Source organism: Hymenobacter armeniacus, from assembly GCF_014699055.1.
Lineage (GTDB): Bacteria > Bacteroidota > Bacteroidia > Cytophagales > Hymenobacteraceae > Hymenobacter > Hymenobacter armeniacus.
The window spans coordinates 396,027-453,697 of sequence record NZ_JACXAC010000001.1; the positions used below are offsets into that span (position 1 = coordinate 396,027).

Consider the following 57,671-nt stretch of genomic DNA (forward strand, 5'->3'; position numbering starts at 1 on the left):
CGGCCGAGTCCCTGGGCTTCGATGTTTTCCCCAATCCGGCCACGGATGGGGTGCAGGCGCATTTCCCGGCTGGAAAATTGCCCACTGCCCTGCGGTTATTCGATGCCCAGGGCCGGCTGGTGCGGGCCTTTCCCGACGCGGCGGCGTTGTCGGTGCGCGGGCTGCCGGCGGGGCTGTACGTGCTGCGGGCCACGCTGGCCGGGCAGGGGGTAAGCCGCCGCGTGCTGGTGGAGTAGAGCGGGGTAGCGACGCAACGTTTTGCGTCGCTACCCCACTGCTCACTCCGCCGTGAGGGCCGTCACCACTTCACCGATGGGCAGCACGCGCTCCACGCCGGTTTGCATGATTTTGATTTTCACGACGCCGGCCGCCGCTTCCTCCGGGCCCATGATGATAACCAGCGGAATGCCCTTGGCGTCGGCATACTTGAACTGCTTCTGCAGCTTGCTGGCGTCGGGGTACAGCTCGCTGGGGATGCCGGCGGCGCGCAGCTCGGCCAGCAGGGGCAGGGCGGCCCGGCCGCTGGCCACGTCGAAGTGCGTGATGAGGCACCGCGTGGGGGTTTCGGCCGTCACCGTGAACAAGTCCAGCGCCTCCAGGCAGTCGTAGAGCCGGTCGACGCCGAACGAGAAGCCCACGCCCGACACGCCGGACAGCCCGAAGGAGCCGGTGAGGTTGTCGTAGCGCCCGCCGCCGCTCACGCTGCCCATCTGCACGTTGTTGATTTTGACTTCGAAAATGCAGCCCGTGTAGTAGGAGAGGCCCCGCGCCAGCGTGGGGTCGAACTCCAGCCGGTCGAACTGCTTGAAGCCGGAGGCCCGCAGAATGTCCAGCACCTGGGCCAGCTCGGTGAGGCCGCGGTAGTTGGCCAGCGGCTCGGGCGAGTCGGCTTCCACGTCGGGGGTGGTGGGGCGCACGCCGTCGGGCTCCACGCCGGCCGTCACGAAGCCCGCCAGCAGGCGCTGCAGCTTCTCTTCGTAGCTGCCCTCCACGGTCAGCAGCTCAAACAGCGTCTCAATGGTCGGCGCCGAGAAGCCGCGCTCCAGCAGCTCCTTGCTCACGCCGTCGCGGCCGATTTTATCGAGCTTGTCGATGGCCACGAACAAATCCGTTTCGCGGCCCTCGCCGCCCAGCGCCTGGTAAATGTTGCGCAGCACCCCGCGGTGGTTGATTTTGATGGCGAAGTCGTGCAGGCCGAGGCCGCTCAGCACTTGTGCCATCATCAGCACGATTTCGGCTTCGCAGAGCAGCGAGTCGGTGCCCACCACGTCGGCGTCGCACTGGTAAAACTCGCGGTAGCGGCCGCGCTGGGGCCGGTCGGCGCGCCACACGGGCTGCATCTGGTAGCGCTTGAAGGGGAAGGTGAGGGTGCCACGGTTCATGGCCACGTAGCGGGCGAAGGGCACGGTGAGGTCGTAGCGCAGGCCTTTTTCGGCCACTTTGGGCAGCAGGGCTTTGCTGCCGGCGGCCAGGTCTTCGGCCGTCACGTCTTTGGCAAAGTCGCCGGAGTTCAGCACTTTAAACAGCAGTTGGTCGCCTTCGTCGCCGTACTTGCCGGTGAGCACGGAGAGGTTTTCCAGCGTCGGCGTTTCGAGCGGCGCGTAGCCAAACGACTCGAACGTGCGGCGGATGACATTGAAAATGTGCTGGCGGCGCGCCACTTGGGCGGGGCCAAAATCGCGGGTGCCCTTGGGAATACTCGGTTTTTGCATAACGCCGGCAAAGTTAGGTCGTGGCCAATGCGAAGTCATCCTCGCCGCATAAACGAACAATGTCGCATTCGTACAATATTCAAAAAATTTAATATTGTAAATTTGTCTTGAGTTGTCGCAAGGGCCGGGTTTGAGCGGCACATGGTTAGAACTGGGCAAGGCCCCGCAGATAGATATGCACATTACGGCATTTTCACCTTCGCCGGAGCTGAGCGGCTTCGTGGAGTGCTACGGGCTGTGGCACAACGACCCCGAACTCGGGCCGCCGACCGCCGCCACGGCCCACAGCCCCCCCGCCGACCTGCCCCCCTTTTCTGCCCAAGACCCGCTGGGTTTTGCCCGGCGGATGCTCTGGCTGCGGCTGCCGGGCCGAGACGAGGGCCTGAGCATTTTCTTTCGGCCGGCCGGCTTGTATCATCTGTTTGGCCTGTCCTTGGCCGAGGGGCGAACCGCCCGGGCCGGGCCGGGCGAGGCCGCGCTGGCGTTCGTCAATGCCCTGCTGCACCGCATGCAGGAGGCCGGCAGCCACGTGGCGTGGCCGGCGGCGGCCGACGAGCTGCTGCTGGCCCACGCGGCCCACACCACGGCGCTGCCCGACGCCGTTGATGCCGTGGCCGGCAGCATTTTACGGCAAGAGGGCCGGGTCAGCATCGAAGCGCTGGCCCAGGGCGTGGGCCTGAGCCGCCGGCAGCTCGAACGCCGCTTTCTGGCCGAAGTAGGCACGGCGCCCAAGCTGTACGCCAGCTTGGTGCGGTTCAACCACGCGTTTCGGCTACTGGCCGCCAGCCCGGCCCCCAATTGGCAGGACGTGGCCTACGCCTGTGGCTACTACGACCAAGCTCACCTGATTCGCGAGTTCCGGCGGTTTACCGGGCAAGCGCCCAGCGCCTTTTTCAAGGCAAACCCCGAGCAGCCCATTCCCGCCGCCTAAGGCGCGGTGCGGGCATAGCGGGCCGCATCGGCCGCCGCCGAGTCCACGCGCCATCGTTTCTTCTCACTTTTTTTCCTTGCCTAGCTATGAAAAAATCCTTGTTTTCTCAATTCTTTGGGCTGGCGCTGCTCCTGGCAGGCGCAGCGACTGCCAACGCCCAGTCGGCGGCCGTGACCACGGCGGGCTACTGGAACCTCGAAACCAACCTCACCACCCGCGACTTCACCATCGTGCGCTTCTACAACGCGCAAGACCAACTCGTGTACCAGGAGCGCATCGACGGCCTGTGCCTCAACCTGAACAGCGCCCGCCCTTTGTGCCGCAAAACGGCCGCCAAACTCAACCTGGCCCTGCAGCGGGTGCTCGACGACCCAGGCCTGGGCCAGGTGAATACCGCGCTGGTGGCCCAGCAGCTCAGCGCCGACCGCCGCGTGCAGCGCGTGTACGCCGTGCGCTGAAGCACTGCCTACAAACGGATACCCACCAAAAAGCCCCGCCGCCGGACTAAACCGACGACGGGGCTTCGCTTGCAGAAAGGAAGGCGAGAAACTACTCTTTCTTGAATTCAAATTCGCCGCCGCCCTGCTTCAACTTGAAGGTGGGCTGCTCGGGCGAGAACTCTACGCGCAGCTGGGCCGGGTCGAACTTGAACACGCCCGGGCTCACGGCTTCCAGCGTGAAGGCCGGCTGGCCGGTGGCTTGGGCCTTGAGGGCGCTGCCCTCGCGGGTGAAGGTGATTTTGAGCGGAATCTGGGCGCTTCCGTAGGTGCCGGCGTAGCGGTCGAGGTCGGCGGCTGTAGGCGCAAAGTTGGTTTTCACAAACTCGGGCTTTAGGGCCACGCGGGCGTCGCGCTCGGCCAGGGCCCAGGCCGTGTGGAAGATGAGCTGGTCGCGCCGGGCCATGGCCGGGAAGTCGATGAACTCCACATCGTCCGTGGCCTTGTGGTACTGCGGGTGCAGGCCGCTGGTATAGAAGATGATGGGCACGTTGTGCTTGGCGAAGTTGTAGTGGTCGGAGCGGTAGTAAATCTGCTCGGGGTCGGCCGGGTCGTTGTATTTGTAGTCGAGGGCCAGCGGGTTGTACTGCTGGTTGGTGGCCTCGCTCAGGGCGTTGAGCTCGGTGCTGAGGCGGTCGGCGCCCACCAGGTACACGTAGTCGCCCTTGCCCTGGTGCAGGCTGTCCACGCGGCCCACCATGTCGATATTGAGGTCGGTCACGGTCTTTTCGAGTGGGAACACGGGGTGGTCGGTATAGTACTGCGAGCCCAGCAGGCCCTCTTCCTCGCCGGTATTGGCCAGAAACAGGATGCTGCGGCGCGGACCGTGCCCCTCCTTTTTGGCCTGCGAAAAGGCGCGGGCCATGGCCAGCACGCTCACCGTGCCCGAGCCGTCGTCGTCGGCCCCGTTGAACACCACGCCGTCCTTCACGCCGAGGTGGTCGTAGTGGGCCGACACCACGAGGAGTTCGTCCTTTTTGTCGCCGCCTTCGAGGTAGCCCAGCACGTTTTCGGTGGTGAAGGGCTCGGTGTTTAGTTTGGCCTGGGCGGTGGCGGCCGCGGGCTTGAAGGGCGAGGCCACTGGCTTGCCGGCCTTGGCAACGCTCTGGCGGTACTTGTCGAGGGCGGCCGGGGTGGTGCCCAGCAGCTTGGCGCCCATTTCAGGCGACACCATCAAAATGTTGAACCCCGAACTCTTCTTTTCCGCGCCGTCGAAGGTGAGGTCGTCGTGGTCCATGAGCTGGCCAAATGCCTGGGGCACGGCCGAATAAGCCGCTGCCGTGGGCATGACGAGGATGATGGAGCGCGCGCCCAGCGGAAAAATGCCTTTGCGGCGCGCCATCAGGCCGTCAAGCGTCGCCGAAGCATACGCACTGGCTTTGCCATCGAGGCCGAGCAGCGACTTGCCCTGGCCGTTCAACGGCTCACCGGCCAACAGAATCAGGTCCTTGCCTTTGTAGTCGGCGGGCGCGGCAAAGTCTGAGTACTTGTCCTCCTTGATGCCATAGCCCACAAACACCGGCTGTAGCGGCGCGCCCGTGGCAAAAGCATCGGTCATAATGCCATAGAAATCGCGCTTGCCCTGAAACGTCTGGCTGCCCACCTTCACAGTGCTGGCGGCCAGGTCGAGGCTGGTGCGCTTCATGCCGAAGTGCTGAATGTAGGGATTGTCGGAGCCCGCCACGGGACCGGTCAGGCCGTTGGCCGCAAAGGCTTTGGCGATGTAGTCGGCGGCCATTTTCTGGCCTTTCTTGCCGGTTTCGCGGCCTTCGTACGCGTCCGAGGCCAGCACGTCGAGGTCGGCTTTCAGGCCTGCCGGCGTGATGGTTTGGGCGTAGGTCACGGACCAGTCGGTGGGCGCGGCGGCCGGCGCGGGGGTAGTGGTAGCTGCGTTTCGGCCGGGCTTAGTCTTGACTTTAATCTTGCCCGATTGGGCCGAGGCGGTGCCGGCCGCCAGCAAAAGCGCGAGGGCCAGGGGGAGTTGTTTTGACATAGAAACCAGAAAGAATGAAAAAGGTGTGCAGAGAAAGGAATGAGTAAAACCAATTCCGGGGCTGGCTGCCCGAAGCCACGGCCCCGGGAACACCTGCGCAGCCGAGCTGGGCCGGAGACTTCATCGTGCCGGCAGTCCCGGCATTACAGCACGGCGTCCCAATGCATCAGGGGCGCATCATCGCCGCCTTGGCCGACTGCTTAGAGCAGTTCGCGCTACTGCCCGCCAGACCCTGACCGCGAAACCGCTGTAGGTGCGGCAACGGGCTTGGGGAGCTGCTGCTTGAGCAACTCCTCCATTTCAGTGACCCGGCCCTGGTTGAGGTTCTCGTTCACCAGAATCACAAAGCCCACGTCCTGCCCGGGGTAGAAAGCCAGCCGCGTGTTGTAGCCCGGCGACTGCCCGTTGTGGTAGATGCGGGCCCAGCCGTCGGCGTCGGTGTCGAGCATCCAGCCCAGGCCGATGCCCGCGCCGGGGGCGGTGCGGTAGGTGAGCTGGTGGGCGAGGCGCACGGCGGGGTCGCGCTCGGCCAGGTTGGCGCGCAGGTATTTCAGCAGGTCGGCCGGGGTCGAGCTCAGGTTGGGGCCGGCCCAGTAGCCGGTGTAGGTGGGGTGGGGCTGGGGCCGGTTGGGCTGGGCGTAGCCGGTGGCGAAGCGCGCCTGCTCCTTGGCGGTCAGCACGCGCTTGGTGTCCGGCATGTTGAAGTGTTTTTGCACGTAGCCGGTCACGAGCTGTTCGTAGGGCTGCTGGTACACGCGCTCAAGCAGCAGCTGGAGCAGCTTCATGCCCACGCCGTTGTAGCGGTAGGTGGTGCCGGGCCGCGTGTCCAGCCGGAAGGTGCGCAGGTTCAGCAGCAGGCTATCGGCCGAAAACTGGTTGTAGTAGGCCATCTGCTCGGCCAGCGGGAGGCCGTCGATGCGCTTCTTTGTTTCCGGCGTGTAGTTGTGGGCCTTCACGGGCAGGCCCGAAGTGTGGTTGGCCAAATCGACGAAGCGAATGGGCTGGCCCTCCAGCTCCAGGTTGGGGAACGGGCCGGGCAGGTAGGGGCGGATGTCGTCGGTCAGCTTCACCTTGCCATCGAGCACGGCCTGGGCCAGCAGCGTGCCCACAAAGGTTTTGGCCACCGAACCCATGTCGTAGAACGTGGTGGGCGTGGGCCGGCGGCCGGTGCCCTTTTCCACCTCGCCGTAGTTATAAAACCGCTCCTGCCCGCCCTGGTACACCGCAATCGACAGCCCGGCCGCGTCGGGGTGCTGCATGTAGAGCGAGGCCGCGCGGTGCACGGCCTGGTCGAGGGCGGTTTTCTGCGGGTTGTCGGTGAGCACCGGCGCGGTGCGCCGGGCGCCGGCGGGCTGCTCGATAAAATCCGAAATGGTGTAGTCGTCCAGCACGCCCGGCGTCGCCGACACCAGCGTCACGCGTAGGTTCTGCTTTTCCCCTTTCCAGGCAAACGCGTGGCGCGACCCGCGCGCCTCCAAAGCGGCGCTGCTGCCAACGCGGCCGGTTTTGGCCCGCAAGCCGGCTAGCAGCTTAGCCATGGCGCCCAGCGGTTCAAGCTGGCGCAGGGCCGGGCTGCCAAAGGCTTCCACGCCCTGAAAGTCGCCGCGGTTGAAGCGGGCCACCAGCGTGTCGTTGAACTGGGCGTAGGAAGTGAAAGCCGTTTGCGACGCTTGGGCCTGGGCCGTAGTGCTGGCCAGCAGCGTGGCCAGTGCAAGGAATGAGGCGAGTAGGAGCAGCTTGCGCATTGGAAGCAATTGAAAAGGAGGAGACAAATGGGCAGCGAAGCTACGGTGTCAAAACTTCGTAGCCCCACCAAAAAAAAGTCCCGCCGCCTGATTTGCAGACGACGAGACCATTCGCAGAAAGAAGGAGAGAAAAGCGGGGTGGGACAGTGTTCCGAAGCGGTGCTTCGGTTCTTTGAAGATTCGTGGTGTTCGCCTGGGCCGAAGCACCGCTTCGGGGCACTGGTTTTATCAGCCGCCGAAGCCGCCGCCGCCCTGGGGCGCGGCCTCGATGCGGCCCGGCTTGGCCTTGCTGGCGCCGATGTACCAGGTGAAGCCCAGCCAGCCCACGCGGGTTTCGTCTTTGGCGTAGCGGGTGCTGGTGAGGGCGTTGGTTTCGATTTCGGTGCGGTAGGAGCTGGTGTTCAGCACGTCGGATACGCGCAGGGTGAGGGCGGCGCGGTCCGAGAACAGGCGCTGGCGCAGGGCGATGTCCATCTGGCCCCAGGCCAGCTGCCGGCCCTGGGCCGTGAGCGAGGCCGAGCGCACGTTGCCGCTCAGCTGCACGTCGAGGGTGGGGCGCAGGGTGAAGTTGTTGGTGAGGCGGGCGGTGCCCACCAGGGCCGTGCGGTTGTTGCCGATGCCGTTGCCCGCAATCTGGGCGCGGTAGAGGCTGGTGCTGGCGTTCAGGCGCCACCATTTGGCCAGGGGCTGGTTGAGGCTAAACTCGGCGCCGAGGTTGGTGGTGGTGCCCAAGTTGTCGTAGGTTTCGGCCGTCACGAGGCCGGCGCCGGGGCCGGCGAGGCGGGTGGCCATGGTGTCCACGAAGCGCAGGCGCTGGATGGAGTTGGTGGTGATGCGGGCAAACACGGTGCTGGTGATGGTGGCCTGGCCTAGGTTTAGCTGGTGGCCTAGCTCGATGTTGTGGCTGAATTCGGCCCGCAGGCGCGGGTTGCCGAGGCGGTAGCTGCGCGGGTCCTGGTAAATGGCCAGCGGCAGCTGCTGCATGAAATTGGGCCGGTTGAGGCGGCGGGCGTAGCTCAGCTGCAGGCGGTTCTGGCCGGGCTCCTTGCCAAATTCGCGGTTGATGGTGGCCGAGGGGAAGAAGTTGAGGTAGTCTTGGGCCAGGCTGCCGCGCTGCTGGATGCCCACGCCGCCCCGGATGCTGCCGCTCAGGATGGTGTACTCCGAGCGGAGGCCGGCTTGGGCGCTCCACTTGGCGCCGAGGGGCCGCTGGTAGGTAACGTACGCGGCGGGCACCAATTGGTCGGAGGTGTAGTCGAGCGAGCGGTTGGGGTCGTCCACGAAGTCGTTGGGGCGGCTTTCGCTGGCGGCGTAGCCAAACTTGTTGGCGCCGCGGTTGCCCTGGTGCTCCACTTTGGCGCCCATTTCGAGGCGGCCCTTGCCGTCGGCCAGCGGCCGGGTGTAGTCCACCTGTGCAAACTGGATGTTGGCCAGCAACTCGAGCAGCTGGCGGGTGCCGGGCTGCGGAGCGCCGCCCGAGCCGGCTTCCACGTATTGGCGCTGCACCACCGGCACGTTGGCGTCAATCACCACGCCGCCGAAGTTGGCGCTCAGCTCGCGGCCCTTGTGCTCGGCCCAGGTGCGGCGGTAGTTGCTGCCGAAGTTCAGCACTTTCACCTGCACGTCGAGGTCCTGGCGGCCGCGGGCCCGTTGCACGGGGCCGTTGTTGGTTTGCTGGGTCAGCTCCTGGCTTTCGCCTTCGATGTTGCGCTCGGTGCCGGCGTTCACGCTCAGGCTCAGGGTCTGGTCCTTGGGCAGCTGCAGGTCCACGCCGGCTCGCAGCGAGTGGTTGCGGTGGATTTCGTTGCCCGCCGCCACTTGCGTGGTGCGCACGGTTTCGGGGCCCAGCAAGGCCATTTGCTCACTGTGGCCCTTGCTGCCGTAGGTCACGTCGCGGCCGTCATAGCCGGCTTGCCAGGTGGCTTTGCCCTGCTTGCGGCTCAGGTTGAGGTTGCCGCTGTACTTGTCGGCGGTGCCGAGGTTCAGCGCGGCCGTGCCGTTGGTGCCGTTGCGGGTTTCTTTCTTGGTGATGAGGTTGATGACCCCGCCGCCGCCGGCCGCGTCGTACTTGGCCGAGGGGTTGGTGATGACTTCGACCTGCGCAATGCGCGAGGCCGGAATTTGGTCGAGGCGCTGGCCGCCGGCGCCGCCGTTGCTCACGCCGGCCGGCTTGCCGTCGATGAGGATGGTGACGTTGGAGGTGCCGCGCATGCTCACGGTGCCGTTCACGTCCACACTCACCGAGGGCACGTTTTGCAGCACGTTGGCCGCCGTGCCGCCCACGCTGCCTAGGTCTTTTTCTACGTTTATCACGCGTTTGCCCAGCTCTTCCACCACGGTGGCTTTTTGGGCCGTCACCACTACTTCGCTGAGCTTGGTGGCGGTGGCGGCCGTCATTTTCAGGCCTGGAAACTGGGCCGCGGGTGCCGCTTCGGTCAAGGTGAAGCGGCGGCGCAACGCTTTGTAGTTTAGGTCCTGCACCCGCATCAGGTAGGTGCCCAGTGGCAGGCCAGCGGCCCGGAAAGCGCCCTGCTCCGTGGTTTGGGCGGCCGTAACGAACGTGGAATCGGCCGAGCGCAGCAGCACGACGTCGGAGAACGGCACGGGCTTGCCCGAGCCGTCTTCTAGCAGGCTGCCGCTCACGCTGCCCGGGCCGCCCGTCTGGGCTGCCGCCCCCAAGGGCAGCAACAGCGAAACCAGGGCCGCGCCACGCAGCACGCGGCCGGGAAGGGAGAGGGCAGAAGCGGTGAAAAAAGTTTTCATGGTGCAGAAAATGGAAGGTGAGGTGGGTGGGGGAGTTGCCCGGCGCTGGCAGCGGCCGCGGTTCCGCTGGGTGGTGGGCAATTCGGCCGCCCAAACTCCGGTGAGTGGAAGCAACGGGCTAGCGGGTCATCTTGGGTACCCGCTTAGCTCAGCTACTGGGCTAAGAACAGAACAAATGTAAAGCAGGTACTTTGTAACGCAAGGTACTAAAGCAATAATTTTTCGTTAAGCGAAGGCTGCGCTGTGATGAACTTCTGAAAATCAATTAGTAAGCCGCAATAAATTTTTGCTGCTTCTTCCGGCTACCTGCAGGGAGCGGTGCGGAACTGCAGCTACAGATGCAAGTTGCCTCAGTAGGGTTGCCTGATATTTTCACCTTTTTCCGAGTAAAAGCAAAAAGCCCCAACCAGACGGCCGGGGCTTTTTATTGCATGAGTATCCATTTCTTGGCCGTCGCGACGGTCTCAGCGCCGCTTCACCGGAGCCTTGGGCTTGGGTTTGGGCTGGTGCACGGGGTCGGTCACCTGCTGGCCGTTGCGGTAAGTCACGGTGCGGTCCACGGTTTTGCCGTCTTCCTTGTAGTAGGTCCACACGCCGCTCTGCTTGCTGTTGCGGTACAGGCCGTTCACGGCCAGCGTGCCGTCCTCGCGGTATTCCTTAAACGGGCCCTGAATCATGCTGCGCACGTAGGTGGTTTCCTTGCGCACCTTGCCCGAGGGAAAGTATTCCTGCGCCACGCCCGCCATGAAGCCGTTCAGGTAAGGCTGCCGGCTTTGCACCGTGCCGTTTTCGTAGTAAGTGAGGCGTTCGCCCACCAGCTTGCCCTGCGGACCGTAGGTTTCCACTTTGCGGGGCGTCTTGCCATCGGGGTAAAACTCGCGCCAGGTGCCGGCCGGCCGGCCGCTTTTGTACTGCTCTTCAGCTTGTTTCAGCTGCCCGGCCACGTCGTGGTAGCGCGTGATTTTGCGGTCTTTGCCGCCGTTGGCATAGTCGGTTTCCTCGCGCAGGTGGCCGTTCTCGTAGTACTCAATGCCGTGGCCCACCAGCACGCCGTTGCGGTAGGTCATCTTCGATTTCACTTGCCCGCTCTCGTAGTAGCTGGTGGCCGGGCCGTCGAGGTTGGCCGTGCCGCTCACGGGCGCCGCGCGCTTGGTCAGGTCGTCGCCCAGCGGGTTTTTCACCGCACGCTGCACCAGCGGGGCCGGGGCGTAGGTGCTCTCGGTCTGGAGCTTGCCGCTCATGTAGTAGCTCCGGTAGCGCCCGCGGCCGTTCTTGTCGGCCAGCACTTCCACCTCAATCTGGCTGTTGGGGTAATACGTTTTGTAAGGGCCCGACAGCAGGCCTTTCGAGAAGCTGCCCTCGCTCTGCACCACGCCGTTGGGGTAGTAGAATTTCACCGCGCCGTTGGGCTGGCCGTCCACGTAGCTGATTTCGGCCTGGGTCTTGCCGTCGGGGTACAGGGCTTTGAGGGCGCCGTTGGGCTGGCCTTTGGCGAGGGTGGTGCGCAGCTTCACCGAGCCGTCGGGGTGGTAGTAGGTGATTTCGCCGTTGGGCTCGTCGTTTTCAAAGAAGCCGGCCTGGGCCACGTGGCCGTCGTCGTAATACGTTTTGAACGGGCCCTGCCGGATGCCGTCCTTATAAGTAGCCTCCAGCCGCCGGGTGCCGGTGGGGTGAAATTCCACGTAGGCCGAATCGCGCTTGCCCTGCGTGAAGCTGGTTTGTTGCTCCAGCTTGCCGTTGCGATAAAAGCGCTTGTACGTGCCCTGCGGCACGGTATCGGCGGCCACCAGGGCCGTGTACACTTCCCGCTTGTTGGTTTTCAGCGAGTCGTAATAAGAAATAAAACGCTTCAGCCGCTGGCCGTGCGAGGGCAGGGCCAGCAGCAAAAAGAAAAAAGGAACCAGGTATTTCATAGGCGCAAGAACGCAGAAAAGGGATTTTCCGTGCGATGGGAAATTGTCTCTAAAAGTCGGGCCAAAAAAAGCCCCACCGAATTTTCGGTGGGGCTCTTCGATTGTCAAAGACAGAAAAAATTACAGCGCTTCCACCACAATGGCGCTGGCGCCGCCGCCGCCGTTGCAGATGCCCGTCACGCCGATTTTGCCGCCCTCGTTCTTGAGCACGTTCATCAGCGTGGTCACAATGCGCGCGCCCGAGGCGCCCAGCGGATGGCCCAGGCTCACGGCGCCGCCGTATTTGTTCACCTTGGTGCCTTCCAGGTTCAGCAGCTTGTTGTTGGCCAGGCTCACCACCGAGAAGGCTTCGTTGATTTCGTAGAAATCCACGTCGGCGGCGGTTTTGCCGGCGTTTTTCAGGGCTTTGGGGATGGCCAGCGAGGGCGACGTGGTGAACCACTCCGGCGCCTGCTCGGCATCGGCGAAGCCCAGAATGCGGCCGATGGGCGTGAGGCCCAGCGCGTCGGCCTTCTCGCGGCTCATCAGCAGCACGGCGGCGGCGCCGTCGTTCAGGGTCGAGGCGTTGGCAGCCGTCACGGTGCCGCCTTCTTTGATGAAGGCGGGTTTCAGGCCGGGCACTTTGGCGAAGTCTACCTTCAGGTATTCCTCGTCATCTTCGATAACGGTGGTTTTGCCGCGGCTCTCGATGGTCACGGGCACGATTTCGTCTTTCTTTTTGCCGGCCTTAGCAGCAGCAGCGCTGCGGGTGTAGCTCTCGATGGCGAAAGCGTCCTGCTCCTCGCGGGTGATGCCCATTTCCTTGGCCGTGTTTTCGGCCGCGTTGCCCATGGCGTAGTCGTGGTAGGGATCCCAGAGGCCGTCGCGCACCAAGCCGTCAATCATCTGGCTGTGGCCGTACTTGGCACCGAAGCGGGCTTTGTCGAGGTAGTAGGGCACGTTGCTCATGCTCTCCATGCCGCCGGCCAGAATCACGTCGGCTTGCCCCAGCATGATGGCCTGGGCGGCAAACATGATGGCCTTGGAGCCCGAAGCGCACACTTTATTTACGGTGGTGCATTCCACGGTGTCGGGTAGGCCGGCTTTCTTGGCGGCCTGGCGGGCGGGGGCCTGGCCGAGGTTGGCCGAAATCACGTTGCCCATAATCACCTGCTCGACTTCTGCGGGCGCCACGCCGGCTTTGTCGAGGGCACCTTTCAGGGCAATGGCGCCCAGCTCGGTGGCCGACAACGACGCCAGCGCCCCGCCAAAAGACCCAATGGGCGTGCGGACAGCGGAAATAATGACAACTTCTTTGGTTTGCATACCGAAATGTTTGAAGTGGGGTGGGAGGATGAATCTGGCCGCAAAAGTACGGATTTAGAACCCCCGAACGCGACAACTGCCTAACGGGCGTTAGTCGGATTTAGTTGGTGGCACAAGTTGCTTGCACTTAGGACCTAATTACCAGGTCGGCTTATTGGGGTCGGGCTTGCGCTCGGCCGGCCGCGCCAGCTGCTGTAGGTACTGCTGCTCCTGCGCGCGCAGGGTTTCGAGCAGCTGGCGGGCTTGGGCGGGGCTCAGGTTCATGGCTTGCAGGCGCTCGCGCTGGGTTTGGAGCTGCACGTCGGCCGGGGCGGCGGTTTCGGTGCCCGGGCGGTTGCTGCGACCCTGGCCAGATTCGGCTGACGAACCGGCGCCGCGGTCCAGCCCGCGCTGCTGGCCGGGCGCTTCGCCCGTGGGCAGGGGCGCGGCGGGGCCCGAGCCGGGTGCCCGCCCCCCCGTTGCCGCCGCGCCCGGGGCAGGGGAGGGCCGCCGGTTGTCGGGTTGGCCGTCGGGAGCCGCGCGGCTTTGGGGCGGGCTGGTGGGTGGCGCGGGGCTTGGCTGCTGGTCGTTGATTTCGCCTTTGCGGTCCGTTCCTTCCTTAGTGGCCGACTGGTTGGGGGCGCTGCCGTTTTTCTCGGGGGCCGACTTGTCCGGCTTGTTCTTTGGTTGATTGGGCTCGGCCGGGGGCGGTGCTATTTGGGGGCTGTTGGGCCGCCGGGCCAGGTAATCGGTCAGCACTTCGTAGTTGTAGCGGGCGCTTTCATTGCGCGGGTCCAGCAGCAAGGCCTGGCGCAGCAGGCCCACGGCCTGGGCCAGCTCGCCCCGCTGCGCCGCCAGCACCGCCAGCTGCTGCCGGGCCACGCTGCTCAAGGCCGGGGGCGTGGCGGTCAGGAGCCGGCCATAGGTGCTGGCAGCGGGCGCCAGCTGTCCGGCCCGGGTTTGGGCGTGGGCCAGGTTCAGCACCAGGCGTGGGTCGGGCTTGGCGCGGGCGTTGGCATTCAGCGCCGCGGCAAATGCCTGGGCCGCACGCGCCGCCGCGCCACGTTGGTAAGCCACGGTGCCGCGCCGCACGGCCACGTTGCGGTCGCGCACGCCGGTGAGCAGCGCCCAGCCCGGCCCACCAATCAGCAGTAGCACCAGCGCAACGTATTTCACGGGCGAATAATGGTTAGGGTCAGGGCCACGTCGAGGGCCAGCAGCAGCAGGGCCACCGCCAGCGGGTAGCGGTAGCGGTTGTCGGCCACGGCCACGGTGCGCACCTGCTCGGCCACGCCGGGCATGTTGCGCAGCAGGCGCAGCAACGGCTCGAAGCCATTTTGCTGGTTGCTCAGCTCCACATACTGGCCGCCGGTTTGGGCGGAAAGTTGCAGCAGCGGAGCTTCGCGCAAGCGGCTTTGCACCACTTGGCCTTTGCCGTCGCGCACTAGGCCCCCGTTTAGCTTAGGTATGGTGCTGCCCTTTTCCGTGCCCACGCCCACCGTGTATACCCGCGCCCCGGCCCGGGCCAGTTCGCGCAGCACGGGCTCCAGGTTTTCGCCAAAGTCTTCGCCGTCGCTCACCAGCACCAGGGCCGTGGCGCGGGGCGTGCCGGCCTGCGGGCTCAGCCGTTTCAGCACCAGTTCCAGGGGCTCGCGCAGGGTGGTGGGCCCGGCCGGCAGCAGGCTGGTGCGCAGCGTGCGAATGAACACCTGCACGGCCGCTTGGTCATAAGTTAGCGGGCATTGTACCACGGCTTCAGCCCCAAACACCACCAGCCCCAGCCGGTCGGCCGGAAACTGCGCCACCAGCGTTTCCAGCTCGGCCTGCGCCCGCAGCAGGCGGGACGGAGCCACGTCGGGGGCGTCCATCGAGCGCGATACGTCCACCAGCAGCCACACGTCTTTGCCGGCGGTGCGCACCGGGCGTTGGCTCACGCCCAGCGACGGGCCCAGCGCCGCCGCCAGCAGCGCCGCGCCGGTGAGCAGGCGCAGCGTCAGCTTCCACCCGCGGTGGCGGGCCCGGGTGCCCAGTGCCCGCCCGGCGCGGCCCGCCCGCTGCCAGTGCCGCGCCAGCAGGCCCAGCGCCAGCAACAACGCCAGGCCGGCCGCCACAAAATCAGGATACGCCCAGGTTAGCAAACGGGAATCAATAAAAGATACGGAAGGGGCGGGGCCACGTGCCTCACCGGCAAAGGTGGCAGCGTGGGAACTCTTAAATCGTCCCAAAGATAAATTTTTCGCTCAGGGTATGGCTAATTCAGTTCCGCCCGTATATTTGCACCCGCTTCGGACGGAAGCGAAACCAGCCTGGAGAAGTGGGTGAGTGGCTGAAACCAGTAGTTTGCTAAACTGCCGTAGCTCTAAAGGTTACCGGGGGTTCGAATCCCCCCTTCTCCACTGATAATGTTGGGTTGCGAAAGCGTCCCATTGGGGCTCCACCCAGTAGGAAACTTTCTAAACTCAACATTATTTTTTTTCGGGGTGTAGCGTAGCCCGGTATCGCGCCTGCTTTGGGAGCAGGAGGTCGTAGGTTCGAATCCTGCCACCCCGACATTTTTCCCGCCCCGTTTTCGACCCCGTAGCTCAGCTGGATAGAGCAACTACCTTCTAAGTAGTCGGTCTTTGGTTCGAATCCAAACGGGGCCACTCAAAAGCCTCTCACCGCAACGTGAGGGGCTTTTTTGATTCACGGCATTCATATGGTGCTACAAGCGATTTTTGTACGTGGTCCGCGTGGCAGCCTCAGTCTATTCCGTCCGCATCGCGGCAAATCGCGCCGCGTTTACGGCCGCCGACTGACTTGCCTGTGGGCTTCGGCACGTTTTGCGGTAACAAAATGGCCCACAATCCTTATCTTGGCCACCAATTGCGGCCAACCCCACCTGCTTGACTGCCGTTTTTACCGGTCACTTGTATTTCCTCTCTTTTTTCGCCACCCCTTAATCAACCTTATAACCATGAAAAGAATCTTACTTTCCCTAGGTCTGCTGAGCTTGGCAGTCAATGCCCATGCTCAATGGACAGAGGTGAACACCACCAACTTCAGTACGTTTGCACCGGGCTTCCAAATTGATAAAGTCATGACCCTCTCTTCTACCGTTGCTTGGGCAACGGCATCGGAGGATGTGTCGGGCAGCGCTGCGAAGTACTACTTGGCAACCAACAACACGGCCGGGACCGAGTTTGAATTCGGTTCGGTGGTGGCACCGGCTCCCGCCGCCCAAAACTTCGAACTCGCCAACATTTCGGGCATAAACTCCCTCACGGCAATTGCCGGCACCTTCGGGGGGCAGTCGGGCGGGGGCGAAATCCTGCGCACGACCAACCGTGGCCTGAGCTGGACCAAGGTCAGCACCACTTCGCAGTTCGTGGCAGGCCAAGGGGGCTTCCTCGATTTTGTGCACATGTTCAATGCCACCGACGGCGTGGCCGTGGGCGACCCGACGAACGGCTATTACGAAATTCTGCGCACCACCGACGGGGGACTGACCTGGGTGCGTAACTCGCAAGCCACCTCGCCCGTTCCGCTCCCTAACTCGGGCGAAGCCGCGCTGGTGAACTCCTTTTTCACGCGTGGCAACACCATCTGGTTCACCGGCGCTACTCTGGGTTCGCAAACTCCACAGCGGGTGTTCAAATCGATTGATAAAGGCGCTACCTGGACGGCCAGTGGCCTGACGCCGCTCCTCGAAAGCATGTCTAAAATTGCTTTCAAGGACGACTTCAACGGCATCGCCTTCAACACGGTATCGAACGGTACCCAACGCACCGGTGTGAACTACATCAAAACCACCGACGGCGGTAACACCTGGTCTACCTTTACTCCTGTCAATACTGCCACCGGCAGCTTCTTCCTAAACGACATCGATGGAGTGAATGGCGTGTATTACAGCGTAGGCCCGCGCTTCCCGCAGGCTACGCCGCAAGCACCAGAGGATTTTGGCTCTTCTTACAGCTCCGACGGCATCAACTGGACCAACATGACGGTTTCGGCTGGGCGGCGCACGGGTTATTTTTTCACTCTTGACTTAATTCCTGGCACCACCCCTAACACGACGGTGGGCTACGGTGGGCTACTCACCGATGCCAACGGCATGGGAGGTGTATACAAGTTCTCTCGTACGACTACGGCCACCCGCGACGCCGCCCTGCAAAACGCCCTGACGGTGTATCCTAACCCCAGCAACACCGGTGTGTTCAGCGTGGACCTGGGCTCGACGCTGAAGGGCAGCGCTCAGCTGACCGTGGTGGACGCCATGGGTCGCCAAGTGAAGTCGCAAACCGTGAATTCTACCGCGGTGGGCTCGAAGGCTTTCACCGTTGACCTGAGCAACGAAAAAGCTGGCGTGTACACGTTGCAGTTCCGCACCGACGCTGGCATTGCCACGCAGAAAGTGGTTATCAACTAAGGGCCGGTTCTTGCTCTTGTCAAAAGGCCTCTTCCGCACCGGGAGAGGCCTTTTTTTGTGCCTGAAGACAAGGCGGTTGACGGCGCAGTTTTGGCCGCTCGAAAATGAAAAAATCCGGGGAGTAAAACCGCGAAAATTCCTGAAAATGGGATTAAATATGTACTTTTGAGTGTTCAGTACCTAGCCGCCCGTTGGACGGTTTTACGACCTGATTTAACCCCGCCCTCATGAGCGAAACAACCGAAAAAATCGTTCAGCCGGAATACACGGCTGACAGCATTCAAGTACTAGAAGGTTTGGAGGCCGTGCGCAAGCGGCCCAGCATGTACATCGGCGACACCGGCCTGAAGGGCCTGCACCACTTGGTGTGGGAGGTGGTCGACAACTCCATTGACGAAGCCCTCGCCGGGCACTGCGACCTGATTAACGTCACCATCAACGAGAACAACTCCATCACCGTGCGCGACAACGGCCGCGGCATTCCGGTGGGCTACCACGCCAAGGAAGGCAAGTCGGCCCTGGAGGTGGTGCTCACCGTGCTGCACGCCGGCGGCAAGTTCGACAAAGGCTCCTACAAAGTGTCGGGGGGCCTGCACGGCGTGGGCGTGAGCTGCGTGAACGCGCTCAGCACGGATTTGAAAGTGACCGTTCGCTCCAAAGGCCACGTGTATCAGCAGGAATACAAGATTGGCTTCCCACAGTACGACGTGAAGCAGATTGGCGACACCGACGAGCACGGTACCGAAGTCCAGTTCCTGCCCGACCCGACCATCTTCTCCGAAACCGAGTACCGCTACGACACCATCGCCTCGCGCCTGCGCGACTTGTCGTACCTGAACAAGGGCATCCGCATCACGCTCACCGACCGCCGCGAGAAAGTGGAGGGCGGCGAGTTCCGCTACGAAGAGTTTTACTCGACCGGCGGTCTGCGCGACTTCGTGCAGTACCTCGACGGTGAACAACGGCCGTCGCTGCTCGCCGAACCCATTTACGTGGAGAGCGAAAAGGGCGGCACGCCCGTGGAAGTGGCCCTGCAGTACAACACCTCGTACCAGGAAAACGTCTATTCCTACGTCAACAACATCAACACCATCGAAGGGGGCACGCACGTGGGCGGTTTCCGCTCGGCGGTGACGCGGGTGCTGAAAAACTACGGCGACAAAAACAAGCTGTTTGAGAAAGCCAAGGTGGAAATCACCGGCGACGACTTCCGCGAGGGCCTCACGGCCGTGATTTCGGTGAAAGTGGCCGAGCCGCAGTTTGAAGGCCAGACCAAAACCAAGCTCGGCAACTCCGAAGTGAGCGGCGCCGTGAACTCGGTGGTGGGCGAAATCCTGACGCAGTACCTGGACGAGAACCCCAACCAGGCCAACAAAATCATGGAGAAGGTGATTCTGGCCGCCAAGGCCCGCATTGCCGCCCGCAAGGCCAAGGACATGGTGCAGCGCAAGGGCGTGCTCTCCTCAAACAGCCTGCCAGGCAAACTGGCCGACTGCTCGGAGTCGGACCCCGAAATCTGCGAGCTGTACTTGGTAGAAGGTGACTCGGCCGGTGGCACCGCCAAACAGGGCCGCAACCGCGCGTTCCAGGCCATTCTGCCGCTGCGCGGCAAAATCCTGAACGTGGAGAAAGCGCAGGAGCACCGCATTCTGGAAAACGAGGAAATCAAGAACATGATTACTGCGCTGGGTGTGAGCTTCAACGAGCGGAAGTCGCTGGCGTTCGGCACCGACGACGCCGGCAACGAAACCGGCCCGCTGAACTTCGACAAGCTGCGCTACCACAAGGTCATCATCATGACCGACGCCGACATCGACGGCTCGCACATCCGCACGCTGATTCTGACCTTCTTCTTCCGCTACATGCGCGAGCTGGTGGACCGCGGCTACATCTACATCGCCCTGCCGCCGCTCTACCTCGTGAAGCGCGGCAAGGAGGAGCGCTACTGCTGGACCGAAGAGGAGCGCAGCCAAGCGCAGGAGGACCTCGGCCGCGGCAAGCCCGAAACGGTGAACGTGCAGCGCTACAAAGGCCTGGGTGAAATGAACGCCGAGCAGCTCTGGACCACCACCATGCAGCCCATGACCCGCACCCTGAAGCAGGTAACGGTAGAATCGGCTGCGGAGGCCGACCACCTGTTCTCGATGCTGATGGGCGACGAAGTGGCCCCGCGGCGCGACTTCATCGAACGCAACGCCAAATACGCCAAGCTGGACGTGTAGCCTAGCTTAAATGGAGAGGCCCGCTGCAAAGCGGGCCTTTCTTGTTTAATAGCAACTCGTTACAACCAGTTACAACCATGCGACAACTCATTTCTTCGGGGGCTCCTTGGGAACCACTGGTGGGCTACTCCCGCGCCGTGCGCGTGGGCAACGTGGTGGAAGTGGCCGGCACCACTGCGCAGGACGGCGACGCGGTTACGGGCGGGCCCGACGTGTATGCGCAAACCAAGCGCGCGCTGGAAAAAATTGGCGAAGCGCTGGCGGCTGCCGGCGCCTCTTTTGCCGACGTGGTGCGTACCCGCATCTACCTGACCGACATCTCGCAGTGGGAAGCCGCGGGCCGGGCCCACGGCGAAGTGTTTGGCGAGATTCGTCCGGCGTCCTCCATGCTCGAAGTGAAAGCCCTGATTAGGCAAGAGTTGTTGGTGGAGATTGAGGCAACGGCCATCGTGGCGGAGTAAGACTCGGCGCGGCCCCTGGCCAGTTGTGGCCCGCCCGGGAAAGGGCGGCAACAAGCTCGTGCCTAATTTTGGTGACGATATATTCCCAATTGCTTTACGCTAGTCCGCTATTGATGTCCACAGTGCCAAGCACTCCCGAAAACCCGGTCGTGCCCACCATTCTTGCCCGCCTGCGCGCCGAAACCCGCCCGTACCACGACGCGCTGGAAGCGGGGGCTTTCAACGAAGCCCTGCGGGCGGGCGCCCCCACGCCCACCGGTACGGCGCAGTTTCTGGAGCGGATGTATGGGTTTTTACAGCCCTACGAAGCTGCCCTGCGAGCGCACGCCGCGGAATTGGGACCCGCCTGGGAACTGCCACAGCGCTACCGTGCCCAATTAATTCTGGAAGATTTGGGCCGGCCGGCCGCCGACCCCGGCCTGCCGCTGTGCCCGGCCATGCCGCCGCTGCGCACCGTGCCCCAACTGCTGGGGGCCCTCTACGTGATGGAAGGCTCGACGCTGGGCGGGCAGGTGATTACCCGGCAACTGGAACGGGCGGGCATCCCGCAGCGGCGGTATTTTTCGGGCTATGGCGAGCGAACCGGACGCCTGTGGAAGACGTTTGGCCAGCTATTGACCGAGGCCGCTACGCCGGCCACGGCCGATGACATTGTGGCCTCGGCCGCGCTTACTTTTCAACACCTTGCTGCGTGGATAAACCAACCGTGAGCTACGCCGACGAGCGCCTGCTCGGCACGCCCATTACCCTGACCAACTGCGACCGGGAGCCGATTCACATTCCCGGCGCCATTCAGCCCTACGGCTGCCTGCTGTGCCTCGACGAGTACACCCGGCGCATCGTGCAGGCCAGCGCCAACACCGCAACCTACCTCGGCCAGTCGGCCGAAAGCTTGATTGGGGCCGACCTTTCCCAGGTGCTGGCCCCCGACCAGCAGGCCAAAGTGGAAGCGTTGTTCGACACGCTTGGCGCCGCGCCCCAGCTGCTGGGCGTCCGGCTCGACCCCGTGGCCGGGCGGCCCTACTTCAAAATCATCCTGCACCGCTACGACGGGGTGCTGTGGCTGGAGTTTGAGCCCGTGGACCAGCCCGAGGCCTCGCCGCCCGACTTGCCCTTTCTGAACGCGGCCATGGGCCAGATGCTGGCCGCGAGCACGGTGCTGGAGTTTTGCCAGCACACCGTGGACCAAGTGCGCGCCATCACGGGCTTCGACCGGGTGGCCATCTACCGCTTTGCGGCCGACGAGAGCGGCGAAGTCGTTGCCGAAGCCAAGCGCGACGACCTCGCCCCCTGGCTGGGCGTTCATTACCCCGCCTCCGACATTCCGCAGCAGGCCCGGGCCATGTACCTCAAAAACTGGCTGCGCTTCATTCCCGACGCCGGGTATGCGCCCGTGCCGCTGGTGCCGGTGCGCAACCCCGTGACGGGCCGCCCGCCCGACATGACGTACGCCGTGCTGCGCAGCGTGTCGCCCATCCACCTGGAATACCTGCGCAACATGGGCTCGGCGGCCACCATGACCATTTCGCTCATTCAGAACGGCAAGCTCTGGGGCATGGTGACCTGCCACCACCTCAGCCCCCGGCTGATAAGCTACGAGCTGCGCGACCTGTGCCAGTTCATCGGCAAAACGTTTTCGGCCCTGCTCAGCAGCAAAGAGCAGCTCGATGACACCGAGTACCAGTTGCGCATCACTGAGCGGCAGAGCGAACTGTTTGAACACGTCACGGTGTCGGGCCAAACCCATTTTGTGGACGGCCTGTGCCAGCATTTTCCCACGCTGCAGGACGTGTTTGACTGCGGCGGGGCCGCGGTGTGCTTCAACGACGAAATCACCACCTTGGGCGCTACGCCCACGCCTGACCAAATTCGGGAACTGCTGGGCTGGCTGCAGGCGCACGCGGCGGAAGACGTGTTTTCGACGACTTCCTACGCCGCCCTCAACCCGGCGGGGCTGGAGATTCGGTCCACGGCCAGCGGCATCATTGCCGCTTCGCTGGCCGATGCGCCCGGCAACTACCTGCTGTGGTTTCGGCCCGAGCAGGTGCGGACCGTGACCTGGGCCGGCCAGAACGAAAAGCCGCAGACCCTGGCCGACGGCCAGATTTTCCTCTCGCCCCGCCAGTCCTTTGAGGCCTGGAAGCAGCTGGTGGAAAACACTTCGGCCCCGTGGCGCCCCATGGAGCTGGAAGCCGCCAAGGAAATCCGCCTGCGCATTTCTGATATTCGCCTCAAAGTGTTTAACGAGTTGCAGGACCGGGCCCGAAGCCTCACCCGCCTCAACGCCGAGCTGGCCCGCAGCAACGACGACCTCGACTCGTTTGCGTACGTGGCCTCGCACGACCTGAAAGAGCCCTTGCGCGGCATTCACAACTATTCGCTGTTTCTGCTTGAGGACTACGCCGACCAGCTCGACGAAGAGGGCGTGCACCGCCTTCGCACCCTGGTGCGCCTGAGCCAGCGCATGGAGTCCCTGATTGAGTCGTTGCTGCAACTTTCGCGCGTGGGCCGCGCCGAGCTGGAACTGGAAAGCGTCGACCTCAACGAGGTGCTGGACGAAGTGCGCGACCTGCTGCAGCTGCGCTTTGAGGAAACGCACACCCAGCTGGTGGTGCGCGACCGGCTGCCCACCGTTTTGGGCGACCGGATTCGGCTGCAGGAGGTGATTAGCAACCTGTTTTCGAACGCCATGAAGTACAACGACCTGCCGGAAAAGGTCATTCGGATGGGGGAGGCCGCCGTTGACACTTTTCCGGACATAAACCGTGGCAAGTTTTACGTGTTTTACGTACAAGACAACGGCATCGGCATCGACCCGCGCCACCAGACCAATATTTTCAAACTGTTTAAGCGCCTGCACACGCCCGAAAAATACGGCGGGGGTACCGGTGCTGGCCTGGCCATTGCCAAAAAGATGGTTGAAAAACACGGCGGCGCCCTCTGGGTTGATTCGCAACCCGGCCAAGGGGCCACTTTTTACTTTACCATACCTAAATAGCCGGTACTCGTGCTTTTATCGCCTCTCAAACCCATCCTCGTTGTGGAAGACAGCGCCGAAGACTTCATGGCCCTGAGCCGGGTGTTTCGGAAACACGCGCTGCAAAACCCGGTGCTGCGCTGCGAAGACGGCGACCAAGCCCTGGAATACCTGCAGGGCTACGGCAAGGCATCGGGCTGGCCCCAAACCCTGCCCGCCTTCGTGCTGCTCGACCTGAACATGCCCGGCACCGACGGACGCGCCGTGCTCGAAATCATGAAGCGCGACCCCAAGCTGCTGTCCATTCCGGTCATCGTGTTCAGCACCTCCACCAGCGCCGGCGACATTTCGGACTGCTACCAAATGGGGGCCAACAGCTACCTGACCAAGCCCATTGAGTACGCCGCGCTGGAAGAAAAGGTCCGGCACGCCATTCAGTACTGGCTGGAAACCGCAGAGCTGCCGAAGGCATTGTAGGAACGACGGGCATGAAAAAGATTTTACTCGTTGACGACAACGAGCAAGACCGCGCCCTGTACCGGCGATTTCTGGGCCGGCACCTGGGGTTCGAAAGCATCAGTTTTGAGGAGGCCTCCACGAGCGAAGAAGCCCGGACGCGGTTTTTGGCCTACCGGCCCGACTGCGTGTTGCTCGACTACAACCTGCCCGATGCCGATGGCCTCGACATTCTGGCCGACTTGAAAGCCCTGACGCCGCCCGAAAGCCTGTGCGTGGTGATGGTGACCGGCGGCGGCAGCGAGGAATTGGCCGTGCGCGCCCTCAACGGCGGGGCCCTCGATTATCTGGTGAAGCGGCAGTTCGACCAGGAGCTGCTGGCCAAAACGGTGCTGCACGCCATCGAGAAAAACGAATGGCGGCAGTACGTGGCCCGCTACCACGAGGAGCTGCACGCCGTGAACCAACAGCTGCGCGACTCGCTGGATGCCCTGACGGAAACGCGCCACGAAATCACCCTCAAAAACGCGCAGCTCACGGCCGCCAACACCGACTTGGCCCGCGCCAACCTCGATTTGGACAACTTCGTGTACGCGGCCTCGCACGACCTCAAGCAGCCCGTCGACAACCTGCGGGGCCTGTTTGAAGAATTGCGCGGGTCGGCCACGTTCCGCGACGCGGAAGCGGCCACCGTGCTGCGGCTGGTCGATGCCTCGCTGCAGGAACTGAGCAAAACCATTCACGACCTCTCGGCCGTGGTGCAGGCCGAACGCCTCACGGGCGGCCAGCCCGCCGAAAAGGTGGTGCTGGCCGACCTTGCCAACGAGGTGCTCACGCTGCTTCAACCCCAATTGACGGCGGCGCAGGGCGTTGTCCGCACCGATTTTGATGCGCTGCCGGCCATGCAGTTTGAGCGGAGCAGCCTGCGCACCATCTTGCTCAACCTGCTAAGCAACGCCTTAAAATACCGGCATCCCGAGCGCCCGGCGCAGGTGGAGGTGCGCACCGGCTACGAAGCCGGCCAACCGGTGCTGGACGTGCGCGACAACGGCTTGGGCATCGACATGGAGCGGCACGGGGCAGAGCTATTTCAGTTGTTCCGGCGCTTTCACCCGCAGGCGTCGGCCGGCACGGGGGTGGGCCTGTTCCTGGTCAACCGGCTGGTGCAGGCGCAGGGCGGCCACATCGAGGTAGCGAGCACGCTGGGCGAGGGCACGCGGTTTCGGCTTTATTTGGGTCCGGCTGCCGGTTAACGCCCAGTTCGTGCGGAGTTGATGCATTGCCTGGCGTTAATTTGCCTGCTGGCGGTGGCGCGGAAGCCTAAAACTCCGTTTAAGCCGTTAACATCTGTTCATTCCGTGGTCCATGAAACTATTTAAGTCCGCCGACCTTATCCGCAAAAGCAAGTACATCAGCCGCGACCTCAGCTGGCTGCGCTTCAACTACCGCGTGCTCGACCAGGTGCAGGACGCCAGCCGCGGCCTGTTTGACAAGCTCAAGTTCTTGGCCATCACCAGCTCGAACCTCGACGAATTCTTCATGATTCGCGTGGGCTCGCTCTACAACTACCTCGACTACGGCAAGGAGCGCATCGATTACTCGGGCCTGCGGGAACTGCCGTTTCGGCGCAAGCTGCTGGATTTCGCGCACCGCTTCGTGAACGACCAGAGCCTGACCTACCTCAACGAGCTCAAACCCAACTTCGAAAAGCACGGCTTCAACATCCTCAAGATGGCCGACCTCACGGAGCTGGAAGTGAAGAAGGCCGACGGCTACTTCAAAAACACCGTGTTTCCGCTGCTCACGCCGATGGTGTACGACTCGTACCATGGCTTTCCGCTGATGATGAACCAGATGCTCATCTTCGGGGTAGTGACGCGCATCGGCAACGGCATTGCGGTGGGCCTCGACGGCGAGGCTGAGAAAGGGCAGGAGCGCCTCACCTTCGTGCAGATTCCGCAGAACCTGACGCGCTTCTTCGAGCTCACCCGCAAAGACAAAGTCATTTTTGTGCCCATCGAAGAGGTGGTGCGCGAATTTCTGCCGCGCCTGTTTCGCAACGTCGAGATTGTATCGGCCAACCTGTTTCGCATCACGCGCAACGGCGACTTCACGCTGGAAGAGTCGGACGACATCGACAACGACTTCATCAAGGAAATTCAGGTGGGCCTCAAAACCCGCAAGCGCGGCCGCGTGGTGCGCGTGGAAGTGGAGCCCAATGCCTCGCCGGTGCTCATGCAGGTGCTGCGCGAGCGGTGGAACATCGACAACGGCAACGTCTTCGTCATCAATTCGCTGATTGACCTGAAAGGCCTGTGGCAGATAGTGCGCCACCCCAACTTCCGGGGCAAGACGGCCAAGATGCCCGCGCCGGTGCAGCCCCTCAGCCTGCCCGAAGGCGCCGAAGAAAACCTCTTCGAGTACCTCAAAACGCACGATGTGCTGCTGCACCACCCCTACAACAGCATCGAGCCCATGGTGCGCCTGCTGGAGCAGGCGGCCGTGGACCCGCACGTGCTGGGCATCAAGCAAACCATCTACCGCCTGGCCGACGACTCCCGCGTGAGCGCCGCCCTGCTGAAAGCGGCCGAAAACGGCAAGCACGTGTCGGTGCTGTTTGAGGTGAAAGCCCGCTTCGACGAGGAGAAAAACATCCGCGAAGGCGCCCGCCTGGAGAAGGCCGGCTGCTTCGTGATTTACGGCGTGAGCAAGTACAAGACGCACACCAAGCTCCTCATGATTATCCGCAAGGAAGGGGAGAAGGTGACGCGCTACGTGCACATCGGCTCGGGCAACTACAACGAGCAGACCGCCCGCCTCTACACCGACGTGAGCCTGCTGACGACCAACGACACCTATGGGCACGACGTGTCGGAATTCTTCAACGTCATCACCGGCCACTCGCAGCCCGATGACTACGAGTACCTCATCACGGCGCCCAAGGACATGCGCCAGCAGCTCATTCACCTCATTCGGGAGGAAGTGAAGCAAGCCAAGAAGGGCCTGCCCAGCGGCATCGTGATGAAGATGAACTCGCTCGAGGACAAAGAACTCATCGACGAGTTTTACCGCGCTGCCAAGGCCGGCGTGCCCATTCGGTTTGTGGTGCGGGGCATCTGCTGCCTGCGCCCGGGGCGGCCCGGCCTGAGCGACAACATCGAAGTGCGCAGCATCGTGGGCGAGTATCTGGAGCACACCCGCCTGTTTTATTTCCACAACGGGGGCGACGCCAAGGTGTACGCCGGCTCGGCCGACATCATGGTGCGCAGCTTCGACCGCCGCATCGAAGCACTGTTTTTGATTGTTAATCCGCAGCTTAAGCGCGAGGCCATCAATATTCTCATGCTGAATATGATGGACAACCAAAACAGCTACGTTATGCGCGAAGACGGGGCGTACATCCGGCAGCAGCCCGCCCCGGGCGAACCGGTGGTGAACGTGCACCGTGACTTCTTCAAGCGCGACGAAGCCCTGTTGTCGACGGCTACGCCGGAAGGAATGTTGGCCCTGCTCGAAGTGCAGGCGCAGCGCCGCCTCGACGTAGCCGCCGCACAGCGGGAAGCCGAACAGACCGCCGCCCTGGCCGCCGAAGCCCTTGAGGCCGGCACCGACGATGCCTTTGGCGAAGGCGAGCACGACGAGGCCTGTGAAGACGATGCCACGCCCGTGGGCCACGCCGACGAAGAGGGCGTGAGTGCCGGCGCAGTGAACTCCTAACGGTCAGCTGAGTATTACGCAAAAGCCCCGACGCTGCATAGGCAGCGTCGGGGCTTTTATCGTAAAAAGCGGTTTCAGCACGTACTAGCTCGGGGCGTGCTGTCCGTCAGGACAGGGCGTTACTCCAACTCCGCGGGCATGTTCTGCAGGTCGGGCACCGGCAGCTTGGCGGGGTGGCCGGCTTCGGGGTTCATCTCGTCGAAAAAGTCTTCAAAGAGGGCCTGGAGCATGCCGTCTTTGAGGCCGATGTCGGGCACCACCATGCTGCTGACGTTGGCCCACTGCATGGCCGAGAGGTAGATGTGGCCGGCGGGCACGATGACGTCGGCGCGGTCGGGGTTGAGCATGGCCACGTTCACGCGCTCGTCCATGCTCAGATTGGCCAGGCGGGCCAGCGTGGTTTCGAGGCTGCGGCGCGTCACGGCCTTGTTGGGGGCAGCCGAGGTAAGGCTGTAGAGCTTGTTGATGTTGCCGCCCGTGCCGATGGCGCGTGTCACGTGGTACTGGCGGGCGTTGTGGCGCACCCATTCTTCCATGCGGGCCCAGAGCTCGGCTTGGCCGGCGGTGTTCTGGCCGCTTTCCTCTTCCTGCATGCGGCGGATGGAGCCGATTTCGAACGACTGGGCGGCCACCTTGCGGCGGTCGTGGTAGATGTTGAACTCGGTGCTGCCGCCGCCTACGTCGATGTGCAGGTAGTGGCGCTTGTCTTCCAGCACGTGCTCGATGACGCGGTTGATGTAGAAGGCCTCGTCCTGGCCGTCGATGACTTTGATTTCCATGCCGAGCTCCTCGCGCACGCGGGCCACGATGGCGGCGCCATTAGCGGCCGAGCGCATGGCCGAGGTGGCGCACACCAGGTAGTGGGCCACCTCGTGCACTTCCATCAGCAGGCGCAGCGAGTGCAGGAACTTGACGAACTGGTCTTCCTTGGGCTTTGAAATGTGGCCGGTGGCGAAGACGTCTTCGCCCAGGCGCATGGGAAAGCGCACGTACTCGACGCGCTTGAGGCGATAGCGCCCTTCGTAGTGCAGCACCGCCGAAATCTGACACCGAACGGCGTTGGACCCAATGTCGATGGCGGCGAGCTTACGCAGGGGAAAATGCATGCAGGAGAATCAGGTTAATCGAAAAGGCAAAGGTACGCGGAGGGCTTGGTGTTGGCCGAATCAGGGCCGGTGCTACTTGTCGATGCGGAAGCCCAGGCCAAACTGCAGCAGGCTCACCTCTTCGGAAATCTGGTAGGAAATGGCAAAGGCCAGGGTTTCGACCACCGGCGCGATGTAGACGCCGCCGCCGTAGCCCGTGTGCAGGCCGCCAGACGAGTCGCCCTGGTAGTACACCTTGCCCTGGTCGTAGAAGCCAAACACGCCGTAGTAAAACGGCAGGAAGCCGTTTTTGACCTGGCCCAGCGCCAGGCGCAGCTCGGTGTTGTAGTAGAGGCTGGCGTCGCCGCTGAAGCGGTTGCGGTAGTAGCCGCGCAGGCCCTCGCGCAGGCCAAGCGAAGCGAATTTGTAAAAGGGAATGTCGGCGTCGGGGCCGTAGTTTTTGGCGCCGCCGCCCTTCACCACCAGCGTCACCGGAATGCCGATTTTGGCCGTGCCGTAGTATTCGGCAAAGCCCTGGGTGAGGCCGAAGGTCGTTTCGTTGCCAGACAGCTGGCGGTAGGTGTCGTGCTGGGCGCGCAGGCGCACCCCGCGCCGGGCAAACGACTGCCGGTCGCGCAGGTCGAGGTCGAACACGGCGTTGACGCCCAGCAGGCGCTGGGTGCTGGAGTTGGGGCGAATGTCGGAGCTGCCCGGCGTCTGGTTCAGCACGCCGAGGTAGCTGTTGGCAGCAAAATCGGTGACGTAGTACTCGAAGGTGGGGCCCACCCGCAGCACACTGCGCTGCAGAAACACGCGCTCCAGGAAACCGTTGAGGGTGACGCCGCGGTAGCGGGCGCGGTAGAAGTTGTTGTCGTACAGGTCCTGGCTAAACGCCGTGTTGTTGCCCAGCCCAAAGAAGTTGTAGAAGGGGAAGTAATTGCCGTAGCTGGCCGTGGCCCCCGCGTCAATCTTGCCGATGGCGTAGCGGTGGCGCGTGCTGAGCGTGAGCTGCCGCTGCCCGCCCGTGCTCACTTCGCCCAGGATGGAATACTGGTTTTTGAACCCCGGCTTGCGGAAGCCCTGGGTGATGAACGTGACCCCGGCGCTGGCCGTGAAGCCGTCGTTGCGGTTGTAGCCGAGCCCGATGCTGGGGCGGTAGGTGTTGTACTCAAACTGTTCCCGGTCGTAGGCATTCACGCCCACGCGGGGGCTGGTGCGGTTGTCCGATTCGGAGCCCAGCTTGAGTTCGGTGTCGGGCACGTCGTACACTTTGGTGAGGGTGCGCAGGCCGGCGGCGCGGGAGTCGTCGGCAATCTTGTCCTTGCCGTCGCCGCCAATCACGCGCACCAGAATGCTGTGCCGGCCGCCGTCGCCGGTCACGGTGAACACGTCTTTGCCGCCCAGGCCGTAGAGGCAAACTTCCTCAGTTTCGGCGGGCTTGAAGGTGCGGTCGAACAGGGCTGCGCCCTGGGCGTTGTCGGTGTCGCCGGCCCGGTCAAACATCTGCACGCGCACCTGCCCATCGGGCTGGCGGCTCACCTGAAACACCTCGCCTTTGTTCGAGCCCACCACGTCGACGCGCTTGGCCAGCAGCAGGTAATATTCGTCAATGGCCTTCGGCAATTTCTGGATTCGGAGCTTCAACTTGCGGTTGATGTCGTTGCCGGATAAACTCTGAACTTCAGCGGGGAATTTAGCCGTGGCCTGGTCAATCACGGCCGGCGTCAGCTTGCCCTGCAGGTAGGTGGCGGCCTCCTGCCACTGCTCGCGGCTGAGGCTTTGCAGCAGGTAGCGGTCGAGGTGCCGGGCGGGCCAGTTGAGGCTCTTGAGGTCGTCGAAGTCCTCGCCAAAATTCTCGATGCTGGGCACGGCCCACTCGCGGTTGGCGAGGTAGGTGAGCAGGCCGTTCCAGAGGGTGAAGCTCTGGTCCCGGTCGCGCGGAATGGGGCGGTAGAGCACGCCGCCGTTGGCCTGCTTGTAGCCGGCCCACTTCCAGTTGTCTTCGTGCTTGCCGAAGTCGGCCACCAGCATGTCGAAGGCGCGGGCGCGGGCTAGCTGCGGCGCGTCGACCCGGTTGTCGTGGTCTTTGTAGAGCTTGCGGAAGAGGCCGAAGCTGCGCGTCACCTCATCCGAATTGCCGAAGCCGGGCAGGTTGGGCTTGGGGTCTTTGGGCGAGTCTTCGAGGGTGCCGAGCAGGCCGGCGTACTGCTCGCGGTAGGGGCCGAGCTGCTGGTTGTCGGGCAGGCGGAACAGGCGGGGCCGGGCGTGCAGAATGTCCGTCTGGTCGAGCATGTAGCCGATGGGCAGGTTGGAGTAGGGGTTGGCCGTGGCGGTGATGTCGCGCAGCACATCGGCCGCCACCGAGTTGCGCAGCTCCGGCGGCAGAATGCGGGTCACGTCTTTGTCGACGGACCGGAAAACGTACTCCGAGCTGTCGGCGGCAATGAGCTTGAGCGAGGTGGTCTGGCGGCCACCGCCTTTGCCGGTGGGGCGCAGGCCGCCTTTCTCGGTGCCGAGGTCCAGGGTGGGCACCGTCACGGGCTGCAGCCACGACGAGCGGTAGATTTTGCCAATGAAAAAATTGCGACTGGCGGTGGGCTTGTACTCCGGGCCGGGCACCACGGTGGTGCTGGCCTGAAAGGGAGCGTCGGCCTTGGCCTCCGCCACGGTTTTGGCCGTGCCGGGGCAGTCGGTGATAAAAGGGTTTTGCGGTGCCTGCGAAGCTGCGCCACCAGCGCAGGCCGACCGAAACAGGGTAGCGGTATACGCGTCTTTGGCCGGCTGGTCGTCGTTGCCGAAGGCAAAGACGTGCGTTTTCACGGTGCCATCGGCGAAGTACTCGAGGGTGGTGTAGCCTTCCTCGCTTTTGCTGTAGAGCGACGGCCCCTTGGCGCCCACGTGCTCGCTCTCCACCACGCTGCCGCTCACAATGTGGTAATTGCCCTGGAAGGGCGTGACCTGCAGGCTGTAGTCGTGGGCGGCGGCGTACACCACGCCGGGGTTGCTTTGCAGCGTGTTCAGCAGCTCTTTGCGCAGGTCCTGGTAGCCAGGGTAGGCCAGGTCGCGGGGCGAGCCCACGTTCTGGCGATAAGCGGCGTACACCGTGCCCAGCACGGGCGGGCTGAGGTGGCGCGAGAGGGGCTCGTGGCCGCCGTACACGCCGTTGGTCACCACGGGGTGGTGGCCCAGCAGCAGCACGTTCTTGTTCTTGGTGCCGTCGATGAGGTCTTGCAACTGCTCCCGAAATTCCTCCTTGGTCAGCGTCTTGCAATCGGTGTCAGGCGCTTCGGGGCGGTCGAAGGGATGCGTGAACCAGGGCGTGTTGAGGGCCACCAGGCGCACGAGTGGGGCCACGTCCACCACTTCGGGGCCGGGGCAGCCGTTGGTGGGCACAAAGGCATTTTGGCCGGGCAGCTGCTTTTCAATGTATTTCTCCAGCCGGCGCACGGCCTTGAGGCCGTCGGGGCCGGAGTTGGCCCAGTCCTTGTCGCCGGGCAGAAAGTAGATTTTGCCCTGCGGCAGGCCTTTGACGAGGGCAATGAGGGCGTCGGCGCGGGTGCGCTCGGCTTGGGCGAGGGCAGTGTCGCCTTTAGAAACCAGGCCGGTATTGCCCACGATGTCGCCGAGGTGAACCACCGTGAAAGGCCCGGTTTGCTGCTCCAGCGCGCGGCGCAATTGCTGGAGGCGGGCGGCCGGCAGGTCTTTCTGAGCGGTGTTTCCCAGCAGGAAAACGGTGTGCGCCGGCGGCGCAGTTTGGGCAGAAGCCGTGCCCGTGGCAAGCCCGAGCGCGGCCAGCGCGGAGAGAAATAGTTGGCGCATAAAGAATGAGTATGCACCGGAATACGCAAAACGCGGGGCAAAGTATGCGCGCCTGCTGGTGGGCAGCTAGTTTTCTGCGGGAGCCAGGCGGCGCGGCCGGGCCAGGCGCTGCAGCAGCAGAAGCAGCAGGCACGGCAGCCCTACCCAGCGGGCTTCGCTGGCCAGCACCCGCAAGCCTTTCAATCCCAGAAAAGCCCGGATGCTGATGGGCGAAACCCGAATGGGCCGGAAAGGGAAAAAGTAACGCTCCGGATGCCAGGGGCTGAAAAACGCCACGCCCAGGCCGCCCGTCGTCAGGGCATCGAGCAGGCCGTGCGAGGCCGTGGCCAGAAACAAAAGCAGTGCCAGCCGCCCCGCCGCGGGCCGGTGGGCTGGCCGTGCCAACTGCCCCAGCAGCGTGCCCACGGCCGCCACCACGGCCGCCGCCAGCAGCGAATGCGTAAGGCCGCGGTGGCCCCAGAGGCTGTCGTAGGGCACGCCGAGGCGGTAGCCCACCGAGTCGACATCGGGCAGGGCGGCGCACAGGGCGGCGGCCACCCAGTAGGGCCAGTGGCGGCGGTGGGGAAGCAGGAGCTTGCCGAGGGTGGCCCCCAGGGCGGCGTGGCCAAAAGCGGATGCCATCAACAGAAAAGAAAATGCGCTTGCCCCGCCCAGGCGGGCAAAGCAGGCGCGTGTGAACCCCTACCAGCGGCGGATGAGGCCAACGTGTTCGAGCAGCCAAAGGACCGCCACGATGGCCCCAATGACGAGGGCCTTTGGCCAGAACTCTCGCCAGAACGGATGCTTAGGCCACCGTGTCATCGGGCTGCCAGGTCAGAACCATGTGGTGCACGGGCAGCACCACGAACTCGCGGTGATGGCGCATGTCTTCGTGGTTGCCGAGGGCCCAGTCGAAAGCAGCCTGCTCGGTTTCGAAATCGTGCGGGGCGCCGGGCACGGGCTTCAGGGCCATGTGGTGGGTGTGGTTGACGGGGTCGGTTTCGCTGCGAAAGCCAACGAGGGTGTATTTGGTGACGATTCTGTACATGGAACGAAGAAAAAAAGAGAGGTATGAGCTTCGGGTGAACGCCGGCCCCGGCTTCAGGCGGTGAGTTCGCGCAGCACCCGGGGCACCCCCGTGCTGGCGGGCTCGGCCACGTAGCGCACGCCGCGGCGGCCGGCTTCGGGCTGGTGCGGGTCGATGACGAAGACCGGGCAGCTGGCGGGGGCGTAGTGCAGCAGGCCGGCCGCCGGATACACTTGCAGCGACGTGCCCACCACGAGCAGCACATCGGCCGTGCTCACGATTTCGGCGGCTTCCTCAATGGCCGGCACCATCTCGCCAAACCACACAATGTGCGGCCGCAGCTGCTGGCCGTCGGGCGCCAGGTCGCCCAGCCGGATGTCGCCGGGGCAGTCGAACACGGCCGTGTCGTTGGCCACCGAGCGCATTTGGTTCAGCATGCCGTGCAGGTGCAGCACCTGGCCGGAGCCGGCGCGCTCGTGCAGGTCGTCCACGTTCTGGGTGATGATGCTGACGCGCCAGCCGGGCACTTCCTCAAAGCCGGCCAGCGCCAGGTGGGCGGCGTTGGGCTGCACGGTGCGGGCCTGGGCGCGGCGCTGGTTGTAGAACTCCAGCACCAGCGCGGGGTTGCGGGCAAAGCCCTCGGGCGAGGCCACGTCCTCGACGCGGTGCTCTTCCCAAAGGCCGTTGGTGTCGCGGAACGTGCGGATGCCGGACTCGGCCGAGACGCCGGCACCGGTGAGGACCACAAGGTGCTTCATGTTTGGGGTAGGAGGGTCAGGAGGTGAGGTGCCCAATCGGAACGAAGCGCTAAAATTAACCTTTACAGCGTCACTTCGCCATCCTCCTCGCCGTGCCAGAACTTGATGCGCTTGGCCTGCACGCGGACGAGCACGATGCCGGGCGTATCAATGCCGTCTTTGAACCAGCGCTGGAGCTCGGGCAGCCAGTGCTGGGCGAGGGTGGTGCGCTGGCGGATGAGGGAGGCGGTGCCCACCACGGACACGTACAAATAATCGGGGCCAGAGAAGCCGAGGCTGACGTGGGGGTTCTCCGTGATGTCCGAAACCGTGCGCGAGCCTTCGTAGGTGAAGTAGTAGGAGTTGCCGTCATATTCCACGTCGCCGTTGTTGCTCATGGGGCGGGTGCTGAGTTGGCCGCGGCTGGTGTGGGTGGTAAGCAGGGCGATGTCGAGCTTCGCCATTTTGGCGGCGACGGCTTTGAGGGTGGTTTCGGCCATGGGGCAGGGCGGGGGAAGAAAGGATGAGAGAGGCGTACGCGGCCCGATAAGCAGTAGTTGTTACCACAGCGAAAGTCACTTGTCTGAATCCTAACGACTATAGCGTCGCCACATAAGCACCCACTGCCTCGTGGAAAAGGCGGAAGCTGTGCGATACTTCCGCCAGCCAGTGCTCAAAGCACTGCATAGGCAGAATAAATACCGTGCGCCCTCACCAATGCGCAACGCCGACAGCTGCGTCGATTGGTTGGCGGCAGGAGCCAAGCCTGAAACCAAGCGGAGGATTGGGCGGCGTCCGCATCGCAGTCACTCCGATTTTTAGAAGAACGAAAGACGCGCCGCCGCTCCCGTGACCGGAGCAGCGGCGCGTTTTTCGTAGCGCGGCAACGGATGGAGCTGCTTAAGCCACCACAGGCGCCGGCAGCTCATTCTGAAACGCAAACTCGGCCACCGGCTTGCGGCTGCGGGCGGCTTTTTCGCGGCTCAGGAAAGGCTCCTCCAGTTGCTCGGCCGCGCCCAGGTAGCCCAGGCCAATGACCACGGCCGGTTCCAGACCCTCGGGCAGGTGGAAGTCGCGGCGGACCTTTTCGCGGTCGAATCCGCCCATCACGTGGCCGTGCAGGCCCAGGGCGGTGGCCTCCAAAAACAGGGTGGCGTTGGCGGCGCCCAGGTCGTGCAGGGCGGCGCCGTTGGGCTGGCCGTTGTCGTACTGCGTTTTGGCGAGGGCGATGATGAGCACGGCGGCGTTTTGGGCCCAGGGCTGGTTGCCGGGCATCAGCGTGTCCAAAATTTTCTGGAAGGCTTCGGTATCGGCCTTGTGGGCGTAGATGTATTGCCAGGGCTGCGCGTTCATGGCGCTGAAGGCCCAGGAAGCGGCTTCAAAAACCTGATTCAGGGTTTCCTGCGCCACCGGCTGGGCCGCAAAGGAGCGCGGGCTCCAGCGGCTGCGGATGAGTTCGTGGACGGGGTAAGTAGTAGGAGCGGGTTTCATGGTTTGGTGGGCGCCTCACCCCCCGGCCCCCTCTCCCCGGGGAGAGGGGGAGCCGAGGTGGCACGGCTGCCTTGTTTAAGGGATGATTTATATCAAAGAAGATGGTGAAATATTCGGCGGGCCTCCCCCTCTCCCCGAGGATAGGGGGCCGGGGCGAGGTGCCCACCAGCACAATTAAAACTCCATCGGCACTTCCATCAGCAGCAGTTCGGCGTTGCTGTCGGCGCTGATTTCCAGCTTGTCGGTTTCCCAGATGCCGAAGCCGTCGCGGCGGTGCAGGGCCTGGCCGTTGATGGTCACATCGCCTTCCAATACGAAGGCGTACACGCCGTTGCCGGCTTTTTTCACGGCGTACTCGGCCTTAAAGCCTTGGTCCAAATTGCCGAGGTGGAACCAGGCATCTTGGTGGATGTGGGGATTGTCTCCGTCGCCCACCGGCGACACCACCTGCAGCAGCTGGTTGTGGCGGGCTTCCGGGGCAAACGTCTGCTGGCCGTAGTTGGGCTTGATGCCGCGCTCGTTCGGGAACACCCAGATTTGCAGGAATTTCACTTCCTGGTTGGCGTTGTGGTTTTTTTCGGAGTGGGCCACGCCGGTGCCGGCGCTCATCACCTGCACGTCGTGCTGGCGGATGACCGTTTTGTTGCCCATCGAGTCTTGGTGCTCCAAATCGCCGGAGAGCGGAATGGAGATGATTTCCATGTTGTCGTGCGGGTGCTTGCCGAAGCCCATGCCGCCGGCCACGGTGTCGTCGTTCAGCACGCGCAGGGCGCCGAAGTGCACGCGGCTGGGGTTGTTGTAGCCGGCGAAACTGAAGGTGTGATAAGAATTGAGCCAGCCGTGGTTAGCGTGGCCGCGGGTATTGGCGAGGTGAAGGACGGTGCGAGCCATAAGAAGGGGGCAAAGGTCAGGTGTGAATGGTGTGACAAATGTACATACATTTAATGTTTATACATTGTTTACCTGAAAAAAGTTTACGCTCTCCCCATTAGGTTGGGCGGCCTTGCCCACAGGCCAGCCGGTACCTTTGCCGGCCACCATCTTTGGCCTCCGCCCACATGATTCGTACGGTAATCTTCGACATGGACGGCGTCATCATCGACACCGAGCCCATTCACCACAACGCCTTTTTCTCCTTGTTTGCCGAGCTGGGCATTCCGGTTTCCGATGCCGAGTACGCCACGTTCCTGGGCAAATCGACCCGCAACGTGTTTCAGCTGCTCAAGCACAAATACCAGCTGGCGCCCGCTGTGGAAACCATGGTCATGCGCAAGCGCGAGCTGTTCAACGCCACCTTCGACCACGACGCCGACCTCGACCTGCTGCCCGGCGTGCGCGCCCTCATCGAAGACCTGCGGCGGCACGACGTGCAGCTGGTGGTGGCTTCCTCGGCTTCCAAGGCCACCATTGCGCGGGTGTTCGACCGGTTCGGGTTGGCCGATTATTTCACTCACCGCATCAGCGGCGAAGATTTCGAACGCTCCAAGCCCGACCCGGCCATCTTTCTGCGCGCCGCCGAGCTGGCCCACACGCCCGTCGGCGAGTGCATCGTCATTGAAGACTCGGCCAACGGCGTGACGGCGGCCAAGGCGGCCGGCATCTACTGCATCGGCTACGCCAGCGAGCATTCGGCCGGGCAGGACCTGCACCACGCCGACCGCATCATCCGGCATTTCGACGAGCTCACGGCCCCCGAAATCGAAGCCATCACGCCGGCTTAATTCTGCTCAAACGTCCAAAGGGCCGCTTTCATATGCAGCAAAAAGCCCCGCACCAGAAGTGGTGCGGGGCTTTTTGGCATCAGGCGGTTTCGTTTACTCCTTCAATAGGCGGTGCGTTTCGACGACGTTCCCGTCGGTGAGCTGGAGCACGTAGGCACCCGCGGGCAGGTGGGCAATGGGCAGGGCCTGCGGGGCCTCGCCGGGGTTGTGCAGGCGCTGCTGCCAGAGGGTGCGGCCATCCAGGCCAAACAGGGTGAGCGTGACCTGCACGGGTTTGCCCGCAAAGGTCAGGAACGCCTGGTCCTTGGCGGGGTTGGGGTGCAGGGTGGCCAGGGGGCCGGCCTTGCCGGTGGCCCGCAGGCTCACAACGGGGCTGTAAGTGGCCTGGCCGTCGTGGTCCAGCTGCCGGAGGCGGTAATAGAACGTCACATTGGGCTCCAGCTTGCGGTCGATGAACTGGTAGGCAATGCTGCGCGAGGAAATGCCCTGGCCCGCCACAAAGCCCAACTGCTCAAAGGTCTTGCCGTTGCGGCTGCGCTCCACCTGAAAACCGGTGTTGTTGTGCTCCTGCGCCGTTTCCCAGCTCAGCAGGCCGTCGGAGCCCTGCAGCGCCGCCGCAAAGCGCGTCAGCGTCACCGGCAGCGAGGTATTGCCGTCGACCACGGTGAACTGCCCAAAGCCCGTGAAGGTGGCCGTGTAGGCAATGACGCCGGTGGTGGCGCTGTTGTCGACGACGGACGTAGGGGCCACGATGCGCGCCCCACCCGAGTTCAAGGTGCCCGCCAGGCTCACGCCGTTGTCGGCTTGCAGAATCTTCAAGGTGGTTTTGTTGGCGAAGCCGGCCAGCTCGGCCGCCGTGAAGTAGAACGTGGTGGTGTGCGTGGCGGTGGCATTGGCCGGCGATGGGCTCAGCAACATCACCTTCTGCGCCCGGAAATACGTGCCTTTGGGGGTGGTCAGGGTGCTCTGGCCCGTGCCGGCCTGCGCCACGCTGGCCGTCAGGCACGCCACGGGCTGGCTGAGGTTGCTCACGCGGGCCAGCAGCTGGTACTCGTTGTTTTTGAAAAACATCTCGCCGAGGGTGGCCGGGGCGGGCGCCGAAACGGACAGGCCCGCCTGCGTGGCCACCTGGGCGCCTTTGCGGCGGCCCGTCACCACCACGTCGTCAATCAGCAGGGGCACGCCGGCCCCGTCCAGGTTGTCGTTGAACCAGATGAAGGACGGCCGGAAGCTGGTGGCCGTGCCCAGCAGGGCGCTCAGGTCCAGCCCGCTCACGGTCACCACGGCACTGCCGTTGGCATAATAGGCGTAGGGATTGAGGCGGTCAGAACCCAGGTAATAAATGGAAGAGCCGATGATGAGGCCCACGCGGCCGTAGTCGTACAGCGCCGGGCCACTCGGCGGCACGAGGTAATATTCGCCTTCCACCTTGTATTTAAAGCTCAGCCGCAGGTCGGTGTAGTCGGTTATGTCGAGCGTTGGGGCGGCCAGGATGCGCGCCGCGGTGCGGGAATTGGTGTAGGCGTAGGGCTTGGTGGCGGCGTTGTTGGTGATGTAGGCCGCGTTGCCGGACACGCCGGTGCCGCCGTTGGCGCCCACCGCCCACGTGTTCGAGCCTTGGTCGCCGTTCAGCACCAATTGGCTCCAGCCCGTGGGCAGCGCGGCGGCGGCGTCGAAGTTTTCCGACAGCAGCGTGACCGTCGAAATGGCCGTGGTGCCGATGGGAGCGGGCACGGCGTCGTTGTCCACAATCGAGAGGGTATGGGTTTGGTTGTTGACGCCCGCCGTGGCCGTGCCGCCGTTGGCGTTCACGGTGAAGCCCAGCACGACGGTTTCGGTGCTTTCCGTCAGCAGGTCGTCGGTCAGCGTCACAAGCATGCTTTGCGTGCCCGACTGCCCGGTTGCAAACGTGAGCGAGGCCGGCGAAATCGTGTAGTCCTGGCCCTGCGTGGCCGTGCCGCTCAGCGTGAACGTGATGGTCGTGGCCGCGGTCGAGGCCGTTCCCAGCCGCAGGTTTACTGCCACGGTCCGGGTGGCGGTGCAGCCGCTGCCCAGCGTGGCCGCCTCCAACTCGGTGCTTTGGCCGAGGGCAAACTCCACCGTGGGCCGGCACCCCGAAGAAGTGCCCACGCCCACGCCAAACCAGGCGTTGGTGACCTGCTGCACTTCGTTGGAACACGCGCCGTACAGCGTGATGGCGGCATTGATGGAGGCCGCGCGGGCGGCAGCGTAGTCCGAATTGGCCGTCAGGCTCAGCTCGGTCAGGTAGGCAATAGCCTGCGATTTCAGAAAGCCCAAGCCCGTCACGCTGTAGGCATTGCCCTTGTCGTTGACGCCCGACTCGCCCTGGGTTATCAGAAAAAACCATTTGTTCAGCACGCCGCTGTTGTAGTGCACGCCGCAGTTGTCGTTGAGGGTGGAGCTGGGGAAGGGGCAGCCCGCTATCGACGTGCTTTGCCAGAAGTCGCCTTCGTACGTGTCGGGGTCGCCGGCCAGGTTGGGGGCTTGCATGCTGCGCAGGAAGCCGCCCGGCTGCGCGGCAATTTCTTCGCCCAGCAGAAAGTAGCTTTTCGGCAAGCCGGAATAATTTTCCACGCAAGCCGCCCAGATGTCGCTGAAGCCCTCGTTGAGGCCGCCCGACTCGCGGGCGTACACCAGCGCGGCCGTGGCCTGGCACACGCCGTGGCCCAGCTCGTGGGCGCACACGTCCAGCGAGGTCAGCGGCCGGAAGCCGTTGGCGTTTGCCAGGGTGAGGTAGCTGCCGTCGCCGTAGTACATCGCCGAGCCCGACCAGAAGGCGTTGTCGTAGTTCTGGTTCACGTGCACGAAGCTTTTCATGTCGCCGTTGGCGTTGTTCCAGCTGCTGCGCCCGTGAATGTTTTTCCAGTAGTCGCTCACCAGCTCGGTGCCAAACTGCACGTCCACGGCGGCGTTGTCGAAGTTGGCGTTGTTGAATTCGGCGCTGCTCCAGTTGTTGTCGGCATCGGTAAATTCCACGGCCCCCGCGTCGTTGGCCGTGTTGCGGGTAAGCCGGCGGTAGTTGAGCGTGATGATGTTGTGCCCGTTGCGGGTTTCGCGCAGGCGAAAGCTCGTGCCGGTATTGTCGGTGGTAATGTTGACCCGGCCCGAATAGCGCGAGTCGCCCGCCCCGGGGGCGTTCACGTGCTTGATGATGGCGTCGCGCAACAGCACCGCGCCGGTGGCGGCGTCCACGTACACGTAGTCGCGCGAGAGCGGCTCGTCGGCGTACACGTCAAATTTCCAGGCCAGGTGCAGGCCGCCCCGCTTGTGCAGCACGTCCTCCACGATGACCAGCTCGCCGCGGGGCTTCTGAAATTCGGGGTTGCTGCCCGTGTAGCCCTGCCACACGTATTTGCGGGCGCCCACGTGGGCCATGGCCTGCTGCAGGGCGGCGGGCTCGCTCAGGCTGGCGGCGGTGGCCACGTTGTCGACGGCGTAAAACTCCAGCTGCATGCTGGCCACCTGCCCGCCGCTGGAAACGATGCGCGCCGACCCGTGCTCCACCTTGATGCCCCGGTAGTATTGCTGCACGCGCTGCACCGCCACGCCCGGTCCGGCAGCGGTGGTGCCGGCCGGGCGCAGCTGGTCGATGCCGCTTCGCAGCTGCAGCTGCTGGCCCAGCCAGCCCACCGCGTTGTCGGCCGGCAGCCCCCGCGCGCCGAAACTGATGGCGGCCTGGGCGGGTTGGCGCGGGTTGAGCTCCACCTGAGCGCCCAGCGTCTGGTTTGGCGCCTGGCGAAGGGCGGCCTGCAGCCGGGCCAGCGAAGGCGCGGGCGCGCGATCGGCCGGCTGTTGGGCCCAGGCCCCGGCACTTAGAAATAGGGGAATGAAGGCGAGGTAAAAGTGTTGTTTCATGGCCTACGCTTAAGGTTTCGGAAAAGGGCGTGGCTCCATGCGGGGCAGGCGCAGGCGAGCCACCTGCTACTCCATCGGAGGAGTAGAACTAGTATAGTAATTTCCGAATTTAAGAATATATTCCGGCAATAATGCTAATATATAATAAATATAGTATATTATTTTATAAATGTTTAGCTCATTAAGTATTTGTTCCCTGATTTGCAGTATGTTATGTACTTGTTTTTAGCAGTTCAGCCTCTGTCATCAAGTACGCTGCGTCTGCCGTCCCAGGCGTGGAGTGCATTGCTGGGCAAGAAAAGCGCGATGACGCAATCAGCCCAGGACAAAGCCGGTTAGAAGCGTCCTAGCTCCCCGTAGCCAAACGTCCATTCCGGCGTGTCGAACTCGGCCTCCGCCGGCCCCGGCACGGCAAACCAGGCGCCCAGCTTGGGGGCGGCCACGTTGCGCAGCAAGTGGATGCTCTGGGCGGGCATGTAGCTCTGGGCCAGCAGCACGTACCGCTGATGCGTGGCCGGGTTTTCGGCCACGTCGACCACCAGCACGGCGTGACCCGGCGCCCCGCCGTGAATCAGCACATCGCCGGGCTGCACAGCCGCCAGGGGCGTGGGCCGCAGCTCCCGGCTGAGCGACAGCGTGCCCGCGTAGCCAAAGGTGGGCAGCAGGTAGCGGGCCAGGGCCGCGTGCGTCGGGGCCTCGGCGGGCCGGGTGGCGGGCAGCACCTGCTCGTTTGCCACCCGAAAGGTTTTGCCGGCCACGAAGTCCGAGAACCAGAAGTCGTAACCCGTGGTGAGGTGGAAGTGCACCCGGTTGGGGTCTTGGCTGAACAGGTATTCGGCCCGCAGGCGAATCACGGCATCGGCGCACTGCTGCAGGTCTTTGGTGCCCACGTCGATGTCGAGCACGGCAGCCACCACGTCCTGCCGGTTTTTCAGGGCGCCGGTGTAGAGGCGCGCTTTCGTGCCCGCCGGCTTCAGCGGCAGGTAGCGCAGCCACTCGCCCCAGGAGCCGGCCACTACCGGCGCCCGGCGGCACCCCGCCGGGGCCGGAAACCGCGCCGCGAGCGACTGCGACGCCGCGCCCGGTGCGGCGAGCCACGGGTAGGAGAGGCCCACCGGACGCTCAGCCGGCGCGGGGCCCGCTTCCATCAGCAGAAAAGGCAGTGCCAGGGGCAGCAGCAAGCGACTGAGCAGCATACGCGAAAGCCAAAAAAGCCCGCAACGTGCGGGCTTTTTGGTAGCATTTCAACGCGGCTATAAAGCAATTATTTTGCCTTCGCCGTGGCTTTTTTCGCGGGAGCCTTCTTGGTTGCCGGTTTCTTGGCGGCGGTTTTCTTCGCGGCGGGCTTTTTGGCGGCAGCGGCTTTCTTGGCCGGGGCGTCGGCGTCCTTTTCCTCCTTGGCCGGCGCGGCTTTCTTGCCGAAACGGCCGCCTTTGGCCGGCTTGTCGGGGGTGGCGTCGGCCAGCTCCACGCAGCGCGCCAGGGTTAGCTCGGCCGGGTCTTCGCCTTTGGGAATCTTCACGTTTTTCTTGCCCGCCACGATGTACGGACCGAAGCGGCCGTTCAGCACCTGAATGTCGGGGTTTTCGGGGAAGGACTTGATGAGGCGCTCGGCATCAGCTTTGCGCTTGCCCTCAATCAGGGCCACGGCTTCCTCGGCGTTGATGGTGTGCGGGTCCTGCTCCTTGGTGAGGGAGTAGAACTTGCCATCGTGGCGCACATAAGGGCCAAAGCGGCCCAGGTTGGCCGTCATGTCCTTGCCTTCGAACTCGCCCACCACGCGCGGCAGCTTGAATAGCTCCAGGGCCTCCTCCAGCGTGATGCTTTCCAGAAACTGCCCCTTGCGCAGGTTGGCGTAGGCCGGCTTCACGTTGGGGTCCGACACGTCGCCCAGGGCCACGTAGGGGCCGTATTTGCCCAGGCGGGCCGTGATTTTCTCGCCCGTTTCGGGGTGCACGCCCAGGTCGCGGGCGCCGCTCACGGTGCTGCGCTCAATGTCCTGCCCGGCCTCCACGGTGGCGTGGAACTTGTCGTAGAAGCCGGTCAGCATCTGCGTCCAGTTTTCGTGGCCGTTGGCAATCTGGTCGAACTCGTCCTCGACCTTGGCTGTGAACTGGTAGTCAATCACCGTGGGGAAGTGCGCCACCAGGAAGTCGTTTACCACCATGGCCGTGTCCGTCGGAAACAGCTTGGCTTTTTCGGCGCCATAATTCTCGGTTTTTACTTCGGTTTTCACCTCACTGCCTTCCAGCGTCAGCACATGAAATTTGCGCTCCTTGCCCTCGCGGGTGTCTTTTTCCACGTAGCCACGCTTCTGCACTGTGCTGATGGTGGGCGCATAGGTTGAAGGCCGGCCAATGCCCATTTCTTCCAGCTTCTTCACCAGCGACGCTTCGGTGTAGCGGGGCGGGGGCGATGAGAACCGCTCGGTGGCGCTCAGCCGCTGCAGCGGCAGCACCTGGCCCACGCTCAGTGGCGGCAACCCGCGCGAGAAGCTCGATTCGCCGTCTTGGGCTGCCTCTTCCTCGTCGTCGTCTTTGCTTTCGGCATACACTTTCAAAAAGCCCTCGAAGGTGATGACCTCGCCCGTGGCCGAAAACGTGGTGCCCGGCTGCGTGCTGATGCCGATAACCGCCGTGGTGCGCTCAATCACGGCCTCCGCCATCTGCGAAGCCATGGCCCGCTTGCGAATGAGGTCGTACAGCCGCTGCTCCGACGCATCGGAACCGGCTTTTACCGCCCCAAAATCGGTGGGGCGAATGGCTTCGTGGGCCTCCTGGGCCGAGGCCGACTTGGTTTTGAAGTTGCGCTGCTGGTGGTACTCGGCGCCATAAGCCGCCGTGATGGCGGCCTGCGCGCCGGCTTGGGCTTCCTGCGAGAGGTTCACCGAGTCGGTACGCATGTAGCTGATTTTGCCGGCTTCGTACAGCTTCTGGGCCACGCTCATGGTCTGGGCCACCGAGTAGCCCAGCTTGCGCGAAGCCTCCTGCTGCAAAGTCGACGTGGTAAACGGCGCGGCGGGGCTGCGCTTGCCGGGCTTTTTGTCCAGGCTTTCAATCTGATATGTCGCCCCCACGCACCGGCCCAAAAACGCTTCGGCTTCTTCGCGGGTCTTGTAGCGGGTGGGCAATTCGGCTTCCAGCACCGCGCCGCGGCCGGCATCGAAGCGGGCCACCACGCGGTAAGCGCTGGCGCTCAGAAAGCTGGCCACTTCGCGCTCGCGCTCCACCACCAGCCGCACGGCCACGCTTTGCACGCGGCCGGCGCTCAGGCCCGGCTTCACTTTCTTCCACAACACGGGACTCAGCTCGAAGCCCACGAGGCGGTCGAGCACGCGGCGGGCCTGCTGGGCGTTCACCAGGTCCTGGTTCACCTCGCGCGGGTTGGCAATGGCGCCGAGGATGGCGTTTTTGGTGATTTCGCGGAAGACGATGCGCTTGGTTTTGGCCAGGGGCAGGTTCAGCGTTTCGGCCAAGTGCCACGAAATGGCTTCGCCCTCGCGGTCATCGTCACTCGCCAACCACACCATTTCGGCCTCTTTGGATAGTTTTTTTAGCTGCGCAATCAACTCGCGCTTGTCGGCCGACACCACGTACGTGGGCTTAAATCCGTTGGCGATGTCGATGGCGTTGTTGTCCTTCGGCAGGTCGCGCACGTGGCCGTAGCTGGAGCGCACCACGAAATCCTGGCCGAGATAGCCTTCAATGGTTTTGGCCTTGGCCGGCGACTCGACGATAACTAAATTCTTGACCATGTGGGCGGGTAAGGGGAACGACAAGCCGGTGCGGGTAGTCGGAAACTGAAACGGCCAGTCGTAGCGAAATGTTAAAATTGGCCGCAAAGATGCCGGAATATTCCTGGCCGATGCATACCTAGCAATAATCTGGCCGCGTCCGGACCGATTCAACACCCCAACCGACCGCCTGAGTTCATTGCATTTTTCGCCGAATCCGGCCTTTGCGTATTGCGGCTGAAGACGCGTAACTTCGCCTCCCGTTTTGTCCTTCTTTCCTTCGATTGATACCTATACTATATGGCTTCCCCCAAGTCTCCGCAAGCTAAGCCCCGCCGCACCCCCGAAGTGGAGGCCCCAGACGTTGACACCGGCGGGAAGCCGGACGCCGGCGCGGTGTCGGCGCTCGACGTGGTGCGCACCAACAACGACCTGACCCGCAAAAAAGGCGGCTCGCGCGGCTCCATCGACACCCAGGACCCCGGCTACGTCAACGACCAACTGAACCGGGTGCTTTACGCGCTCGACGCCTTTAAGAAAGGCGACGTGTCGGTGCGCCTCACCAAGCAAAACGACGACATCTTTGCCGAAATCGCCGAGGCGTACAACTCGATGGTGGACATGATTGCCGGCGTAGGCGGCGAGGTGTCGCGCATCTCGAAAGTGGCCGGCGTGGAGGGTAACCTCAAGGCCCGCGCCTCGTCGGACGGCGCCGCCGGCTTCTGGCGCGACATGGTGAACAACATCAACGGCCTCGTGGATAGCATCGCCGTGCCGGTACTCGAAGTGGGCAAGGTGTTGAAAAACATCAGCCGCGGCAACCTGGACGAAAGCTTCCAGATTCCGGTATCGGGCGACTTCAAGCTGATGGCTGAAACCATCAACAAAACCATTGACAACCTGAACATCTTCGCCGGCGAGGTAACCCGCGTGGCCCAGGAAGTAGGCACCGAAGGCAAGCTGGGCGGCCAAGCCTCGGTACCCAACGTGGGCGGAATCTGGAAAGACCTGACCGACAACGTAAACAACATGGCCTCGAACCTCACCGTGCAGGTGCGGGACATTGCCAACGTGGCCACCGCGGTAGCTAAAGGCGACTTGTCACAGAAAATCACCGTTGACGTAAAGGGTGAATTCCTGCAGCTGAAGCAGAACCTAAACCAGATGGTGGACTCGCTCAACCTGTTCGCCGGCGAGGTAACCCGCGTGGCCCAGGAAGTGGGCACCGAGGGTAAGCTCGGTGGCCAAGCAAGCGTGCCCAACGTGGCTGGTGTGTGGAAGGACCTGACGGACAACGTAAACAACATGGCCAGCAACCTGACTTCTCAGGTGCGGGACATTGCCAACGTGGCCACGGCCGTAGCCAAAGGCGACCTAAGTCAGAAGGTAACGGTAGATGTGAAAGGCGAGCTGCTCCAGCTGAAGCAGAACCTGAACCAGATGGTGGACTCGCTGAACCTGTTTGCCGGCGAAGTAACCCGCGTGGCCCAGGAAGTGGGCACGGAAGGCCGCCTCGGCGGCCAGGCCGTGGTACCGAACGTGGCCGGCGTGTGGAAAGACCTGACGGACAACGTAAACTACATGGCCAGCAACCTGACTTCTCAGGTGCGGGACATTGCCAACGTAGCTACGGCCGTAGCAAAAGGCGACCTGACTCAAACGGTTACCGTCGATGTAAAAGGCGAGTTCCTGCAGCTGAAGCAGAACCTGAACCAGATGGTGGCGTCGCTGAACCTGTTTGCCGGCGAAGTAACCCGCGTGGCCCAGGAAGTGGGCACCGAGGGTAAGCTCGGTGGCCAAGCAAGCGTGCCGAACGTGGCCGGTGTGTGGAAGGCCCTCACCGACAACGTAAACGACATGGCCGCGGCTCTCACCTCGCAGGTGCGCGACATTGCCAACGTGGCAACGGCCGTAGCCCGCGGCGACTTGAGCCAGAAGATGACGGTGAACGTGAAGGGCGAAATCCTGGAGCTGAAGAACATCCTCAACCAGATGGTGGACTCGCTCAACATCTTCGGCGACGAAGTAACCCGCGTGGCCCGCGAGGTAGGTACCGAAGGTAAGCTCGGTGGCCAAGCCGTGGTGCCCCGCGTCGGTGGTACCTGGAAGGAGCTGACCGACAACGTGAACACGATGGCCAGCAACCTGACCTCGCAGGTGCGAGACATTGCCAACGTAGCCACCGCCGTATCGAAGGGCGACCTTTCGCAGAAGATTACGGTAGACGTAAAAGGCGAACTGCTCGACCTGAAGGACAACCTCAACCAGATGGTGGACTCGCTCAACATCTTCGCCGGCGAAGTAACCCGCGTGGCCCGCGAAGTGGGCACCGAAGGGATTCTGGGCGGCCAGGCCAACGTGCCGAAAGTATCGGGCACTTGGAAGGATTTGACGGACAACGTGAACACGATGGCCTCGAACCTGACCTCGCAAATGCGCGACATTGCCAACGTGGCAACCGCGGTTGCTAAAGGGGACTTGAGCCAGAAAATCACGGTAAACGTGCGCGGCGAGCTTCTCCAGTTGAAGGAAAACCTCAACGAAATGGTGGACTCGCTCAACACCTTCGGTGACGAAGTGACCCGCGTGGCCCGCGAAGTGGGTACGGAAGGCAAGCTCGGCGGCCAGGCCAAAGTGCCCAACGTGCGCGGCACGTGGAAGGACTTGACGGACAACGTAAACACGATGGCCAGCAACCTGACTTCTCAGGTACGGGACATTGCCAACGTGGCCACCGCTGTATCGCGCGGCGACTTGAGCCAGAAAGTTTCGGTAAATGTCAACGGCGAGCTACTCGACCTGAAGGACAACCTGAACCGAATGGTGGACTCGCTCAACATCTTCGCCGGCGAGGTAACCCGCGTGGCCCAGGAAGTGGGCACCGAGGGCAAGCTCGGCGGCCAGGCCTCCGTGCCCGGCGTGGCCGGCGTGTGGAAGGAACTCACCGACAACGTAAACTACATGGCCTCCAACCTCACCACGCAGGTGCGGGGCCTGGTGAAAGTAGTAACCGCCGTATCGAAAGGCGACTTGACGCAGAAGCTGACGCTGCAAGCCAAAGGCGAAGTGGCCGACCTGGCCGACACCATCAACAGCATGGTGGACGACCTGAACCGCCTGGCTTCGGAAGTAAGCCGCGTGGCGAAAGTGGCCGGGGTAGAAGGCAAGCTGACCGAACGTGCCACGGTAGGTGGAGTGTCGGGCTCCTGGAAAGAGCTGGTGGACACGCTCAACCAGCTCATCGAAAGCATTGCCTCGCCAGTGCTGGAAGTGAGCCGCGTGGTGCGCGCCATCTCGGAGGGCGACCTGACCCAGCGCGTGGAAGTGCCAACCACCGGCGACATCCTCGCCATGGCCAACGCCCTTAACCTCGCCGTGGAAAACCTGAACGAGCTGCTCGGCGAAATCAACGATTCGTCGCAGATTGTAGGTACTTCGTCGGAAGAAATGGCCGGCAAAGGCCAGGAAATGAGCCGCGTAACGGTCGACGTGGCCCTGGCCATGCAGCAAATGGCCGAAGGCGCTCAGAATCAGGCTTTGAAAACCGACCAGGCCTTCAAGCTGATTGAAGAAATCATGCAGGCCACCAAGGAAACGGCCAACAAGGCCGACGTGGTGAACAAATCGGCTATCCTGGGTGAGCAAACCTCGCAGCTCGGTCTGAAAACGGTGGCCGAAGTGGTGAAAAACATGGAAGAAATATCCAGCGCCGCCTCGCAGACCTCGCGCACCATCGAAGTACTCAGCACCCGTTCGGGTGAAATCAGCAAGTCGCTGGGTGTGATTACCGACATCGCCTCGCAAACCAACCTGCTGGCCCTGAACGCCGCCATCGAAGCCGCCCGCGCCGGGGAAGCCGGCCGCGGTTTCGCGGTGGTAGCCGAGGAAATCCGCAAGCTGGCCGAAGGCTCCCGCAAATCGGCCAACGAAATTGCGACGCTGGTGGAAGACGTGAAAAAAGATACGTCGTCGGCCGCTACCGCTATTTCGACCATGGAAAACCGTGTGCTCAAGGGCAAGAACGCCACGTTCGAAGCCAGCTCGGCCTTTAAGAACATTGCCACCAGCTCCGGCGAAACGCTCCGCACCTCGCGCGACATTCTCACGGCTACCGAGGTGCAGAAAACCTCGATTGGCGACGTGGTGAAGTACGTGGAAGAAGTAGTAGCCATTGCCGAGCAGACGGCTACCGGCACGCAGCAGGTGGCCGGCACCGCCAAGCAGCTCTCCACGGCCATGCAGGAGCTGACCACCAGCTCCCAGCGCCTCACCGACATTGCCGACGACCTGCAGGCCGGCCTCGAAACTTTCCAGCTCAGCTCTTATACCTACGAGCCGGAACCCGAGCCCCAGCCCGTGCGCCGTCCCATTGCCCGCGACGGCTACCGCACCCGCGAAACCACGTACGCCGCCGAGCCGCAAAATGGCATGGCGCCTCGCCGCCGTGGCCAGCAAGTCGAGCAGGAGGCACCGACCGCCAGCAACGGCCGTCAGAACGGTATGGCCCGCCGGATGCCCCGTCACGAAGCAGAAGTCCAGACTGCCGCGCCGGCAGCGCGGCGGTCGGCGCGTCCGGCACGGGCCGAAGCACCTGCCGCCCCCGCCAACAACCCAAACCAGGCTGCCGTTGCGCGGCGTGAGGCACGGGCGGCAGCTAAGCCCGCTCCCGAGCAGCCCAGAAACGGCCAGGACAACGGCAACGGTGCAGCCAAAAAAAACGCCCCTAAGGCCAAAGCCAAGAAATAATCGTCAATCCACTGCCTAGCTTTTTATTGTTTTCCGCATGGCCGAGATTGAATTAGCCGCCGTACCCAAACCCGAACGCGCCAAACCCGCTGAGCTGGTTCAACTCATTGTGTTTCGGCTCGGCGACGAAGACTATGGCATCCGCATCGAGCAAGTAAAGGAAGTCACCGTGACTCCGGAAGTGGCTCGAATGCCCAAAACGCCGCCCTTTATTAAAGGCATTGCCAACCTACGGGGCGACATCATCGCCATTCTGGACCTGGAAGAGCGGTTTCGGCTTCGGCCGGCTGGCCGCCCCATTCCGGAGCGCAGCTACACGGTGGCCGTGGAGGCCGCCGACTACACGCTCGGGCTGATGGTACGCGAAGTGCCGCGCCCGTTCACGTTGCCCCTGAGCCAGATAGAGCCCGCGCCGGAGTTTGTGCAAGACGCCACCACCCGCGACAAATACCTGGAAGGCATTGCCAAGCTGCCAGAGGGCGGCATCATCATCGTGCTGGACATGCGCAAGCTCCTCACGCCCAGTGAGGTGATGCGATTGCCAGGCAAAGCGGCATCTTCGTAGCCGCTGAGCCGTACAACGCCGGGCCGGGCTATGTAGCCTTGGCCGTTTTCCCGTTACATTTCCATGTCACCCAATTCCATGAATAAGCGCATCCTCATCGTCGACGACTCTTTTTACATGCGCACGATGCTCAAAAACATGCTCACCGATGCCGGGTACGAGGTGGTGGGCGAAGCCGCCAATGGCGCGCAAGCCCTGGAGATGGCCACCGCCACTACCCCCGACCTCATTACCCTCGACGTGATTTTGCCCGATAACACCGGCCTCGACGTGCTCAAGAGCCTGCGTCAGTCGCAGCCTTCGGCCAAAGTGGTGATGTGCAGCGCCGTGGGCCAGGAAGTTATCGTGAACGAAGCCATCGAGAACGGCGCCCTCGCCTACATCGTGAAGCCGTTTTCGGAAGAGAAAGTGTTGGAAATTGTGGGGGCGGCGCTGAAAAGCGACTCTCCGGAACAGGCTGCCTAAGGTGCTCTTCTTCTGCCTCGTCGCAACGCCGCCACTCACCCGCAAGGGTGGGGCAGGGTTGCGCGCGGCACTGTGTGCGCAGGCCATTTCAATGACCGACGGCCTATGAAAACGCGCGACCAGGAATACCGGGAGATGTTTATGGCGGAGGCCCTGGAGTACTACGACTCCATGAGCCGACACCTGAGCGAGCTCGAACGCAACCCCAACGCGGGCCCGGCACTCAATGAGCTTTTCCGGCTCATGCACAACCTCAAGGCGAACGCCCGGGCCATGGGTTTCAACGACCTGGGAGAAGTCGCTCACCACTTGGAAACGCTGTTCGGCCTCATCCGGGACCAGGAACGGACGTTCAGCGGGTCGCTCATTCGGGTGGTGTTTGCCGGCGTAGATGCTTTGGGCAACATGATTCGGGCCGTGGGCGCCAACCAGCCCTTGCCCGATGCCACCGCCCTGCTCGAAAACCTCGACCGGCTGGTGCGCGGCGAAGAGCCCATCCTCGACGAAACCGAAGCGGCGGAAACCGAAGAGGAATCCAATAAAAAAATGGAGCTATCCGACCTGGTGTACATCCAGGTGAAGAAGCTCGACAACCTGCTCAACTTGGTGGGCGAATTGGTGATTGACCGCGACCGGATAATGACCCTGGCGCAGGAGCTCGACAACCCCGCCCTGCTGGCCACGGCCCAGCACCTGTTCCGCATCTCCGACGACTTGCAGTACAGCGTGATGGACGCCCGCCTGGTAGGCGTGGGCGTGCTGCTGAACAAGTTTCCCCGCGTGGTGCGCGATGTGGCCTCCGCCGAAGACAAGGAAGTGGAACTCACCCTGAGCGGGCAGGATGTGCAGATTGACCGCAATATTCTGCAAATCATCACCGATGCGCTGCTGCACTTGGTGCGCAACGCCGTCAGCCACGGCCTCGAAACCAAAGAGCAGCGCGCCAAAGCCGGCAAGCCGCCCGTGGGCCGGCTCACCCTTTCGGCCCTGACCGAGCGCGACGACGTGCTCATTCAGGTGGGCGACGACGGCCGCGGCATCGACACCGAATCGGTGCGGCGCAAGGCCGTGGAGCGCGGCCTGACCACGGCCAGCGCGGCGGCCGGCCTGAGCGAGCAGGCCGTATGGGCTTTTCTCTTTGAGCCGGGCTTTTCGATGGCGCAGCAGGTAACCGACATCTCGGGCCGCGGCGTGGGCCTCGACGTGGTAAAGCTGGCCCTCGATTCGCTGGGCGGCCAGCTCCGCGTGGAATCGCAGTTGGGCGTAGGCACCACGTTCACGCTGGTGCTGCCCACGTCCATTGCCGTGAAAGGCGCGTTGCTGGTGGAAGTGGAGGAGCGGCCCTATGCCGTGCCCCTGCTGCACACCGACACGGTGCTGTCGCTGCACCCCGGCCAGATTTCGGTGGTGGGCGGCGTGATGGTTACGCATTTTCAGGAGCAGTCGGTACCGCTGGTGCCCCTGCGCCAGCTGCTGTACGACGAAGGCGACGGGCCCCTGCCCCTGGCCACGCGCGACGACATCGTGGGCCCCCAGCAGGTGCTGGTGGTCAATTACAATAACCGCCGGCTGGGCTTGGTGGTTGACCGGTTTATCCGGCAGCAAAACATTGTCATTAAACCCCTGAGCAAGCCGCTGGACACCATCGACCTGTTTGGGGGAGTTACCCTGCTGGGCAGCGGGCAGGTGTGCCTGGTGCTGGACGTGCCCGCCCTGACCCGGTTGTTCCTAAACAAACGCCCCTAAGTTTTCCTTTTTTCACCTTCAGTCCTCGCTGCTGCACTTTCCCTTTCTTCGACGCTATGGATTTATCGATGACAGATTTAGAGCGAGATATAATCCGCGAGATTTTGAACATCGGCTTGGCGCGCGCCGCCGATTCGTTCGCCGTCATTGCCCAGGAGCGCGTGTTGTTGGAAGTGCCCAACATCGACCTGCTGATGAGCGAGGACATCATGCGCAAAGTGCGTGAGTACCAGTCGCGGCACGTAGCCATTCAGTCCGACATTCGCGGCGACTTCAACGGCACCACGCTCATGTTTTTCTCGGGGCAGCACATTCAGCGCCTGTCGCGGGTGTGCCTGCGGATGAACGCCCCCGAAGCGCTGGAAGTCAATGAGCTGCAGGAGTCGCTGCTGCTCGAAATCAGCAACATCATTACTGGGGCCTTGGTCACGCAATTGGCCAATATTCTGAAAGCCAATATCTATGGCGCGCCGCCCACGGCGCCGCGCGGCGACATTGCCGACATGATGCAGAACCTGCTGCCCCAGCAGCAACTGCAGCCGCTGATTTTTTCGGTTATCACGCAGTTTTCCGATAAAGACAACATGGTGGAATTGCCGCTCATGTTGTTTTTTGACCGCGTGACGTTTGCCAAAATTCTCGAAATCATTCGCAGCTACGATTTCCTGGGCAGCCAGATGTCGGCGTAAAGTAGAGTAGCGCCTTTGTTGAATGTGAACGTCATGCTGAGCCTGCCGAAGCAGCTCTACCGCAGCAGTATGTAGGTACTTGCGCGGTAGAGCTGCTTCGGCAGGCTCAGCATGACGTTCTGCTTTGGCGTATTGCACGCCCCAACCCCAATCAATCCAAATTCATCCCTTTTCCCATGTCTAAAAACGACGCGGCCTTGGCCCAAAAAATAGCTTCTTTCGACCCCAACGCACCCGGCGACGTGGCCGGCGGCCTGTTTGGCTTGCCCTTCACCCCGGAAGAGGCCCGGGTGGTGGTGGTGCCCGTGCCGTGGGAAGTGACGGTGAGCTACCGTGCCGGCACCGCCGAAGGCCCCGCCGCCATCCACGAAGCTTCCCTGCAGGTTGACCTCTACGACCCCGACCTGCCCGAGGCCTGGAAGCTGGGCTTGGCCATGGAGGCAGAAGACGAAGCCATTGCCGCCGCCAGCCGCCAACTGCGCCCCAAGGCCGCCGATTACATCGAATGGATAGAAGCCGGCGAGCCCGAAGAGGGCCTGAAAAAGCACGGCGGCGTGCCCGGCCAGGTGACGGTGGAAGGCGAAAAAATGCTGAACTGGCTCAAGGACAAAACCGGCGCCCTGCTCGACGCTGGCAAAAGCGTGGTGGTGCTGGGCGGCGACCACAGTACGCCCCTGGGCTACCTGCACGCGCTGGCCGAGCGCCACGAGGAGTTTGCCATTCTGCAGTTTGACGCGCACTGCGACTTGCGCCCGGCTTACGAAGGCTTTAAGTACTCGCACGCCAGCATCATGTACAACGCGCTGGAGCTGCCGCAAGTTAAAAAGCTGGTGCAGGTGGGCATCCGCGACTACTGCCAGCAGGAGGCCGAGCTCATTGAGACGTCAAACGGCCGTGTGGCCTTGTTTGGGCAGCGCTTTCTGAGCGACGAGAAGTTTGCCAAGAAGTCCTGGAAGAAAGTGTGTGGCAAAATCATCGCCCAACTGCCCAAAAAGGTGTACATCAGCTTCGACATCGACGGGCTGGACCCCAAGCTCTGCCCCGGCACCGGCACGCCCGTGCCCGGCGGCTTGGAGTATGAGGAAGCCACCTACCTGCTGCGCGCCATCGTGCGCGAGGGCATCCAAATTATCGGGTGCGACCTCAACGAAGTAGCCCCCGGCGACACCGAGTGGAACGCCATCGTGGGCGCGCGCCTGCTCTACCAACTTTGCAACTGGATGGCCGTATCTCAGGGCAAATTGGCGGCCAAGGGCGTGGCCGCCGAGTAAGCTTCTTTCACCTCAACCGACGTTTTTATGCTGGGTTTTATTCTCAAAATTGTGCTCACGGCCGGGCTGGTGTATGGCCTGAGCATGGTGCTGCCGGGCGTGGCCTTGGGTAGTTTTGGCAGCGCCATCATCTTGGTGCTGGTGCTGGGCGTGCTCAACGCCGTGGTCAAGCCCATCCTCAAAATCCTGGGCTTTCCCATTACCGTGCTCACGCTGGGCTTGTTCCTGCTGGTCATCAACGTCATCATCGTGAAGCTGGCAGATTTCCTCATGACGAGCTTCGACGTGCACGGCTTTTTGAATGCGCTGATATTCAGCTTGGCGCTGTCGGTGGTGAATGCCCTGGTCGACTTGGTGGTCGACTAGCGACGCGCACCATTGCAATTAAAAAGCCCCGACTGCAACTGCGGTCGGGGCTTTTTTGTGACTGGTCCGTTGGCTTCAGGCCAGACGGCGGCGCCAGCGCCGCATGGCCACCCAGGACAGCGCCGCCACCACCAGCAGCGGCCAGATGCTGACGAGACCGATGAGCAAGCTCGTGAGCAAAGTCCAGCCGGAGTAGAAAGAATCGACCAAACGGCTGGCAAACGACACCACCGGCGCGTCGTGCACCGGCTGCACCAACGGCTGGTAGCAAATGAGCGAAATGGTGGAATAAGCCACTTCGTCGTTGAGCGTTTTGAGGCGGCTTTCGGTGCTTTCGATTTCTTCGCGCACTTCGCCAATTTTGCCTTCAATCTCCAGAATTTCGCTGATTTTGCGGGCGCGGCTTAGCAGGTCGACGTACCGCTTCTCGACGGCGCGCTTGGTGGCGAGGCGGGCCGCCACGTCGGCGTGCTGGGCCGTGACGTCGTCGGTGGTGAGCTTCTTTTCTTCCACCGTGCCCAGGCCACCGAGGGCTGCCATCAGGGCCTGAAAGCGCGCCGGCGCCACCCGAATGGTCATGGCCTGCCGCCACTCGCCGTCGGTGCGGGCCTCGGTGGCGGCGCTGAGGTAGCCGCCGGTGCGCCGCACCAAGCTGTCGAGGCTGGCACTGGCGCGGGGCAGGCTGACCACCTTCAAGCGCAAATCGGCGTGGTAGATGAGCAGCCGGGCCGGAACAACGGCCGCGGTGGGCACGGGCATTGGCGGGGCTTGCACGTCGGCGGTGGCGCTCTCGCTCCGCTGGTCGGGGCTAGCGGCGTCCAGAGGCGGTGCCATCATCACGTTTGCCTGAACGGAGTCAGCAACGGCTCCGCCAGCCTCTTTTTGCGCGTGGCTGCAGCCGCACAACCAGGCGGCCAGCCCGAGGGTAATCCCAAAGGTGTAGTTCATGTTTTTTCAGCAAGTGGTGAAAACCGGACCAGTAGCCGCGCGCCTTTCGGACCAACGCACCACGAACAAAATTTAATATAGCCGTCAAGCAAGAAACTGTTTCTGCGACTGCGAGGCTTCCGCACGGCTGGTCACGCCGGCGTCTGGTGCCGCAAGCGCCACCACCGAACGCCCCCCGTTACCACGCCTGCCACCAGCAGCAGGGGCCATAAATTGGTGAGGAGTACCAAAAAGCTCATCACCACCGACCACCCTTGGCCGAACGCCTCCCGGAACTGCGGCGCAAAAGCCGGCACCGGCGCGCTGGGCGCCGCGGAAGGCAGCAACTGCCGCACGTGCAGCGTGAGCGTGGCCCACCGGCCCTGCGCGCCAAACTGCTGCAAGCGGGTTCGCGCGTCGGTCACGTCGGCTTGCGCCCGGTGCTGCGCAGCCACCAAACGCTTCACTTCGGCCGCGTTCGTCGTTTTGGCCAGCAGTTGCTGGTATTTGGTTTGGGCCGTTTGTTGGTTGGCGAGGGCAGTGGTGGCCGCCAGGACATCGGCCGTGACGTCGGCCGACGTCACGTCTTTATTCTCGACGTGGCCCAGCTTGCCCAAGGCGGCTACCAGCCGCACAAATTTGGTTGGCGGCACTTTGATGGTCATCACCTGCCGGATTTGGCCGTCGGTGCGGGTTTCGTGGGCGGTGGCCAGGTAGGCGCCGTGCTCTTCCAGCAGGCTGTCGATGCGAGGGCTGGCCGTTTCGAAATCATCCACGGCCAGGTCCAGCTTGCCTTCGTACACCACGAGGCGAGCAGCGCTGGCGGCCGTAGCAACGGATGGGTCGGGGCCCGTTGCTAGCTCGGCCGTATCGGTCATCGCCCCGAGAGGCGCGGTGTTGGCCGAAGGGGCCACGGTAGCGGTTTGCGAGTCGGGCGTGGCGGCTTGTTCCTTCGCGGATTGGCTGCACCCCATCACTCCGAGCCCCAAGAGGGCCGGAAAAATCAGGTATTTCATCGGAAATTTTTGGGGAAAGCTGAAAGTGAAAACAACCAGCGGCGCAGCTGTCCCTTTATCCTGCCAGCCCCGTGGGGGTAACCCACGGATATCAAAAAAGCCCGCCATGTGAATGGCGGGCTTTTGAGGATGCAACCTGATACTGATTGACGAGCAAGTAATTACACCCGGCGAATTTCGGCACCCATCGCGTTCAGGCGTTGGTCGATGAACTGGTAGCCGCGGTCAATCTGCTCCACGTTGAGGATGGTGCTCTTGCCTTCGGCCGACAGTGCGGCGATGAGCAGGGCCACCCCGGCCCGGATGTCGGGCGAAGTCATGGTGATGCCGTGCAGCTGCTTTTGCTGGTCGAGCCCGATGACGGTGGCGCGGTGCGGGTCGCAGAGAATAATCTGGGCGCCCATGTCGATGAGCTTATCCACGAAAAACAACCGCGACTCAAACATCTTCTGGTGAATGAGCACCGTGCCTTTGGCTTGGCAAGCCACCACCAGCACAATGCTCAGCAAATCGGGCGTAAAGCCCGGCCAGGTGTGGTCCGACACCGTGAGGATGGAGCCGTCGAGGTAGGTGGCAATTTCGTAGTGTTCCTGGGCCGGGATGTGAATGTCGTCGCCCCGGAATTCGAGTTGAATGCCCAGCTTGCGGAACGTGTCGGGAATCAGGCCCAACTCCGGAATCTGGCAGTCTTTGATGGTGATTTCGGAGCCCGTCATGGCCGCTAGGCCGATGAAGGAGCCGATTTCAATCATGTCGGGGAGCATGCGGTGCTCGGTGCCGCCTAGGCTTTCCACGCCTTCAATGGTAAGCAGGTTGGAGCCAATGCCCTGAATCTTGGCACCCATGCGCACCAGCATGCGGCACAGCTGCTGCAGGTAGGGTTCGCAAGCGGCGTTGTAGATGGTGGTGATGCCCTCAGCCAGCACGGCCGCCATCAGGATGTTGGCAGTGCCGGTCACTGAGGCTTCGTCGAGCAGCATGTGCGTGCCGGTCAGCTTGCCGTCTACCTTGATGCGGTAGAAGTCTTTGCCTTCGAGGGTGAGCTTGCCGCCCAGCTTTTCGAGGCCCAGAAAGTGGGTGTCCATGGGCCGGCGGCCGATTTTGTCGCCGCCCGGCTTGGGCAGCTGGCAGCGGCCGTAGCGCCCCAGCATGGGACCCAGAATCATGACGGAGCCGCGCAGCGCGCCGGCCTGGGCCACAAACTCCGGCGTGTCCAGGTAATCCAGGTTCACGTTTTCGGCCTGAAACACGTAGGTGTCGGTGGCCAGTTTGCCCACTTTCACGCCCATGTCGCGCAGCAGCTCGATGAGCTTGTTGACGTCGCGGATGTCGG

General features: G+C 63.0%; 41 protein-coding genes and 3 tRNA genes (2 of these 44 cut by a window edge). 22 read left to right on the forward strand and 22 right to left on the reverse strand.

Going from position 1 to position 57,671, the window contains the following annotated elements:
- Nucleotides 1-236 carry the 3' end of a T9SS type A sorting domain-containing protein gene (locus IC234_RS01745; protein WP_190922111.1) on the forward strand. The gene continues 1,462 nt to the left of window position 1, outside the view, so only the last 236 of its 1,698 coding nucleotides appear in the window; the start codon falls outside the window, past its left edge; it ends in the stop codon at nt 234-236.
- 42 nt (nt 237-278) lie between these two features.
- Here IC234_RS01745 and hisS read toward each other — a convergent pair whose 3' ends face one another.
- Entirely contained in the window at nt 279-1,712 is a 1,434-nt protein-coding gene (hisS, locus tag IC234_RS01750; protein WP_190922112.1) for a histidine--tRNA ligase, read from the reverse strand.
- A 175-nt stretch (nt 1,713-1,887) separates the two neighbouring features.
- Here hisS and IC234_RS01755 point away from each other — a divergent pair, with 175 nt between their 5' ends.
- Together IC234_RS01755 and IC234_RS01760 are read left to right on the forward strand one after the other, a co-directional pair.
- Nucleotides 1,888-2,643 (forward strand): helix-turn-helix domain-containing protein, encoded by a 756-nt coding sequence (locus tag IC234_RS01755; RefSeq protein ID WP_190922113.1) that lies wholly within the window; start codon nt 1,888-1,890, stop codon nt 2,641-2,643.
- A gap of 86 nt (nt 2,644-2,729) precedes the next feature.
- The gene (locus IC234_RS01760; RefSeq protein ID WP_190922114.1) at nt 2,730-3,101 is read left to right on the forward strand and encodes a hypothetical protein; all 372 of its coding nucleotides are present in this window, start codon (nt 2,730-2,732) and stop codon (nt 3,099-3,101) included.
- Between the two features lie 91 nt (nt 3,102-3,192).
- Here the strand turns inward: IC234_RS01760 and IC234_RS01765 are convergent, their stop codons facing one another.
- The 7 genes from IC234_RS01765 to IC234_RS01795 form a co-directional block, all read right to left on the reverse strand.
- On the reverse strand, nt 3,193-5,133 hold the full coding sequence (locus IC234_RS01765) for a M28 family peptidase (protein WP_223827423.1): 1,941 nt from the start codon (nt 5,131-5,133) through the stop codon (nt 3,193-3,195).
- Between the two features lie 215 nt (nt 5,134-5,348).
- Complete coding sequence (locus tag IC234_RS01770; protein WP_190922115.1) at nt 5,349-6,878, reverse strand: serine hydrolase domain-containing protein; 1,530 nt, start codon at nt 6,876-6,878, stop codon at nt 5,349-5,351.
- A 228-nt stretch (nt 6,879-7,106) separates the two neighbouring features.
- The gene (locus IC234_RS01775) at nt 7,107-9,641 is read right to left on the reverse strand and encodes an outer membrane beta-barrel protein (protein ID WP_190922116.1); all 2,535 of its coding nucleotides are present in this window, start codon (nt 9,639-9,641) and stop codon (nt 7,107-7,109) included.
- A 464-nt stretch (nt 9,642-10,105) separates the two neighbouring features.
- Nucleotides 10,106-11,554 carry a toxin-antitoxin system YwqK family antitoxin gene (locus IC234_RS01780; RefSeq protein ID WP_190922117.1) on the reverse strand — a complete coding sequence of 483 codons (1,449 nt, stop codon included), beginning with the start codon at nt 11,552-11,554 and terminating at the stop codon, nt 10,106-10,108.
- A gap of 120 nt (nt 11,555-11,674) precedes the next feature.
- Complete coding sequence (locus IC234_RS01785; protein ID WP_190922118.1) at nt 11,675-12,859, reverse strand: acetyl-CoA C-acyltransferase; 1,185 nt, start codon at nt 12,857-12,859, stop codon at nt 11,675-11,677.
- A gap of 138 nt (nt 12,860-12,997) precedes the next feature.
- Entirely contained in the window at nt 12,998-14,014 is a 1,017-nt protein-coding gene (locus IC234_RS01790) for a hypothetical protein (protein WP_190922119.1), read from the reverse strand.
- Nucleotides 14,011-14,976: a VWA domain-containing protein gene (locus tag IC234_RS01795; protein WP_190922120.1), complete on the reverse strand. Its 966-nt coding sequence runs from the start codon at nt 14,974-14,976 to the stop codon at nt 14,011-14,013. The genes IC234_RS01790 and IC234_RS01795 overlap by 4 nt, the downstream gene beginning before the upstream one ends.
- Nucleotides 14,977-15,146: 170 nt before the next feature.
- Here IC234_RS01795 and IC234_RS01800 point away from each other — a divergent pair.
- The 11 genes from IC234_RS01800 to ppk1 all read left to right on the forward strand — a co-directional run bounded on the left by IC234_RS01800 (nt 15,147) and on the right by ppk1 (nt 27,079).
- Nucleotides 15,147-15,234, forward strand: a tRNA-Ser gene (locus IC234_RS01800).
- An 80-nt stretch (nt 15,235-15,314) separates the two neighbouring features.
- Nucleotides 15,315-15,388, forward strand: a tRNA-Pro gene (locus IC234_RS01805).
- 21 nt (nt 15,389-15,409) lie between these two features.
- Nucleotides 15,410-15,483, forward strand: a tRNA-Arg gene (locus IC234_RS01810).
- Nucleotides 15,484-15,917: 434 nt separating this feature from the next.
- Nucleotides 15,918-17,246 carry a T9SS type A sorting domain-containing protein gene (locus tag IC234_RS01815; protein WP_190922121.1) on the forward strand — a complete coding sequence of 443 codons (1,329 nt, stop codon included), beginning with the start codon at nt 15,918-15,920 and terminating at the stop codon, nt 17,244-17,246.
- Nucleotides 17,247-17,473: 227 nt separating this feature from the next.
- On the forward strand, nt 17,474-19,468 hold the full coding sequence (gene gyrB, locus IC234_RS01820; RefSeq protein ID WP_190922122.1) for a DNA topoisomerase (ATP-hydrolyzing) subunit B: 1,995 nt from the start codon (nt 17,474-17,476) through the stop codon (nt 19,466-19,468).
- 77 nt (nt 19,469-19,545) lie between these two features.
- Nucleotides 19,546-19,929, forward strand: a complete 384-nt coding sequence (locus IC234_RS01825) for a RidA family protein (protein ID WP_190922123.1) — start codon at nt 19,546-19,548, stop codon at nt 19,927-19,929.
- Nucleotides 19,930-20,078: 149 nt separating this feature from the next.
- The gene (locus IC234_RS01830) at nt 20,079-20,639 is read left to right on the forward strand and encodes a biliverdin-producing heme oxygenase (RefSeq protein WP_190922124.1); all 561 of its coding nucleotides are present in this window, start codon (nt 20,079-20,081) and stop codon (nt 20,637-20,639) included.
- The gene (locus tag IC234_RS01835) at nt 20,621-22,927 is read left to right on the forward strand and encodes an ATP-binding protein (protein WP_190922125.1); all 2,307 of its coding nucleotides are present in this window, start codon (nt 20,621-20,623) and stop codon (nt 22,925-22,927) included. Before IC234_RS01830 ends, IC234_RS01835 begins: the two co-directional genes overlap by 19 nt.
- A 9-nt stretch (nt 22,928-22,936) precedes the next feature.
- Nucleotides 22,937-23,383 (forward strand): response regulator, encoded by a 447-nt coding sequence (locus IC234_RS01840; RefSeq protein ID WP_317173311.1) that lies wholly within the window; start codon nt 22,937-22,939, stop codon nt 23,381-23,383.
- Between the two features lie 11 nt (nt 23,384-23,394).
- Nucleotides 23,395-24,615 (forward strand): sensor histidine kinase, encoded by a 1,221-nt coding sequence (locus IC234_RS01845; protein WP_190922126.1) that lies wholly within the window; start codon nt 23,395-23,397, stop codon nt 24,613-24,615.
- Between the two features lie 112 nt (nt 24,616-24,727).
- Nucleotides 24,728-27,079, forward strand: a complete 2,352-nt coding sequence (gene ppk1, locus IC234_RS01850) for a polyphosphate kinase 1 (protein WP_223827424.1) — start codon at nt 24,728-24,730, stop codon at nt 27,077-27,079.
- 119 nt (nt 27,080-27,198) lie between these two features.
- On the opposite strand, the gene IC234_RS01855 is transcribed toward ppk1, so the two are convergent.
- From IC234_RS01855 to IC234_RS01890, 8 genes are all read right to left on the reverse strand, one after another.
- The gene (locus IC234_RS01855; protein ID WP_190922127.1) at nt 27,199-28,185 is read right to left on the reverse strand and encodes a Ppx/GppA phosphatase family protein; all 987 of its coding nucleotides are present in this window, start codon (nt 28,183-28,185) and stop codon (nt 27,199-27,201) included.
- 72 nt (nt 28,186-28,257) lie between these two features.
- Complete coding sequence (locus tag IC234_RS01860) at nt 28,258-31,983, reverse strand: BamA/TamA family outer membrane protein (RefSeq protein WP_190922128.1); 3,726 nt, start codon at nt 31,981-31,983, stop codon at nt 28,258-28,260.
- 66 nt (nt 31,984-32,049) lie between these two features.
- The gene (locus tag IC234_RS01865; protein ID WP_190922129.1) at nt 32,050-32,604 is read right to left on the reverse strand and encodes a metal-dependent hydrolase; all 555 of its coding nucleotides are present in this window, start codon (nt 32,602-32,604) and stop codon (nt 32,050-32,052) included.
- 163 nt (nt 32,605-32,767) lie between these two features.
- Entirely contained in the window at nt 32,768-33,010 is a 243-nt protein-coding gene (locus IC234_RS01870; protein WP_190922130.1) for a hypothetical protein, read from the reverse strand.
- Nucleotides 33,011-33,063: 53 nt separating this feature from the next.
- The gene (locus tag IC234_RS01875) at nt 33,064-33,747 is read right to left on the reverse strand and encodes an SIR2 family NAD-dependent protein deacylase (RefSeq protein WP_190922131.1); all 684 of its coding nucleotides are present in this window, start codon (nt 33,745-33,747) and stop codon (nt 33,064-33,066) included.
- A 62-nt stretch (nt 33,748-33,809) separates the two neighbouring features.
- Entirely contained in the window at nt 33,810-34,226 is a 417-nt protein-coding gene (locus IC234_RS01880) for a pyridoxamine 5'-phosphate oxidase family protein (RefSeq protein ID WP_190922132.1), read from the reverse strand.
- A 400-nt stretch (nt 34,227-34,626) separates the two neighbouring features.
- On the reverse strand, nt 34,627-35,217 hold the full coding sequence (locus IC234_RS01885; protein ID WP_190922133.1) for a nitroreductase family protein: 591 nt from the start codon (nt 35,215-35,217) through the stop codon (nt 34,627-34,629).
- Nucleotides 35,218-35,391: 174 nt separating this feature from the next.
- The gene (locus IC234_RS01890) at nt 35,392-36,108 is read right to left on the reverse strand and encodes a pirin family protein (protein WP_190922134.1); all 717 of its coding nucleotides are present in this window, start codon (nt 36,106-36,108) and stop codon (nt 35,392-35,394) included.
- Between the two features lie 167 nt (nt 36,109-36,275).
- On the opposite strand from IC234_RS01890, the gene IC234_RS01895 reads away from it, so the two are divergent.
- Complete coding sequence (locus IC234_RS01895) at nt 36,276-36,938, forward strand: HAD family hydrolase (RefSeq protein ID WP_190922135.1); 663 nt, start codon at nt 36,276-36,278, stop codon at nt 36,936-36,938.
- Between the two features lie 93 nt (nt 36,939-37,031).
- On the opposite strand, the gene IC234_RS01900 is transcribed toward IC234_RS01895, so the two are convergent.
- The 3 genes from IC234_RS01900 to topA form a co-directional block, all read right to left on the reverse strand.
- Complete coding sequence (locus IC234_RS01900; protein WP_190922136.1) at nt 37,032-40,814, reverse strand: M4 family metallopeptidase; 3,783 nt, start codon at nt 40,812-40,814, stop codon at nt 37,032-37,034.
- 335 nt (nt 40,815-41,149) lie between these two features.
- On the reverse strand, nt 41,150-42,010 hold the full coding sequence (locus IC234_RS01905) for a DUF4846 domain-containing protein (protein WP_190922137.1): 861 nt from the start codon (nt 42,008-42,010) through the stop codon (nt 41,150-41,152).
- Between the two features lie 68 nt (nt 42,011-42,078).
- On the reverse strand, nt 42,079-44,568 hold the full coding sequence (gene topA / locus IC234_RS01910) for a type I DNA topoisomerase (RefSeq protein ID WP_190922138.1): 2,490 nt from the start codon (nt 44,566-44,568) through the stop codon (nt 42,079-42,081).
- Between the two features lie 279 nt (nt 44,569-44,847).
- Between topA and IC234_RS01915 the strand changes: the two genes are divergently transcribed.
- The 7 genes from IC234_RS01915 to IC234_RS01945 all read left to right on the forward strand — a co-directional run bounded on the left by IC234_RS01915 (nt 44,848) and on the right by IC234_RS01945 (nt 54,395).
- Entirely contained in the window at nt 44,848-49,293 is a 4,446-nt protein-coding gene (locus IC234_RS01915; RefSeq protein ID WP_223827425.1) for a methyl-accepting chemotaxis protein, read from the forward strand.
- 37 nt (nt 49,294-49,330) lie between these two features.
- Complete coding sequence (locus IC234_RS01920; protein WP_190922139.1) at nt 49,331-49,858, forward strand: chemotaxis protein CheW; 528 nt, start codon at nt 49,331-49,333, stop codon at nt 49,856-49,858.
- A 63-nt stretch (nt 49,859-49,921) separates the two neighbouring features.
- Nucleotides 49,922-50,323 carry a response regulator gene (locus IC234_RS01925; protein ID WP_223827426.1) on the forward strand — a complete coding sequence of 134 codons (402 nt, stop codon included), beginning with the start codon at nt 49,922-49,924 and terminating at the stop codon, nt 50,321-50,323.
- Nucleotides 50,324-50,428: 105 nt separating this feature from the next.
- Nucleotides 50,429-52,069 (forward strand): chemotaxis protein CheA, encoded by a 1,641-nt coding sequence (locus IC234_RS01930; protein WP_190922140.1) that lies wholly within the window; start codon nt 50,429-50,431, stop codon nt 52,067-52,069.
- Between the two features lie 56 nt (nt 52,070-52,125).
- Nucleotides 52,126-52,758 (forward strand): chemotaxis protein CheC, encoded by a 633-nt coding sequence (locus IC234_RS01935; protein ID WP_223827427.1) that lies wholly within the window; start codon nt 52,126-52,128, stop codon nt 52,756-52,758.
- A 176-nt stretch (nt 52,759-52,934) separates the two neighbouring features.
- On the forward strand, nt 52,935-54,029 hold the full coding sequence (locus tag IC234_RS01940) for an agmatinase family protein (protein WP_190922141.1): 1,095 nt from the start codon (nt 52,935-52,937) through the stop codon (nt 54,027-54,029).
- Nucleotides 54,030-54,056: 27 nt separating this feature from the next.
- Complete coding sequence (locus IC234_RS01945; RefSeq protein WP_223827428.1) at nt 54,057-54,395, forward strand: phage holin family protein; 339 nt, start codon at nt 54,057-54,059, stop codon at nt 54,393-54,395.
- A 75-nt stretch (nt 54,396-54,470) separates the two neighbouring features.
- Here IC234_RS01945 and IC234_RS01950 read toward each other — a convergent pair whose 3' ends face one another.
- The 3 genes from IC234_RS01950 to murA all read right to left on the reverse strand — a co-directional run.
- Nucleotides 54,471-55,232: a DUF4349 domain-containing protein gene (locus IC234_RS01950; protein ID WP_190922142.1), complete on the reverse strand. Its 762-nt coding sequence runs from the start codon at nt 55,230-55,232 to the stop codon at nt 54,471-54,473.
- A gap of 242 nt (nt 55,233-55,474) precedes the next feature.
- Nucleotides 55,475-56,338 carry a DUF4349 domain-containing protein gene (locus tag IC234_RS01955; RefSeq protein WP_190922143.1) on the reverse strand — a complete coding sequence of 288 codons (864 nt, stop codon included), beginning with the start codon at nt 56,336-56,338 and terminating at the stop codon, nt 55,475-55,477.
- A 161-nt stretch (nt 56,339-56,499) separates the two neighbouring features.
- A protein-coding gene (murA, locus tag IC234_RS01960; protein WP_190922144.1) for a UDP-N-acetylglucosamine 1-carboxyvinyltransferase crosses the window boundary here: on the reverse strand, nt 56,500-57,671 show its 3' portion. It continues 133 nt past the right edge of the window; only the last 1,172 of its 1,305 coding nucleotides appear in the window; its start codon lies beyond the right edge, outside the window — the gene reads right to left on this strand; its stop codon occupies nt 56,500-56,502.

Coding starts and splice junctions, on each gene's coding strand:
- IC234_RS01920 (WP_190922139.1), top strand. CDS start 49,331: ATGGCCGAGATTGAATTAGCCGCCGTACCCAAACCCGAACGCGCCAAA.
- IC234_RS01880 (WP_190922132.1), bottom strand. CDS start 34,226: ATGGCCGAAACCACCCTCAAAGCCGTCGCCGCCAAAATGGCGAAGCTC.
- IC234_RS01940 (WP_190922141.1), top strand. CDS start 52,935: ATGTCTAAAAACGACGCGGCCTTGGCCCAAAAAATAGCTTCTTTCGAC.
- IC234_RS01935 (WP_223827427.1), top strand. CDS start 52,126: ATGGATTTATCGATGACAGATTTAGAGCGAGATATAATCCGCGAGATT.
- IC234_RS01785 (WP_190922118.1), bottom strand. CDS start 12,859: ATGCAAACCAAAGAAGTTGTCATTATTTCCGCTGTCCGCACGCCCATT.
- ppk1 (WP_223827424.1), top strand. CDS start 24,728: ATGAAACTATTTAAGTCCGCCGACCTTATCCGCAAAAGCAAGTACATC.
- IC234_RS01955 (WP_190922143.1), bottom strand. CDS start 56,338: ATGAAATACCTGATTTTTCCGGCCCTCTTGGGGCTCGGAGTGATGGGG.
- IC234_RS01900 (WP_190922136.1), bottom strand. CDS start 40,814: ATGAAACAACACTTTTACCTCGCCTTCATTCCCCTATTTCTAAGTGCC.
- IC234_RS01895 (WP_190922135.1), top strand. CDS start 36,276: ATGATTCGTACGGTAATCTTCGACATGGACGGCGTCATCATCGACACC.
- IC234_RS01825 (WP_190922123.1), top strand. CDS start 19,546: ATGCGACAACTCATTTCTTCGGGGGCTCCTTGGGAACCACTGGTGGGC.
- IC234_RS01950 (WP_190922142.1), bottom strand. CDS start 55,232: ATGATGGCACCGCCTCTGGACGCCGCTAGCCCCGACCAGCGGAGCGAG.
- IC234_RS01945 (WP_223827428.1), top strand. CDS start 54,057: ATGCTGGGTTTTATTCTCAAAATTGTGCTCACGGCCGGGCTGGTGTAT.
- hisS (WP_190922112.1), bottom strand. CDS start 1,712: ATGCAAAAACCGAGTATTCCCAAGGGCACCCGCGATTTTGGCCCCGCC.
- IC234_RS01925 (WP_223827426.1), top strand. CDS start 49,922: ATGTCACCCAATTCCATGAATAAGCGCATCCTCATCGTCGACGACTCT.
- IC234_RS01885 (WP_190922133.1), bottom strand. CDS start 35,217: ATGAAACCCGCTCCTACTACTTACCCCGTCCACGAACTCATCCGCAGC.
- IC234_RS01915 (WP_223827425.1), top strand. CDS start 44,848: ATGGCTTCCCCCAAGTCTCCGCAAGCTAAGCCCCGCCGCACCCCCGAA.
- IC234_RS01770 (WP_190922115.1), bottom strand. CDS start 6,878: ATGCGCAAGCTGCTCCTACTCGCCTCATTCCTTGCACTGGCCACGCTG.
- IC234_RS01760 (WP_190922114.1), top strand. CDS start 2,730: ATGAAAAAATCCTTGTTTTCTCAATTCTTTGGGCTGGCGCTGCTCCTG.
- gyrB (WP_190922122.1), top strand. CDS start 17,474: ATGAGCGAAACAACCGAAAAAATCGTTCAGCCGGAATACACGGCTGAC.
- topA (WP_190922138.1), bottom strand. CDS start 44,568: ATGGTCAAGAATTTAGTTATCGTCGAGTCGCCGGCCAAGGCCAAAACC.
- IC234_RS01930 (WP_190922140.1), top strand. CDS start 50,429: ATGAAAACGCGCGACCAGGAATACCGGGAGATGTTTATGGCGGAGGCC.
- IC234_RS01845 (WP_190922126.1), top strand. CDS start 23,395: ATGAAAAAGATTTTACTCGTTGACGACAACGAGCAAGACCGCGCCCTG.
- IC234_RS01780 (WP_190922117.1), bottom strand. CDS start 11,554: ATGAAATACCTGGTTCCTTTTTTCTTTTTGCTGCTGGCCCTGCCCTCG.
- IC234_RS01875 (WP_190922131.1), bottom strand. CDS start 33,747: ATGAAGCACCTTGTGGTCCTCACCGGTGCCGGCGTCTCGGCCGAGTCC.
- IC234_RS01860 (WP_190922128.1), bottom strand. CDS start 31,983: ATGCGCCAACTATTTCTCTCCGCGCTGGCCGCGCTCGGGCTTGCCACG.
- IC234_RS01815 (WP_190922121.1), top strand. CDS start 15,918: ATGACCCTCTCTTCTACCGTTGCTTGGGCAACGGCATCGGAGGATGTG.
- IC234_RS01755 (WP_190922113.1), top strand. CDS start 1,888: ATGCACATTACGGCATTTTCACCTTCGCCGGAGCTGAGCGGCTTCGTG.
- IC234_RS01890 (WP_190922134.1), bottom strand. CDS start 36,108: ATGGCTCGCACCGTCCTTCACCTCGCCAATACCCGCGGCCACGCTAAC.
- IC234_RS01865 (WP_190922129.1), bottom strand. CDS start 32,604: ATGGCATCCGCTTTTGGCCACGCCGCCCTGGGGGCCACCCTCGGCAAG.
- IC234_RS01765 (WP_223827423.1), bottom strand. CDS start 5,133: ATGTCAAAACAACTCCCCCTGGCCCTCGCGCTTTTGCTGGCGGCCGGC.
- IC234_RS01775 (WP_190922116.1), bottom strand. CDS start 9,641: ATGAAAACTTTTTTCACCGCTTCTGCCCTCTCCCTTCCCGGCCGCGTG.
- IC234_RS01905 (WP_190922137.1), bottom strand. CDS start 42,010: ATGCTGCTCAGTCGCTTGCTGCTGCCCCTGGCACTGCCTTTTCTGCTG.
- IC234_RS01870 (WP_190922130.1), bottom strand. CDS start 33,010: ATGTACAGAATCGTCACCAAATACACCCTCGTTGGCTTTCGCAGCGAA.
- IC234_RS01855 (WP_190922127.1), bottom strand. CDS start 28,185: ATGCATTTTCCCCTGCGTAAGCTCGCCGCCATCGACATTGGGTCCAAC.